Here is a 57,671-nt window from a genome sequence, read left to right as displayed (position 1 = left end):
GCTTATATGTTCAGATAAAAATTCAGTCACTTCTTCAGGCGTTTTGGCATTGGCGCTGTGAAGGTGAGCTGTTTTTTCACCATTTTTGAAAATAAGCAGGCTGGGAATGCCCATTACTTGGTATTTTTCAGCCAGGTCAGGAAGCTCGTCCTTATTCAGCTCATACCAATCGTTTTGGTTGTACTCTTCCAAAATATCGCCGATGAACATATTCATGCGTGTGCAGTCTGGGCACCAATCAGCATAAAACTTTACAATGATTTCTTTATCAGATTGAATCAGTTCATTAAATTGTTCGTTTGTCGTGATTTTTTTCATATGTCACATCTCCTTTTCAATGCCATTTTAATATAAAATAAAAAGGAATTACATACAAATGCATTCAACATCAGCATGCCCAAAAATAATTAGATCATTTTCCGGTGAAAATGATAAGATAGTAAAGATGAATTGTAGTGGGGGGAGTATCCATTGAAAACAAGTCTAGGATTAGTGTACGGAGGAAAGTCGGCAGAACATAATGTTTCCCTGCAGACGGCTCTGGCTGTAATCAAAGCGCTAAATACTGAGAAGTTTGATATACATCCGATTTATATAACAGAAAAAGGCGAATGGGTTAGAGGCGCCCGTTTAACTGAGCCTGTTTCAAACGTGAAAATGCTTCAATTTGAGCAAGGAGGCAATGCTTTTTCTCCAGCTGCCCTGAACCAGGAGATGTTTCCGCAGGAAGCGTCACAGCAAAATGAAGCCATCGACGTCGTATTCCCGCTCCTCCACGGACCGAACGGAGAAGACGGTACGATCCAGGGAATGCTCGAGCTGTTGAACATTCCTTATGTCGGCAACGGAGTGCTTGCTTCCTCAGCTGGCATGGATAAAGTTGTCATGAAACATTTATTTGCTCAGGCCGGCCTTGCTCAGGCTAAATACGCTGCTTTCCTTAAGAAAGACTGGAGTCGTTCTCCGAAAGAAAGCTGTGAGCAGGTTGAACAGGAATTAGGCTACCCTTGCTTCGTAAAACCGGCGAACCTCGGCTCAAGTGTCGGAATCAGCAAATGCCGAAACCGTGAAGAACTGCAAAAAGCATTTGAGCTTGCTTTCCAATATGATCGCAAAGTCGTCGTTGAAGAAGGAATTAACGGCCGCGAGATTGAGATCGGCGTTCTTGGAAATGACGATCCTAAATGCTCTGTTGTGGGAGAAATCGCACCGAAGACAGATTTCTACGATTACAAAGCGAAATATGAGGATGGAGATACTGATCTGATGATTCCGGCAATTGTGACTGATGAGGAATACGCTACAATCAGTGATATGGCGATCAAGGCGTTTAAAGCGATCGATGGTTCAGGACTCGTCAGAGCGGACTTTTTCCTGACAGCTGACGGCGAAGTTCTGATCAATGAAGTCAACACAATGCCTGGCTTTACGCCTTTCAGCATGTTCCCGCTGCTCTGGAAAGAAGCCGGAGTGGAATATGCTGATCTGATTGAACAGCTTGTGGAGCTTGCAAAAGAACGCCACGCTGAAAAACAATTGATTAAGCATACATTCTAATGAAGAAGGACACTGCCGGTAAAAGGGCAGTGTTTTTTCCCGTATATACAAAGAAAGAGAGGGACCTTACTTGATTAAGCGAACAGTAAAAAACATTGCCGAAATGGTTAATGGCACACTAACAAATCCGCAATATGAACAAACAGTCATTCATGGAGTGGCAACCGATACAAGAAAACTGGAACAACATCAGCTCTTCATTCCGCTGAAAGGGGAACGTTTTGACGGCCACTCTTTTGTGGAGCAGGCTTTTGAAGCTGGTGTAGCGGCTGTTCTTTGGGATCGGTCAGTACCAAATCCGCCAGAGAATCACGCCGTCATTTTAGTGGATGATACCCTTACTGCACTTCAGCAACTTGCAAAAGCCTATTTGCAGGAGCTTGGCACGCGTGTCATCGGAGTAACCGGAAGCAATGGCAAAACGACAACAAAAGATATGATTCACGCCGTATTGGGTACCCAGTACCGTGTCCACAAAACTGGAGGAAACTTCAATAATCATATCGGTTTGCCGCTGACAGTTTTAGCGATGCCTGAAAATACGGAGATCGCCGTATTGGAGATGGGAATGAGCGCCAAAGGAGAAATTGACCTCTTGAGCCGCTTGGCAAACCCGGATGCGGCAGTGATTACGAATATCGGCGAATCGCATATGCAAGACCTCGGCTCTAGAGAGGGCATCGCGGAGGCGAAGCTTGAAATCATTAACGGGCTTAAAGAAGATGGAGTGCTGATTTATATCGGGGACGAACCGCTCCTTCAAAATGCATACAGCTGCCAGACGAAAACGTATGGTACGGGAACGCATAATGATTATCAGCTTAAGGATGTCAGCCAGAGTGAGGAAGGAACCCATTTTACAATCAAAGGGATAGAAAAAACGTTTTTTATTCCGATACTCGGCAAGCACAATGTGATGAACGCCATGGCTGCAATTGCTGCAGGGGCTTATTTTGGCATCGCGCCTGAGGATGCGGCAAAAGGACTGAGCGGCCTTAAGGTAACCGGTATGAGACTTGAACTCATCAAAACAGACAGCGGCCTTTCGATAATCAATGACGCTTATAATGCGAGCCCGACTTCCATGAAAGCTGCAATTCAATTGACAGAAAGCCTCGAAGGCTACGGCAAAAAAATGCTCGTGCTCGGTGATATGCTTGAGCTCGGCGATCTTGAAGAAACGTTCCATAAAGAGTGCGGCGCTGTGATCAGCCCTGATAAAATTGACCGCGTCTTTACGTACGGAAAACTGGGAGCTTTTATCGCGGAAGGCGCCCTGAAACACTTTGAGAAAGACCGCGTCAGCCATTACACTGAGAAAAAAGATCTCCTCCAAGCTGTGAAGGAAAACGCATCAAAAGGCGATTTGATTTTATTCAAAGCGTCCAGAGGTATGAAGCTTGAAGAAATCGTTAAAGATTTAATAGAGAGCCCGCTTTCATAAGAAAATATTTTGCGAAAAAACGCATATTGCATCATAAAATAACCTGATATGCAAACACTAATGTATGCCGGCCGAAAATTATGTATATCTGGCCGGCTGCGGCTATGATACAATATATATAGGTTATTTCGCGATACGAACATATTCGTCCGGACTTTTCATCGTGACCCGAAGTTCTCCGCTGGATTCTTGGGAGCGGATGGAGCAGCAGCCGGCATATTCGAGATGCCGATCTGCTTCTCATCTTATTGAAAAACAAATAGTGTAATGGTAAGATAAAACTTAAAGTAATTCGGGCTTTGTATACGGATGGATCCTGTCCTTCTTGTCTAAAGGGCAGTTTTATAAGTGGTAAATCACGACATTACTGAAACAGCAATTAGAAGGAGTTTGAATAATTTGACTATAACGTTTCAAGATTTTAATTTAAGTTCTGATCTCATGAAAGCAATTAATCGTATGGGATTTGAAGAAGCAACACCGATTCAGGCACAAACGATACCGCTCGGACTTTCAAATAAAGACGTCATTGGACAAGCGCAAACAGGTACAGGTAAAACAGCTGCGTTTGGTATACCCCTTGTTGAAAAAATTAACCCCGAGTCTCCTAATATTCAAGCAATCGTAATCGCGCCAACCCGTGAATTAGCCATTCAAGTATCTGAAGAATTGTATAAAATCGGACAAGATAAACGTGCGAAGGTTCTTCCTATTTACGGCGGACAGGATATTGGACGGCAAATCCGGGCGTTAAAGAAGAATCCGAATATTATTGTCGGAACACCTGGACGTCTTCTTGACCACATCAATCGCCGCACCATTCGTTTAAACAATGTAAATACTGTTGTAATGGATGAAGCGGATGAAATGCTGAACATGGGATTCATTGATGATATTGAATCTATCCTTTCAAACGTGCCAAGCGAGCATCAGACACTTCTGTTCTCTGCCACAATGCCTGCGCCGATCAAACGCATTGCAGAGCGCTTTATGACTGAGCCGGAACACGTAAAAGTAAAAGCGAAAGAAATGACGGTTTCTAACATTCAGCAGTTCTATTTGGAAGTGCAAGAACGTAAAAAATTCGATACACTGACTCGCCTTCTTGATATTCAGTCTCCTGAGCTTGCGATCGTATTCGGACGTACAAAACGCCGTGTCGATGAGCTGGCTGAAGCTCTGAACCTTCGCGGATATGCAGCTGAAGGTATTCACGGTGACTTAACGCAGGCGAAACGTATGGTTGCGCTTCGTAAATTTAAAGAAGGCGCAATCGAAGTTCTAGTCGCAACTGATGTTGCCGCTCGCGGACTTGATATCTCAGGTGTTACACACGTATACAACTTCGACGTGCCTCAAGATCCTGAAAGCTACGTTCACCGTATCGGAAGAACGGGCCGTGCAGGAAAAACAGGTATGGCGATGACGTTCATTACACCGCGTGAGAAAAGCATGCTTCGCGCAATTGAACAAACAACAAAACGCAAAATGGACCGCATGAAGGAGCCTACACTTGATGAAGCGTTAGAAGGCCAGCAACAGGTTACTGTTGAACGTCTTCGCACAACAATCAGTGAAAACAACCTGAACTTCTACATGACAGCTGCAGCTGAGCTGCTTGAAGATCATGATGCAGTAACAGTGGTTGCGGCGGCTATCAAAATGGCTACAAAAGAGCCAGACGACACACCGGTTCGCTTAACAGACGAAGCGCCGATGGTCAGCAAACGCTACAAGAACCAGCGCTCTTCTAAACGCAGAGACGGTCAAGGCGGCGGCTACCGCGGCGGAAAAGGGAAAAGCAACAACCGTTCTTCCTATGACAAAAAGCGTTCAAACGATCGCCGTTCTTCAGGTGACAGACGCCAGAAAAAATCTTACTAATTTGATCGATCGAGAGCCCAAAACATGATGTTTTGGGCTTTTTTATGTTCGCGATTTGTTATTCAGCAAACTTTCAGCTGACGGAAGTCATTTTTCTCTGTATGCTTAAGAATGAAACCTTTCTGTAAAAGAGACGTATAAATAACGACGAAAAAAAGGGAGGTAGGTATTTTTGAGAGAGCAGCCAAAAAACCAAATCAGTCCAGACGGATTAAAGGTTTGGCGACTTCAAGAGATCATCATATCCGCTGTTTGCTTACTTATTGTCATTGCAGTTGCAGTGTTAAGCTATTATTTTCATTGGCCGTACTGGATCAGCGGCGTGCTCGGCGCAGTTTGGCTGCTGGGATCGATTGTGACGGTCTTTATCATTCCGAAGGTCCGTCATAAGGTGTGGCGATATGAAGTCCATGAACATGAAATAGATATTCAGTCAGGTATTTTTGTGGTGACACGTGTGATTGTTCCGATGGTCAGAGTTCAGCACGTCGATACGTCACAAGGGCCATTATTAAAAAAATACAACCTGGCAACGGTGAAAATTTCCACGGCCGCGACCGTTCATTCGATCCCCGCTTTAGAGATGGAGGAAGCGGATCGGCTGAGAGACTCCATTTCCCGTCTGGCGAGGGTGACTGACGATGATGTCTGAACCGAAACGCCTGCACCCGGCAGCAGTCATTTTGAATTTATGCCATACCATTATTCAAACGATAAAAAATATCATTCTGCCATTCTTTTTTGTGTATATTGTCAATTCAAACCATACTGTCCGTTTTTACGGAGCCATTGCGCTCGGTGTGCTGTTCATCTGGCTTGTAGCGGCAAGCATTATCAAATGGAGAAGGTTTACCTATCGAATTGAAGATGATGAATTTAGAATTGAAGAAGGCTTATTTGTTACGAAAAAGCGATACATATCGATTGATCGGATTCAAACAATGAATACGAGCGCGGGCCTTGTCCAGCAAATCTTTAAGCTTGTGAAGCTGCAAATTGAAACAGCAGGCGGAGGCAAGGAGGCAGAAGCCGTTCTTTCTGCTATTTCTGTTGAAGAAGCCGAACGCATCAAAGAAGCTGTCTTTAAGAAAAAAGCGCAAAGACGAGAAAATGAACTTGATGAAGAATGGCTTGAAGCTGAAGAGGAGTTGGTTCCGGTCGTTGAGGTGCAAGAGCACTATCGCATGAACGCAAAAGAATTGCTCATGGCCGCTTCTACCTCCGGCGGAATCGGAGTCATTATCTCCGCTGTATTTGCACTTATTTCCCAGCTTGATGAAGTGCTGCCGATGGATTGGTTATTCGATAAATTTTCCTTCCTTCAGCACGCCAGTATTGGTATTTACGCGGTACTCATTTTTATCGGTTTATTTATCGCCTGGATTTTCAGCATCGCGGGCATGATGTTTAGATACGCAAACTTTCAAATCATAAAAAAAGAACAGGAACTGGTGATTTCTAGGGGAATTATTGAAAAACATCAAGTCACGATTCCGCTGCGGAAAATACAAGCCATTAAAATCAAAGAAAATATCATTCGCCAGCTTTTCGGCTTTGTAACGGTGTCCATCGTCAGCGCAGGAGGCGGCGACCGGGAAAAAGAAGAAGGCGCTTTGACCATTCTCTTTCCAATGATTCATAAAAAAAAGCTTCCGCACATGCTCCGAACATTTACACCGGAATATACGCTGGAAGAAAACTGCCGCCGCCTGCCGCGGCGCGCGTTGAAACGCTATTTGTTCCGTTCTGTCATTTTTTCACTCTTTTTGATCATCCCGTTATGTATCTTCTTTCAGCCATGGGGCTATCTGTCAGTGATCCTGCTGCCGATAGAATTGCTCTTCGGCTATCTCGCGTATAAAGAGGCTGCATGGACGATCAACGGGGACCGTCTTCAGCTGACGTCTAGATTTATAGGCAGAACAACCGCCATTGTACTGAAAAAACGAATGCAGGTCTGCAAGTTCAGCCAATCCTATTTCCAAAAGAAAGGCCGCTTGTATACCATTTCTACTTCGGTGAAATCATCGAGCCATATGGAAGAATTAACGGTGAGGGATGTAGGTGAAGAGGATGCAGCCTTCATTTTAAAGTGGTACTCATATGAAAAAGCGGACGGTTAATACCGCCGCTCCAGCGTGTCGGCAAACCCTCGCATTCGTTGTCAGGACTGCGATTCGGTGCTCACGAATTAGAACATTCGCTCCGCTCCTATGCTCGTCCTTCCTAGACTTCAAGGGTTTTCAATCACGCTGAAAAGATGACAAAATCCTAAAATGAAAACCATTTTAGGATTTTGTCAACAATCTGAAGCGGCGGTTAATACCGCCGCTCTTTTTTTTGCACGCATAAAAACGAAAGAAGAAACCCGCCGCATAGTCCAAACAAATGGGCCATCATGTTAATATTGGAGTTGATAAACGACATGAGAACGGCAAATGCGAGCAGTGTGATGATCATTTTGGAATGCTCCTGCCCAATTAACTCATTGCGAAAAAGAACCATAAACAGGTATACGCCAAATAGCCCGAAAATGGCGCCTGAAGCCCCGACATGCACGTAATCAAGCGGCTCTGTAACATAAGTGCCGATATTGCCGATGATGCCGGAGCCGGCGTATACAAGAAGGAAACGCGCTTTTCCCAGCATGCGCTCCAAAGCCGGGGCAAATAAAAAGATGGACATGGAATTAAACAGCAGATGTGTGAAACCGGCATGCAGCAAAATCGGTGTGATAAGCCGCCACCATTCACCGTTTGCGACACCTAGATTATAGCCTGTGACGGTATCCCTCCATAACACGACTGAATGGGCAGGAAGTGAAAAAAACAGCCAGAGAACAGCTTGCAAAGCCAATATAAAGGTGACAACGGGGTAAAGCCTGATAAATGTTTGAAAATTTTCAGTCCGTATAAACATTCCGAGCCCCTTTTCTTCATTTTGGTATATCTATAGTAACACGTTTATGAGACAAACCATTTAAATAGTACGTACGCAAAGGAGGTTATCATACATGATTTACGGCATTGGGCTGGACATTACCGAGCTTAAACGGATCGCCTCTATGGCTGGGCGCCAGAAAAGGTTTGCCGAGCGGATTTTGACGCGAAGCGAGCTTGACCAATACTATGAGCTTTCAGAGAAAAGAAAAATCGAATTTCTCGCGGGCAGATTCGCGGCAAAAGAAGCGTTCTCGAAAGCATTTGGCACCGGCATTGGGAGGCAGCTCAGCTTTCAGGACATTGAAATTAGGAAAGACCAAAATGGCAAGCCCTATATCATTTGCACGAAACTGAGCCAGGCTGCCGTTCACGTATCAATCACTCATACAAAAGAATACGCTGCCGCGCAGGTTGTGATTGAAAGGTTGTCAAGCTAGTCTGCATATTAGGGAAACCCCACTCATATATTTGATAGTGCATTAAGGGAGACAAGTTGTTTGAGGCTTTTATGGTACGCATCTGTTCTGCCTAAACGTGTACCGAGCGTACCGTTAAAGTCAAACAAGCGATTTCTTCCTTTTACATCAATTGAGAAAAAGGGGTTGAAAAAGGTGAGAAAAAGCTTTGTTTTGCTTTTAACGGGACTGCTTGCTGTTCTTATTCTTTCTGCCTGCGGGCAAAAAACACAGCAAGATATTGTGGCCGGGTTAGATGAAAAGGCGAAAGAATACACCTCGTACAAAGCAAAAGCGAAAATGACCATCGAGACAGGGAGTGAGCCTCAAGTATACAATGTGGAAATCTGGCACAAAAAGCCGTCTCTGTACAGGGTTTATTTAGAAAATCCGAAAAAGGACCAAAACCAAGTCATTTTACGAAATGAAAGCGGAGTATTCGTTCTCACGCCGTCTTTAAATAAGAGCTTCAGATTTCAAAGCGATTGGCCGAACAACAGCAGCCAGGTTTATCTGTTTGAATCGCTCGTAAAGGATGTTCAAAACGATTCGGATGCAGTTTTCACAGCGAAAGAAAAGAAATACGTATTCGAAACAAAAACAAACTATCAGCATAACAAAATGCTGCCCACGCAAGAAATCACATTTAACAAAAAAGATATGAGCCCGTCATCTGTCAAAGTGATGGATACTGACCGGAAAGTGATGGTCAAAGTAGAATTCAGCAGCTTTGAATTTAATAAACAATTTGATAAAGAATCATTTGATGAAAAGAAAAATATGACCCTTTCTCAAATGGATGTCGCCACAAGCGCGAAGCCTTCCGATACATTTGCGGTCAAAACGCCGCTGGAACTGCCGCTTGGCGTCAAGCTGCTTGAAGAAAAAGATATATCTACTGAAGACGGGAAGCGCATCATCATGACGTACGGAGGAGAAAAATCATTTACGTTAATTCAGGAAAAAGCCCAGATTGCCAAGGCTTCCTCCTCCGTTACGCTGAACGGCGAACCGGTAAATCTCGGCTACACCATCGGCGCCCTGTCGGATGCATCATTATCATGGACATATGACGGCGTAGATTACCTTCTCTCTTCTAAAGATCTTTCTAAAGAGGAAATGGTGACAGTAGCGAAAAGCATGCAGGGACAATCATCGAAATAACCGCCAAAGGCCAAACATGATTTGGCCTTTTTTTCGTTAGACATCGTTTCCCTTTAGCCTTTAATTTTAGTATGATATGTAAATGATATTGAATAAAAGCTAGGAAGTGTCGTAATGAGCACAAAACCTTTTTACAGAGATACGTGGGCGGAAATTGACTTGTCCGCGATAAAGGAAAATGTCAGCAATATGAAAAAACATATCGGTGAACATGTCCACTTGATGGCAGTTGTGAAAGCAAACGCCTACGGGCATGGTGATGCAGAAACAGCAAAGGCTGCTCTTGACGCAGGTGCTTCATGCTTGGCCGTGGCCATTTTGGATGAAGCGATTTCACTGCGCAAAAAGGGATTGAAGGCGCCTATATTGGTGCTTGGCGCGGTTCCCCCGGAGTATGTTGCAATCGCTGCTGAGTATGACGTGACCTTAACAGGTTATTCTGTTGAATGGCTTCAGGAGGCAGCCCGCCACACGAAAAAAGGTTCTCTTCATTTTCATCTGAAGGTCGATACGGGGATGAACAGACTTGGTGTAAAAACAGAGGAAGAAGTTCAGAACGTGATGGCCATTCTTGACCGCAACTCTCGTTTAAAGTGCAAAGGGGTATTTACCCATTTTGCGACAGCGGATGAAAAAGAAAGAGGCTATTTCTTAATGCAGTTTGAGCGTTTTAAAGAGCTGATTGCTCCGCTGCCGTTAAAGAATCTGATGGTCCACTGCGCGAACAGCGCCGCCGGACTCCGGCTGAAAAAAGGCTTTTTTAATGCAGTCAGATTCGGCATCGGCATGTATGGCCTTCGCCCGTCTGCTGACATTTCGGACGAGATACCGTTTCAGCTGCGTCCGGCATTTACCCTGCATTCGACGCTGTCACATGTCAAACTGATCAGAAAAGGCGAGAGCGTCAGCTACGGAGCCGAGTACACAGCGGAAAAAGACACATGGATCGGGACGGTGCCTGTAGGCTATGCGGACGGCTGGCTCCGAAAATTGAAAGGGACTGACATCCTTGTGAAGGGAAAACGCTTGAAAATTGCCGGCCGAATTTGCATGGACCAATTTATGGTGGAGCTGGATCAGGAATATCCACCGGGCACAAAAGTCACATTAATAGGCCGGCAGGGGGATGAATATATTTCCATGGATGAGATTGCAGGAAGGCTCGAAACCATTAACTATGAGGTGGCCTGTACAATAAGTTCCCGTGTTCCCCGTATGTTTTTGGAAAATGGGAGTATAATGGAAGTAAGAAATCCTTTATTGCAGGTAAATACAAGCAATTAACTTACCTAAATGGAGAATTCATAAAACAGCTTTGCTTGAAGAGTGAATAATGGTATCATTATCACTGGATGGATAAAAGAGTCGTATCCGTAAGTTTGGTGGAGGTGTATGTTTTTTGTCTGAATCCAGCGCAAGAACCGAAATGAAAATCAGCTTGCCCGAAAACCTAGTAGCTGAATTGGATGGTGTAGCGATGCGGGAGAAACGAAGCAGAAACGAACTGATATCACAAGCAGTGAGAGCGTATGTCAGCGAACGAACAACTCGTCACAACCGTGATTTGATGAGACGCGGCTATATGGAAATGGCGAAAATCAACCTGAATATTTCTTCTGAGGCTCACTTTGCGGAGTGCGAGGCTGAAACGACAGTTGAGCGCTTAGTCAGCGGAGGATAATCATTTGATTGTGAAACGCGGCGATGTTTATTTTGCTGATTTATCTCCTGTTGTTGGCTCAGAGCAAGGCGGGGTGCGCCCGGTTTTAGTGATCCAAAATGACATCGGAAATCGCTTCAGCCCAACTGCTATTGTTGCAGCCATAACAGCACAAATACAGAAAGCGAAATTACCAACCCACGTCGAAATCGATGCAAAACGCTACGGTTTTGAAAGAGATTCCGTTATTTTGCTGGAGCAAATTCGGACGATTGACAAGCAAAGGTTAACGGATAAGATTACTCATCTGGATGATGAAATGATGGATAAGGTTGATGAAGCCTTACAAATCAGTTTGGCACTCATTGATTTTTAGACATATTTGCAGGTTGCTCAAATAGAGCAACTTTTTTTGTTTTCAAAAAACATAAACGATATAATAGTGAAATAACGAAAAAAATATGTTGTTTTTTATTGGGAGGTAAGCGAATTTGATGTCGAATCAGACTGTATACCAGTTCATTGCCGAAAATCAAAATGAACTGCTCCAATTGTGGACTGACACACTAAAAGAATTAAGCGAGCAAGAATCCTATCAGCTGACTGACCAAGTGTATGAAAATATATCTAAAGAATATATCGACATTCTGCTGCTGTCTGTTAAGGACGAAAACGCTGCTGAAAGCCAAATCAGCGAACTGGCGCTTCGAGCGGTCCAAATCGGACTGTCTATGAAGTTTTTGGCTACTGCGCTTGCTGAATTCTGGAAGCGTCTCTATACGAAAATGAATGATAAGAGATTGCCAGATCAAGAGAGCACGGAATTAATCTGGCAGATTGACCGCTTTTTCAGCCCGATTAACACAGAAATTTTTAATCAATACTCAATCTCATGGGAAAAAACAGTATCCCTGCAAAAAATCGCACTGCAAGAGCTGTCAGCCCCGCTTATCCCGGTGTTTGAAAATATCACTGTGATGCCTCTTGTCGGAACAATTGATACCGAACGCGCGAAACGAATTATGGAAAACCTTCTTAATGGCGTCGTCAAACACCGTTCCCAAGTCGTGCTGATTGACATTACAGGTGTCCCTGTCGTCGATACGATGGTTGCCCATCATATTATTCAGGCATCAGAAGCTGTAAGGCTTGTCGGAGCAAAATGCCTGCTGGCCGGAATCCGTCCGGAAATTGCTCAAACAATCGTCAACCTGGGGATTGATTTATCCCAAGTTATAACTAAGAATACCCTGCAAAAAGGAATTCAAACAGCATTGGAAATGACGGATCGAAAAATCGTTTCATTGGGGGAATAACATTTTGAGACATCCGAAAATCCCGATCTTGAAACTGTATAATTGCTTATTAGTATCCATTCAATGGGAACTTGATGACCAGACAGCATTAACTTTTCAAGAAGACCTATTAAATAAAATATACGAAACAGGTGCTAACGGAGTCGTCATTGACCTGACATCTGTGGATATGATTGATTCATTTATCGCGAAAGTGCTGGGCGACGTCATTACAATGTCTAAGTTAATGGGGGCTAAAGTCGTCTTGACCGGCATTCAGCCCGCTGTGGCAGTGACGCTGATTGAACTTGGAATCGCGCTTGAGGAAATCGAAACTGCGCTCGACTTAGAGCAGGGGCTTGAGACATTGAAGCGGGAATTGGGGGAATAGCGAATGAACGACCAATCCTGTGTAAAAATCATGACAGAATGGGATATTGTGGCCGCCAGACAGCTGGGACGAAACGTTGCGAAAGAACTGGGTTTCGGCACGGTAGACCAGGCTAGAATTACAACGGCTATTTCAGAATTAGCCAGGAATATTTATTTATATGCCGGCAAAGGGCAGATTGGAATTGAACAGGTCGCAGACAGAGGAAAAAAAGGCCTGAAAATCATAGCGGAAGACCAAGGGCCGGGAATTCCTGATATCCGAAAAGTCATGGAAGACGGGTTTTCAACGTCTGGAGGACTTGGTGCGGGACTTCCCGGGGTCAAAAGGCTGATGGATGAATTCAGCTTAAATTCCGTAGCGGGGGAAGGAACAGAGATACAAGCCATCAAATGGCTTCGGTAGGAGGTAAGAACGTGGATTTTAGGGAGGTTATTGAGCAGCGGTATCATCAGCTGCTTAGCCGATATATAGCCGAATTAACAGAAACATCTTTATATCAAGCCCAAAAATTCAGCCGAAAAACAATCGAGCACCAAATTCCTCCGGAAGAAATCATCAGCATTCACAGAAAAGTGCTGAAGGAGCTGTATCCAAGTCTCCCGGAAGATGTGTTTCATTCGCTGGATTTTTTAATAGAAGTCATGATTGGTTATGGAATGGCTTATCAGGAGCATCAAACCCTTAGAGGGATACAGCAGGAAATCAAATCAGAAATTGAAATCGCGGCAAATGTCCAGCAGACGCTGCTCGGAACTAAAGTTCCTCAGGAGGAAGCGCTGGATATCGGCGCCATCAGTGTTCCCGCTAAACAGATGAGCGGTGATTACTACCACTTTGTCAAAGACAAGGAATCCATCAATATCGCAATCGCGGACGTGATCGGAAAAGGCATTCCAGCGGCTTTATGCATGTCTATGATTAAATACGCGATGGACTCTTTGCCGGAAACGGGCATACACCCTTCTCAAGTGCTGAAAAATTTGAATCGTGTTGTTGAACAAAACGTTGATGCCAGTATGTTTATTACGATGTTTTATGCGAATTACAATATGGACAATCATCAATTTACATATGCTTCAGCGGGACATGAACCGGGATTCTATTATTCTCAAAAGGACAACACGTTTTACGATTTAGAGGCCAAAGGACTCGTTCTCGGCATCTCGCAGGACTATGACTACAAACAATTCGATCAGCATCTGGAAAAGGGCGATATGATTGTTTTATTTTCTGATGGCGTCACAGAATGCAGAACGGAAAACGGTTTCTTGGAGCGTCCTGATCTGCAGAAGCTCATTGAGGAACATATGTGTTCCTCCGCGCAGGAAATGGTCAAAAACATTTATGACAGCCTCCTCAAATTGCAGGATTTTCAGCTTCACGATGATTTTACGTTAATTGTTTTGCGGAGAAAGGTTTAACGTCTGCCAGACGAGGGTATAAAGCAACTAGTGATTAGTGATTTGAAGGAAAATTTGAGGTGATACGAATGAATATAAATGTTGATGTGAAGCAAAACGAGAATGATATACAAGTAAACATTGCAGGAGAAATTGATGTATACTCAGCCCCGGTGCTCAGAGAGAAGCTCGTTCCTCTGGCAGAACAAGGAGCTGACTTAAGAATTTGCCTGAAAGATGTCAGCTACATGGACAGTACCGGATTGGGCGTTTTTGTAGGGACCTTTAAAATGGTGAAAAAACAAGGCGGTTCGCTGAAACTTGAAAATCTTTCTGACCGGCTGATCCGACTGTTTGACATTACAGGCTTGAAGGACATCATTGATATTTCTGCAAAGTCAGAAGGTGGAGTGCAATGAAGAATAATGTTGATTACATCGAAATGAAAGTGCCGGCCCAACCTGAATATGTTGGAATTATAAGACTGACGCTATCAGGGGTCGCAAGCAGAATGGGCTATACGTACGATGAAATTGAAGATTTGAAAATCGCAGTCAGTGAAGCGTGCACAAATGCGGTTCAGCACGCTTACAAAGAAGATAAAACTGGGGAAGTGTCAATACGATTCGGTGTGTTTGAAGACCGTTTAGAGATTATTGTGGCGGATGAAGGAGACAGCTTTGACTTTGATCAAAAGCAGCAGGATCTAGGGCCGTACACACCTTCGCACACAGTTGATCAATTATCAGAAGGAGGGCTCGGTCTATATTTAATGGAAACGCTCATGGATGAAGTCAGAGTGCAAAACCACTCCGGCGTCACCGTAGCGATGACAAAGTATTTAAATGGGGAGCGAGTTGATCATGACACAACCATCAAAAACTACGAAACTAACTAAAGATGAAGTCGATCGGCTCATAAGCGATTACCAAACAAAGCAAGATGAACAGGCGCAGGAAACGCTTGTGCGGGTGTATACAAATCTGGTTGACATGCTTGCGAAAAAATATTCAAAAGGCAAAAGCTTCCACGAGGATCTCCGCCAGGTCGGCATGATCGGGCTGCTAGGCGCGATTAAGCGATACGATCCTGTTGTCGGCAAATCGTTTGAAGCTTTTGCAATTCCGACAATCATCGGTGAAATTAAACGTTTCCTCAGAGATAAAACATGGAGCGTTCATGTGCCGAGACGAATTAAAGAACTGGGTCCAAGAATCAAAATGGCGGTTGATCAGCTGACCACTGAAACACAAAGATCGCCGAAAGTCGAAGAGATTGCCGAATTCCTCGATGTTTCTGAAGAAGAGGTTCTTGAAACGATGGAAATGGGCAAAAGCTATCAAGCCTTATCCGTTGACCACAGCATTGAAGCGGATTCGGACGGAAGCACCGTCACGATTCTTGATATCGTCGGATCACAGGAGGACGGATATGAGCGGGTCAACCAGCAATTGATGCTGCAAAGCGTGCTTCATGTCCTTTCAGATCGTGAAAAACAAATCATAGACCTTACGTATATTCAAAACAAAAGCCAAAAAGAAACTGGGGACATTCTCGGTATATCTCAAATGCACGTCTCGCGCTTGCAGCGCAAAGCTGTAAAGAAGCTCAGAGAGGCCTTGATTGAAGATCCCTCGATGGAGTTAATGTAATGATCCAGGTTGAAGAAAATGAGCATATTCAAACTCTAGTATATCAACTGAATAAAGAAGGGAAATCGATTTGCGGTGACAGCTTTTTTATGAAAGCTGATGATAAGGAGTTAATTTGCGCGGTTGCTGACGGACTGGGAAGCGGATCACTTGCTAACGAATCCTCTGCAGCCATCAAAGACTTAGTGGAAAACTATGCGAATGAAGACGTACAAAGCATTATCGAACGCTGTAATCAGGCGATGAAAAACAAAAGAGGCGCTACAGCATCTATCCTGAAAATCAATTTTGAGCAAAGGCAGTTTACGTACTGCTCTGTCGGAAATGTACGGTTTATTCTGCATTCCCCGTCTGGTGAAAGCTTTTATCCTCTGCCGATTTCGGGCTATTTATCAGGCAAGCCGCAAAAATACAAAACGCACACCGCCACCTATGAAAAGGGTTCAAAGTTCATTATACATACAGATGGACTCAACGTACCTGATATCCGCTCCCATTTAAAAAAAGGCCAATCGGTAGAAGAAATATCGAATTCGCTGAAAATGTATACGACATCGAGAAAAGATGACCTGACCTATATTCTCGGACAGCTGTCCTAAAAAACCAGAAAAAGAAGCTGGACATCCGGCTTCTTTTTTTTTTTGCGGTTGACTACTAATAAGTGCGCTTATTATAATTAATAAGTGAACTTATCATTCTGGGAGCTTATGGATGTGGAATTATGAATACACAGCGATAGCTGATGCGGATGTGGGAAAACCTGGAACTGTTATCAGGAAACAGAAACAATGGATCAATGGGAGACGGGTATTGCATCAGATTCTTTGAAAGGACAATTTCAAAATGGAACGGAAGGAACATTGCTTCTGCAAGGAAAAACAATTCTCTTATGGCTTGAGCATGTGGAGAAACATCGGGCGTTTTCTGTCATGGTCAACATGCCCGCATAGCAATGTAAAAATGGAGTTTTTTCACGTGCTTCAAAAGCAAAAAGAAGATTTGTGTATCACATATGGAATTGTATTAGAAGGCGCTGAAGCAAAAAAGTGGGGAGAAATCATTGGGACTGAACTGTCTAAAGACATGCCGACGGCTGTCAGCAGGCTTGTTCACCTTTGCGGAGGAGTGATAAAATGAACACAAATTATTGGATCGGCGTTGTGTCAGAGCAGCATGTATTAAAAGGCGCTGCCGGCGGTTTTGCACAGCTGTGCCATGGAAAAAAAGCCCCGCTCGCCAAAATGAAAGAGGGAGATTGGCTGATTTATTATTCTCCGAGAGACGCATATCCAGACGGCAAACTGCTGCGAAGCTTTACTGCGATCGGCAAAGTAAAAAGCGGAAACATCTATCCGTATCAAATGGCTCCGAATTTTATTCCATACCGATTAGATATAGACTATTATCCATGCCATAAAATCGGTTTTTACGACATTAAATCAAAGCTTGAATTTGTTCAGGAAACCAAGCATCTTGGCTTTTTATTTCGCAGTGGACACTTTGAAATAAGCAAAAAAGATTTTTTGACAATAGCACAAGCGATGGGAGTTAACATAAGTGGAATGGCACTCTAAATTTAGCGGTCCGAACACAAGCCCGGGCTTTTTATTATGGCAGGCCACGCAAAGCTGGCAGCGGAAAGTGGGAAAAGCATTGGCTGAGTTTGACCTGACCCACGTTCAATTTGTTCTGCTGACCTCGTGCAAGTATATGATTGCTCACGGAGAAACCGTCACGCAAAAAAAACTTGCAAGCTTCAGCCAGACCAATATCATGATGGTTTCGGAGGTTGTGCGGACGCTTGAGAAAAAAGGATTTATCGAAAGAAGCAAAAATCCCCAAGATAAAAGAGAGGTTCTCCTGTCTCTTACAGAAACAGGAGGAGAAAAAGTAACAGCGGCTTTGCCAATTGTTGAGAAGATTGATCAAGCCTTCTTTGCAGCTGCGATGAAAAAAGAGAATTTTCTGAGCGGATTACAGGAACTATTGAAACATGAGTAAAGAGACGGGCAGCGTCAGCTGTCTTTTTTTATGTGTTTTTTTCGGTTTTTGATACACTAGAGAAAGAACGACAAAATTGGAGGCTTTGGTTACATGGAAACGTCAGCCCTTTTAAAACAGCAAATTGCGAAAGAAATAGGTTTATCACAAAAACACGTTGAAAGTGTCATCCGCCTGCTTGAGGACGGCAATACAGTCCCGTTTATTGCCCGGTATCGAAAAGAGCAGACGGGTTCAATGGATGAGGTTCAGATTCAGACGATTTCTGAACGCTGGCAATACATACAAAACCTGAATCAGCGAAAAGAAGAAGTCATCAGGCTGATTGCAGAGCAGGATAAACTGACAGATGATCTAAAACGTAAAATCGAGCAATCGGTGAAGCTTCAGGAAGTGGAAGACCTTTATCGTCCTTATAAACAAAAACGTAAAACAAAGGCGACAGTCGCCAAAAGCAAAGGCCTTGAGCCGCTAGCCGACTATATCCTGACACTTCCCCAAGATGATCGTCTGGCAGCAACAGCAGACCAATACATCAGCGAAGAAAAAGAAGTGTTCACACGAGAAGAAGCGATTGAAGGCGCCAAGCACATTATTGCGGAACAAATTTCAGACGAGCCGACCTTCAGAAAGTGGATTCGCCAGGAAACCTTCAAAAGAGGAACCATTAAGTCCGCAGCCGGAAAGTCGGCAGACACCGATGAGAAAAATGTGTATGAAATGTATTACGAGTATGAAGAGCCAATTGCAAAAGTCGTTCCGCATAGGGTACTGGCAATGAACCGCGGCGAAAAAGAAGATATTTTAAAGGTGTCAATCGAACCGCCTGCGGATCACATTAAGGCGTATTTAGAAAAACAAATCATTAAAAATCGCTCAACATCCGTAAAAGAGATTTTGCAGGAGACAATTGAAGACAGCTATAAAAGGCTGATCCAGCCGGCAATCGAGCGTGAAATCAGGAAAGAGCTCTCAGAAAAAGCTGATGAACAGGCGATTCATATTTTCTCAGAGAACTTGAGAAAACTTCTTTTGCAGCCGCCGATGAAAGGCAAAACCGTTCTCGGTGTTGACCCAGCCTTTCGAACCGGCTGTAAGCTCGCTGTGTCAGATGAGACTGGAAAAGTCTTGAAAATTGATGTGATCTATCCGCATGCGCCAGTCAACAAAACAAAAGAAGCCCATGAAAAAGTGAAAAAGATTCTTGAGCAGTATCAAGTCGAGATGGTGGCGATCGGAAACGGCACAGCATCCAGAGAAACAGAACAATTCATCGTCAATGTACTGAAAGACATGCCGCGCAAAATTTATTATGTGATCGTCAATGAAGCGGGTGCAAGCGTCTATTCGGCTTCAGAGCTGGCCCGAGAAGAATTCCCTGACCTTAAGGTTGAAGAGCGCAGTGCCGTGTCTATTGCGCGAAGACTTCAAGACCCGCTCGCGGAGCTCGTTAAGATCGATCCGAAGTCTGTTGGTGTCGGACAGTATCAGCATGACGTCAGCCAAAAACGCTTAAATGAATCTCTGCGGTTTGTCGTCGAAACGGTCGTAAACCAGGTGGGAGTAAACGTCAACACAGCCTCCGCCGCGCTGCTTCAATATGTAGCTGGATTATCGAAGTCTGTAGCAGGCAACGTTGTCAAAAAACGTGAGGAAATCGGAAAGTTTTCAAATCGAAAGGAACTGAAGGACATCCCAAGGCTCGGTGCGAAAACCTATGAGCAATGTATCGGTTTCTTAAGAGTGCAGGAAGGGACAGAGCCTTTGGATAGAACAGGCATCCACCCGGAAAGCTATAAAGAAACAAAAGCGCTTTTGAAAAAACTCGGACTTTCAACAGAACATATCGGCACGGCGGAATTGAAGGACAAAATCAATCAGCTGGCGCTTTCTGAAACGGCAAAAGAGCTGGGAATCGGCGAAATCACTCTGAAAGACATTTGTGAACAGCTGACAAGGCCGGAACGCGATCCGCGCGATGAGGTGCCTAAGCCTTTGCTGAAAACAGACGTCCTTCAGCTGGAAGATTTGAAAGAGGGAATGGAACTGCAGGGCACCGTGCGCAATGTAGTGGACTTCGGAGCGTTTGTTGATATCGGAGTCAAACAAGACGGGCTTGTGCATATCTCAAAACTGAGCAATCAATTCGTCAAGCATCCTCTTGATGTCGTATCTGTGGGCGATATCGTGACAGTTTGGGTTGACGGCGTAGATGTACAAAAAGGCAGAGTATCGCTGTCTATGGTAAAATAAAAGCACTGCTTACGAGCAGTGTTTTTTCCTATAGAAATACCAGCATTGATTCAGCAGTTTAATTTGGTAATTATCTTTTTCAAGGAACGCTTTTTGCATCTGCTTTTTAAGCCAATTTGGCATAGGCTCATTCCTCCTCAGCTTTTATCATAAGAGGGACGGTGATTACCATATTGTATGCGAACGGTGAATTGTCCCGTTCAATGTTTTTTAAGTGAGGTGCACTATGGATAATATAGAGCTTCAAAAGCTGACAGAGGATATTTCTAAAACATATTTTAAAAAGCCGTTCCGCCATCAGGCGCTTTTTAATGACAGGCTTAAAACCACGGGCGGAAGGTACCTGTTAACCTCTCATAACATTGAATTGAACAGAAAATATCTGATTGAACACGGCAGGGAGGAGCTGATCGGCATCATCAAGCACGAGCTCTGCCATTATCATCTCCACCTTGAAGGAAAAGGGTACAAGCACAGAGACAGAGATTTTAGAATGCTACTGCAGCAGGTCAACGCGCCGAGGTTCTGTACACCCCTTAAGAAAAAAGCGGAAAACAAAAAAACTTATATGTATATCTGTACGGCCTGCGGCCAACAGTATATAAAGAAGCGCGCCATGAACCCTGACAGATACAGATGCGGAAAATGCCGCGGAAAAATAAAAAGAATTTTTTCGTGAAAAAGGTTGACGAATATGGCAAGCCTATGTTACATTATAAAAGTCGTCACGAGAGATAAATAAAAACATTTACCTCTTGACACTGCAAATCAAGGCTGATATAATAAGTCTTGTCTCATTATTCCACAGTAGCTCAGTGGTAGAGCTATCGGCTGTTAACCGATCGGTCGCAGGTTCGAATCCTGCCTGTGGAGCCATATTGGAGAAGTACTCAAGTGGCTGAAGAGGCGCCCCTGCTAAGGGTGTAGGTCGCGTAAGCGGCGCGAGGGTTCAAATCCCTCCTTCTCCGCCATAAGATTTCGATATAAGTTCTCAACCATCGGCCCGTTGGTCAAGCGGTTAAGACACCGCCCTTTCACGGCGGTAACACGGGTTCGAATCCCGTACGGGTCATTCCATTTCGTTGGGCTATAGCCAAGCGGTAAGGCAACGGACTTTGACTCCGTCATGCGTTGGTTCGAATCCAGCTAGCCCAGCCATTTTTATTTTTGAAATCTAATAGTAAGAGCCATTAGCTCAGTTGGTAGAGCATCTGACTTTTAATCAGAGGGTCGAAGGTTCGAGTCCTTCATGGCTCACCATTTGTCTTTTTGCGGGTGTGGCGGAATTGGCAGACGCGCTAGACTTAGGATCTAGTGTCTTACGACGTGGGGGTTCGAGTCCCTTCACCCGCACTTTATTTACAAAGTGCACGCAAATCGGTTTTACTAGGTTAAGAGCCTACTAAACCAGCACAAACACAATTTAATGATCACGCGGTCGTGGCGGAATGGCAGACGCGCTAGGTTGAGGGCCTAGTGGGTGAATAACCCGTGGAGGTTCAAGTCCTCTCGGCCGCATCTCAATAATACCAAGGGTTTAACCACCTTTGGTTTTATTTTTTTGTGCGGAAATACGGCTATGAGAGAAGAGTTGCTCATCAAAACTCACCAGTTACTTAAAGTAATCATCCAAACGGTCGGCAGTTCCTTCTGTTTATTAGGAAAAAGATATCCGTTCATTGTAAAAGAAACGAACCATGTCCTATTCGTTCAAAAAAACTAAAGGGTGATACATATTATACATGATTAATATGTATCACCCTTTTCTTTCTTGTTCAACAATCGCGCTTGAGGAGAACATAAGCTAATACAACTGACTCGATTTCTAAAGTTGCTCCATTCTTTTTTTAAACAACTCATCCACAACCTGTTTTAAAATCTCGTACGACTGAATTTCCTTGCTCAATTCGTAAATATTAGATAACACAATTAATTCATCTGCGTGATACATTTGTTGGAAATCAATTAGTTCGCGACGAATTGTTTCTCGATCACCCATGATTGTATACCCCAGTCGACTGTGGAGAATTTCTAATTCAAACTGTGATAACGATTCTAGGAAGTTTTCAGTGGGTGGAATAAGCTTACTTAAATTATTTGTATAAATATCAATATACACCTGCAAATGACTTGCAGAAATAAAAGATGCCTCGTCTATAGATTCTGCTGCAATCACATTAATGCAAGCGATCACATAAGGTTCTTGTAAATAAGAAGACGGTTGGAAATTTTCTCGATAAATAGAGAGCGCTTCTTCCATCGAATGGGGTGAAAATTGAGCGCCAAATGCATAGGGTAAACCAAGATTTGCAGCAATTTCCGCTGAATCCGTTGAGGATCCTAACACAAAAACAGGCACATGCGTTCCAATACCCGGATAAGCGCGAACCTCACCCTGTACACTCTTATCCCCGACAAAACGCAAAATATCATTTACTTCTCTTTCAAAGAAAAACACTCCATTATGGTTGGAACGACGAATCACATCGGCCGTTTTTTGATCCGTTCCGGGTGCGCGTCCTAATGCCAAATCTACACGATTTGGATATAATGTTTCAAGTGTTCCAAATTGCTCCGCTACGATTAATGGGGAATGATTTGGCAACATAATACCCCCTGAACCTACGCGAATGTCTTTTGTATTTGCTAATATATGTTGTACAATTGATACGGTTGCTGCACTTGCATAAGCGTCGTGATTATGATGCTCTGCAAACCAAATCCGTTTATAGCCCATATTATCTACAGCTTTAGCTAATGACACTGCAGAATCAATCCCTTGTTTCATTGTTTCTCCTTGTCTTAATGGAGCAACTGATAAAACAGATATATCAAATTTTTTCATAATTTCACCTCTAAAATAATGAACTTATACAAGATCAATGGAAAAAACATTTTGAAAAATTGTTTCATATTAAATGGTGTCCATTCCTCTTTGATTTGCATGCAAATAAATATATACTTTCTCAAACGATCAATACATAGGCAAAATAAAGTTATTTCACAATTTCACTTTACTTTTAAAGTTTTAAGCAAACATAAAAAAATGTTCAGTGAACAAAATATGTAAAATACATCTTATTTTTTCGGAAAGGATACAAGAAAATGATTGATGAAATAGATAAAAAAATACTCGATGAGCTGTCTAAAAATAGTCGCCTTACAATGAAAAAATTAGGGGAAAAAGTACATCTCACTGCACCAGCAACCGCATCAAGAGTAGTAAAGTTAATAGACAATGGCATAATAAAAGGATGTAGTATCGAAGTGAATCAAGTGAAATTAGGCTTCTCTATACATGCTTTTCTTAATATTTATATCGAAAAAATCCATCATCAACCCTATTTAGCTTTTATAGAAACACAAGATAACTATGTAATAAACAATTATAAAGTTAGTGGAGACGGTTGCTATTTGCTTGAATGTAAATTTCCTTCAAACGAGGTATTAGATCAATTTTTAAATGACTTAAATAAACATGCAAACTATAAAGTGTCGATTGTTATTGGTAAATAGTTAACTTTATAAAACGGAGATGTGCGGTCATATAACATGATATATATGCTCTAAAAAAGCCCTAGGTTGGATATGGAATTTGCCAAGCTGGGGCCTTTTTATACATTATAATAACAAGCGCATTATTCATCAGACATTAATGAAGTATTATAATGCTTTTTTACTTCCTTAATAGACAAATAAAGCTGATAGTTTCCATACTTCAATAAATCATTCAGAAGGTGATTTAAAACTTCTTGTGAATGAACCGTTACCTTCAGAAGATAACATGCATCTCCCGAAATACGATGAGCTTCGCTAATTTCATTACGAGTAGCAATAAATTTCAATAAATCATCATGCGTATATGCATTCATGAAAAAGAAGACAAAGGCTGTAAAAGAAAACCCCATCTTCAATTCATCAACCACAATCGAATATGCTTTAATGATACCGTTATCCTCCATTTTTTTGATGCGATTGCCTACCGCTTGTCCTGTCATATGAATTTTTTCACCGATTTCTTTCCATTGTATCCGAGCATTTTTATTTAATAATTGGAGAATTTGAAAATCAATTGAATCAATTTGCATAGTAACTCCTTTCACAGTGAAAAAGTTTTACATAATAGTATTTCATGAGACCATCGAAAATTCAATGGAAATTATATATCCTTATACAGTATAAAAATTTTAAGAGGTGAAAAAATGACAACAGCTTTATTAGTGATTGATATTCAAAATGATTACTTTCCAAATGGGAAGATGGCTTTAACAAACCCAGAGAAAGCAGCACAAAATGCGGCTAAACTACTTTCACACTTTAGAAACACAGGCGCACCTGTCTTTCATGTACAGCATATCACAGAAGGTAACATCGCTCATTTTTTCCATCCAAATACAGAAGGTGTCGAAATTCATGAGTCAGTACGTCCATTAGAGAAAGAGACAGTCATTGTAAAACATATGCCGAATAGCTTTTTCAATACAGATTTAAATGGAAAGCTACAAGAAGAAGGGGTTAAAGAATTAGTTGTTTGCGGTATGATGTCCCATATGTGTATTGATGCAACAGTTCGTTCTGCAGTTGAACATGGTTATGTATGCCAAGTGGTAGAAGATGCTTGCGCAACAACAACATTGCAAATTGAAGATAAAATCGTTCCTGCTGAGCATGTCCATTACGCATTTATGGCCGCATTAAATGGTGTCTATGCAACAGTAAAAACCACAGAGGCATTTTTAAAATAAAAGAATTTCCTGCGCGAACATAACGTCTTTCTTTTCACAAGAAAGATGATTCAACAACTTAAAAAAGGATGTTCAGAAAAATACTTCTGGACATCCTTTATTCATTATCTTTTATTGTTTTTCAGTATCATTATTCCCATCTGATAAAAGATCAAGATGTCCTGTTTTTGATCCATAGTAAGACCATATACAGGAATTGTTTTTGCCATAAATATAGATATTGATGAAGGTTTACATAAAGCACCTAATTGCTTGATTTACTTTAATGTTAGATCCCTCAATAACTCCATTCTCTTCTAATTTCTCTACTCTAGCTGTAGCAGTTGGGCATGTTAAATGTACTCTCTCCCAGATCTTTCATTGAATTCGGCTATTATACATAATTTCTCTATAATTTTTTATCTGTTTGATCTATTTGAACGTTAATTCCTTTCGAAAATAAAGTCAAAGAGTTAAAACACTTTTTTTTATCTATGTATTCGAACACTGCTGATATTATACACTTAACTCTGTCGATCTAAGACAAATAAAAAAAGAAAGTGAGTTGTAAATATGAATATTACACAAATTCGAAATGCAACAATTGTTGTAAAATACGCAAATAAAAAATTTTTGATAGATCCTATGTTAGCAGAGAAAGGTACGTACGCTACTTTCCCTGAAACGATCAGACAAGATCTATTTAATCCTTTGGTGAGTTTGCCAACATCAATTGATAACATTCTGGATGGAGTAGATGCGGTAATTGTTACTCATCTACACCTAGATCACTTTGATGATGTGGCAAAAAACGTATTGCCAAAAAACATCAAAATGTTTGTTCAAAATGAAGCAGATGCAAAAGAAGTAAAAGCAAGTGGTTTCAAAAATGTAGAAGTGCTACATCAAGACACTGTTTTTGAAGGGATCCAATTAGTAAAAACAAAAGGTGAACATGGCAGAGGGGAAGAGTTATTAAACTTAATGGGTGATGTTTGTGGATTAGTATTCAAGCACCCAAGTGAAAAAGTTTTATATGTAGCTGGGGATACAGTTTGGTATGATGCTATCGAAGACGAGATTCATACACATCAACCAGAAATCATTGTGGTTAATGGTGGAGACAATCAAAGATTAGATTTAGGTTCACTCATCATGGGAAAAGAAGACATCTATGAAGTTCACAAGGCTGCTCCTCATGCTAAGATTATATCTGTTCATATGGAAGCTGTTAACCATTGGACACTATCTAGAGAAGAATTAAAAAACTTTAGTAAAGAAAAAGGATTCTCAAGTAATATTTTAGTGCCAGAAGATGGCGAGTCTTACACATTTTAATATGAACACCGACAAATAAATAGAAGAAGCTCATAATTATAAAAACTAATCATGAGCTTCTTCTAATAATGAATATTTTAAATTTTAAATATATCGAAATTCCTAAATATACGGAATAACAAAGATGGAATGTTCCAATGATGACAAAAAAACTTGAAAAGCAACAAAGATGTGTCGTTAGGAGGTAGAATTCATGGTAATGACAAAAAAAGATACAAATATATCAACACAGCAGCCTCTTTGGTTACAAGGTTATATTGATTCACCAGAAAAACAAAACCAACTTTATAAAAAAACATTAAAAATCTTGATTTTTTCACAAATATTTGGGGGAGCAGGACTTGGAGCTGGGATAACAGTTGGGGCGCTTCTTGCACAAGATATGATAGGATCGGAAAATGTAGCAGGAATTCCAACTGCCCTCTTTACTTTTGGATCTGCCGTAGCTGCCCTGCTTATAGGAGCATCCTCACAACGTTTTGGTCGCAGAGCTGGACTTGCAGGTGGTTTCCTTATAGGCGGATTAGGTGCTATAGGTGTGATAATCGCGGCTTTAATTAACAGCGTTGCCCTATTATTTGTTTCTCTTCTTATTTATGGAGCAGGTATGGCTTCTAATCTTCAAGTTCGGTATGCTGGGACAGACCTTGCAAATGAGAAACAACGGGCAACTGCTGCAAGTATGGCCTTAGTTTCTACTACTTTAGGAGCTGTAGTAGGTCCTAACTTAGTTAATACAATGGGGGAATTTGCAGATTCAATTGGTGTTCCCAATTTAGCTGGTCCGTTTATTATGTCAGGAGCAGCTTTTATAATTGCTGGAATTATTCTCTTAATTTTTCTTCGTCCAGATCCGCTGTTTGTATCAACAGCTATTGCGAATGCTGAGAAAAAAGACGATAAAGTACAAATAGGAGGAAGTCTAAAAAATCCTGCTATAGACAAAAAAGGAATAATGGTAGGAGCTGTCATTATGATTTTAGCTCAACTAATCATGACAGCTATTATGACAATGACACCGGTTCACATGGGTCATCACGGTCATGGTTTAAGCGAAGTGGGATTAGTTATAGGACTCCATATTGCAGCGATGTATCTTCCTTCACCATTGACTGGTTTATTAGTAGATAAGTTTGGTCGCACAACTATGGCTATTGCTTCAGGTGCCACACTTCTTGCCGCTGGATTGGTGGCAGCTATTGCACCGGCAGACTCATTATCATTACTAATCCTAGCACTAGTATTACTAGGGGTAGGTTGGAACTTTGGTTTACTAACGGGAACTGCCCTTATTATAGATTCAACACATCCATCTCTACGTGCAAAAACACAGGGAACATTCGATGTTTTATTAGCACTATCAGGAGCGGCAGGTGGAGCCTTGTCAGGAATGGTTGTTGCACATTCTAGTTATACAATACTATCAATTTCTGGAGCCGTATTTTCATTATTACTTATTCCAGTAGTTATTTGGTATTTTAGAGGCAACCAGATAAAAGCATAAGCTTATATAACTGTCTTTGAAGAACCTAAGTAGACATTACTTTACCGGAACCTCCTTTTTCTATTTATTATAGTAAGGAGTTGACATGGCATTAGTGGCATGTGTATAACTACACAATTATTTAGTTGTTCGTTGACGGTCTAAAAATAGTGCCCATTTTGTGCCCCGAACTCGTGAAAAATGATGAAAATAGGTATAAATAAAATAAACAGACGCTTTGAATAAAAGCTTTTGTAAACCATGATATGTTTTTATTAGGTTGAAGGTCTAGCTTAGAAAACCATACCAAAACATCTCGGTATGGTTTTTTATATTACAATTATTCAATCCCCAAAACAACTTTGGAATGGAAAGATTATTCTTCCCAACCCTCATCTTCGTCAAAATCCTCTTTACCTTTTTTAAGTTGCTGAAGAAGAAATTCAAGAAAACTATTTGCAGCAGTATAACCATATCCTTCATGGTTGTCCCAAAGGATAACAGGACATTCTCCATCTACCATTTTATTTGTATCAAGACAATAAGAGAATTCATCTATATACTCAATAACAACAAGACCTGGTATAAGATTGTAGAACGTTCTGTATTCTTTGGTTTGCTCTACAACTTCAGCTCCATGAGAGTCATAACCGAGTATCATGGTCCCGAACGCGCCTCCTGAACCATACTCAGTTAAAAACCACTTATAACTGTCTGGTAGGGTTACTTTGAGATCTTTTTCTATCTCTTTAATATGTTTGTCAGTGACGCCTCCAGTAAGAATTGAATATTCTTTATTCTCATCAAAGAATTTTTTCACTCTAGAGTAATTCACATTTAACCTCACATACATTTGATTTTGGTTTGCAATTCATCGATCTTATTAAGTTCATACTCATAATCACAGTTTTCTTCTAAAACAAAATTCATAGTTTTAAAGAAACTTCTCGCATTCTTTAAGAGTGATTCAAAAAAATCAAGTTTCGGTAGTAATACTTTTTGTTTTTGGTCAATTTCAAATAACAACATATCATTCGATATTGATTTCATTTTCAATAGAAGGGGTTGATCTGGAAAATAAGTTTCGCTTTTTCCTGTTTCAATAGCTTCTTCAATTAGATTTAAAAAATAAGCCCACAATTGGTCAACCAAGTCCCACATAGTGACATCAAGCAAATCTTGTTCACCATATTTTAAAATAATCGCCCCAGATAAATAGTAAGAGTCTAACTGTGGTTTTATGTTCTTTAGTCCCTCTATATTGCTAAGTGGAACAAAGTAATCGTCAATATTATTTTTTAAGATTGAAAGATCGTTTATCTTCTTATTTGGCCTAAGAATTAATGATTCAATATAAAACATTTTACCTCTCCTATTTTTCCGGATAGAATTGTCCTACTCTTCCTTTTTGAAAGCCAACAACATATTTTTGACCCTCATATGTTCCTCGAATTTGATAACTAAATTTAGTTCCTTTTTTTGTTAACTCTTCACGGTTTTGTTTCATAATTGATTCTATCGCATCTGCAACATCGTTAACAATCATCTCTTTATTAAGAAAAGATTGTTGAGACTTAATTGAACCATCCCATAAATTAGGATGATGGCGCTCTAAAATATGTTTCATTCCTCGCTTATCAATGAGGAATGATTGTCCTCCAAAAGTGTATTTTCTGCTTTGGAAAGTTTTTAATTCGTTTACAACTTCATGCGGCTTAGCTTTCTTTAATCCTTGTACAGTAGATGAGGTCTTGAATATTTCAAGTGCAGAGCTTTTATAATTCTCTCCATCAATCACATTGAAAGGAAAAGTCCCTGAACCACCAGCCATTGCATAATGTTGTTCAAAAACATTTGGTATTTTTACGTATTCAATACCTTTTTTTATTCCTGCTTTTGAAGCTTCAAGTGCCTTAATTGCAGCAACTTTTGAACCGGCTTTTGCAACTTTGGATACTTTATCAATACCTTTCGGACCAACTATTGCAAGAACAACAGTACTGCCTACATAGGAAACCCATTTTGCTCTGCTGTAGCTATCTCCATTAATCATATCACGTTGAAATGTGTCTTCTATGTCTTTTGCTATGATCTTATAAGTATCGATTGGATGTAAGGCTGCGTTCACAGTTCCAGAAAGCGTTTCAATCGGGTGTCTTGCAAGTTGATAGAGACCCATCACTGTATCTTTACCTGCTTCATACATTCCCATTGCAATACCTTTTCCAATTTCAGCTTTTTGTTGGAGTTCTTCGAGTTGGCGGAAATAAACTTGCTGCTCAGGTTCCAAATTCTCGTATCCTATTTTCTTCGCAATTTTTAAATACTCGTCTGGATCTGTTACCTTTACAAGCTGTCTTTTCAAATCTTTTATTTCGTGTTTTTTAGCTTCTTCTTTTTTGATCTTCAAATAGGCTTCAGATTGCTTCTCGATATCGCCTTTTTTCTTATGTATATCGCTCTCACGATATGCCTTGGCATTATAGTGAAGGGGTGTAGCATTCTTGCCCTTACCTGTTGATTCCTGTAACTTTTGAAAGTCTGCTTTAATGAATTGTTCGTTAAGTTCAGTTATTGCATATTCAGTTTTTAAGTTTTCGTCCACATCGCATATTTTATCAACAGTCTTTTTCCGTTTGTTTTCGGCAGAGGAGAGCTCATCCTTAAAAGTCTCTGTTGAAAATAAATCAAGTGGAAGAATGTCATCGATATCATTCAGAATATCTTTCATTGCTTTCTTCTGCTCAGACATAATTGATTTTGATTTTTTATATGCGTTTGCTAGTTCATGTTCTAAGAAGGATTCTTCGATATATGCATCAGATAAGCTGGCCTCTTCTAGAACACCGGAGATACTAGTAAGGAAAGCGATCTTCATTTCAATTAAATCAATCCATTGATCAGTGACACCCACATGATCGTGATAAAAAGCTTTAATATTGTTTGCTCCCTTGCCAGAGAACTCACTGTCATCAAGATCGGCAACAGCCTTAAATGCTTTTCTTAGCTTAATCATTTGATTTTTCAATTCTTTAAATCTTTTGCGCGGTTTTCAGCTTCAGATAACAAAGACTTAGCTTCAAATACCTTCATTGTCCAATCCTTTCAGTGATTTTATATCCAAATATTACCATGGATAAGTTATGAAGTTCGAAAAAATTATTTAAGGATAGGTAATGAATTGAACGAAATGAGAATTCATTGGTGTAAAATAAGCTTACATCCCATTTATTACATATAGAGATTGGAGTTAACAATGAAAAAAAGTAAGTTTATTTTAGCGAGTATTGTTTCTGTTGGGCTGCTAGTTTTTTTAGCATGGTTTATTTATGCTGGCACCCACCAACCTCCTATTTTGAAGGGTAATTCAAAAGATGGAAAATGGAGTGTTATCTATTCTCCTGAAAAAGACATAGATCTTGCAAGGCAAGACTTATGGGCGGTTCATATTACATGGAAAAGGGATTCTGAGTTTTCAATAAAAGAGGTTGTGTTTAAAGAAAATGGTGTTGTTGAGGCATCAGGTGACGCAACAGATGAACCTAAGAATGCTAAAAAAATAGCAGTAGCGATAATGGGAGATCCACCAAATATGAATAATGATTATACAGTAGAAGTTACTTGGGAAGAGAATGGGAAAACACAAAAAGACATTATACAAGTAAATAAAGAAATCAAGCGGTCTTTTGTTATTCCTAATGTAATAAAAAGAATTTTAAGTTTAGGATAAAGCTAAAATACTCTCATGGCATAAAAATTTTTAAAAAGCAGGTAAATAGCGCCTGCTTTTTCGTGTTTAATCTTAATTTTTCACCTTAACTGATTACTTCGAGCAGGGCTGTTACTAAGTAAACATCAATAAAAAGGTAATTTTTTTAAAAAGACCGCTACTCCAATTTTACTCCTCAATATGAATAAATCATTATAAAACTTTATAATCAATATAAATAAACACTGATATATAAAGGTTTTATAACAGAAAACAAAGATTCACTTTATTGAGGGCCCAGTGGGGGAATAACCCGTAAAGGTTCAAGTTCTCTCGGCCGCATCCCAATAATACCAAGGGCTTAACCATCTTTGGTGTTATTTTTTGCGGAAAATACGGCAACAAATGTACCGCATTGTGGAGTTCACTAAAAAAGTGCTGACCTCTGCACAACATCGTTGCGCGAGTCTGCACTTTTATTCTGCGATTATGGGGAGTTTATTTTAATCCGTTGTTAGCCGCGCCGATACTTGGCTTTTAGAAGCTTTTTTTAAGTGGCTAAAACCAACAAATTTTTTGCCTTCTTCATCCCATAGGCGGAACTTTAACGACTTAAGGCTTGTTGCCAGTGTAATAGTCGGAACGTTTTGCAATGGTTCAGTGTTGTTATGCACTTTTTCAAGCTTATAGTTTGGGACTCTCGGGCTTAAATGATGAACATGATGAAAACCGATATTGCCTGTTAGCCACTGCATGACTTTTGGAAGCTTATAAAAAGAGCTTCCTTCAACTGCTGCTTTTACATATTCCCAATGCTCATCTTCTTCAAAATAAGAATCCTCAAACGTATGCTGAATATAAAACATCCAAATTCCGAGAGAGCCCGATATCATAAAAATCGGCACCTGAACCAGCAGGAAGTTTTGCCAGCCGACAGCCAAACATAAAAGTGCTGCCAAAGCGACGATCCCCAGGTTCGTTACATACGTATTCATCCGTTCTTTGCGTTTTGCCCCTTTTCGATTAAAACGATTGGCAATCCCGAAGACGTAAATCGGCCCAATAATAAACATAACAAACGGATTTCTGTACAAACGGTACATTATTTTTGTCTTAGTTGAGGCTTCTTTATATTCCTCTACCGTCAGTACCCAAATATCGCCTGTACCGCGTTTGTCCAGATTGCTGCTTGTCGCATGATGGACAGAATGGTCGTGTGCCCAATGATCAAAAGGATGCAGAGTCAGAATTCCTGTTAATGTTCCAAGGATTCGATTCGCCTTTCTGTTCTTAAAAAAGGAATAGTGGCAGCAATCATGAAAGATGATGAAGGTTCTCACTAAAAAACCTGCCGCAACAATAGAAATTGCTAATGTAAGGAAATAAGAAATCGACAAGCTCTTATATGCCAAACACCATAATAGGAAAAATGGCACCAATGTGTTAATGATTTGACAAATGCTTTTGTGTAAATCGGACTTTTCATAAGGTGTAACCAGTTTTCTCAAAGTCCTTAGGTTTTGTTCTTTCATATTCAAAAGTTTCCCCTTCCCTGGTGATCTTCTAAGTGTAGAAAACGTTTTATAGCCTTTGGAGGCCCAACGTTATACACCCCATATATGATAAGTATTCTTCTCATCCATCTGTAAAATTATTGTAAATAATAAACTGATTTCCAGTTTATTATTAGCAGAGTCAGCCGGGATACAAAAGGCGTATGAAGATTATACCCAGCACTTTATCGGGTCAAACTCTCTCAATGCTCCGCCATGGGGATCGATTTATTTAGATCGTGAACATTGATTGTTTGAGGAAAAAACGGAATGAAGTATGGGGATATCCATGAGTGACTGTTTGGAAACATCTGCAGAAACAAAGTTTTATAAGTGAACAGCCCTGTGTTTTAAAAGATTATCTTGCACTTGAACAAGAAACAGCTGAGCTAAGTACTATTAAGCAAAGAAAAAGGTTTGAAGACAACTCGTGATTCATTTTTCACGGTGTTTTCAAACCATAGTTTTTAATAGGCCTCTTATTCTGCGCTGGTATACACATGTTTAACAAATAATGCCATGAATAAATCGTAAATATAATTTGCAGTTATTTCCGATTCCTGATATAATAAAGAAGAATTATTTTTGTTCGGTGTAAAGGATAGTATGAAGATTGACTTTTCGTCTTGATGATACTTTGGGCAAGGATAGTATATACTGTGTGGTTACACACTAGGAGGCAACAAAAATGGAACAAGGTACAGTTAAATGGTTTAATGCAGAAAAAGGTTTTGGTTTTATCGAACGCGAAAATGGAGACGATGTATTCGTACACTTTTCTGCAATCCAAAGTGACGGATTCAAATCTTTAGACGAAGGTCAAAAAGTATCGTTTGACGTTGAGCAAGGTGCTCGTGGAGCTCAAGCTGCTAACGTTCAAAAAGCTTAATCTTCAATCGTTTATACAAACAGGCTCTTTAATAGGGCCTGTTTTTTTATGTCTATATCATACTCAATAAAAAACCCTACTCAACGTTCGAGTAGGGAGATGCTACAAGGTATAGAAAAAGATTTAAAACTTCAAAGGTTTGTTTACAGTATAACATACTGGATTGACAATATGCGGAATGTATATAAATTATTTAATGTTTTGTTCAAATATAACTCTTTCTTTTTTCACGTTCGTTACTTTAAGTAAGATTAGATGAATTATAAAAATGGTTTCATCTAGATGTTACCAACTCGCATATCTCTTGTATGAAAAGAAGATAAACAATTATTATTCAATGTGGCAGTGGATATAAGAAATTCTTAAAAATAATGAGGAGATCGATTGTTTTTTTTCTCCTGGAAATAATCACTTAGAGATACCTAAAACAATGAAAGCCCTACCTCTCTTCCATCCTTACGGCTCCTTGTCCGTGCCAGTGTGAATCAGGATACTAAAAAAAGTGACTATTTTATTGAGTTTTTTGGTAAAACTTCAATCTTCGCAGAAGAAATGTAAATAATAAAAATGGATTAGAATGTAGGAATAACAAAAGAGGTCGTTAATGTTCTAAACATAAGTTGGAGAAGATTTGCTTTTCATCATAATATTCCGAAATATCTTTTGGGATGTATCTAACCAAAACTTTTTATTTGTTTTTCAGTGATTCCTTTAATTACTTCCAGTTCACTAATCAAAAATTCATATGCATTATCCAGCATTTTTTTTTCGCTTGCATTAAGTGCTTTTTCTTTCTTCATACGCATTAAATCACGTACAACTTCAGCGCCTTCTTGTATTTCACCTGTTTTTATTTTGTCCGTGTTTATTTTATACCTTTGCTTCCATGGCAGTAACCTATCTGATTCTCCATGCTGAAAAATGTGCATAATGTGTTTTAATGCAAGTATATCGGTAACTGGTCGTATATTCGAACTCAATATTTTACTCGTTGGAATCATAACTGTCATATTACTGATTGACATTCTTATGACATAATACTGTTGTTTTTCCTCTAAGAATTCTTTTTCTTCTATGGCTTCAATTATACCTGCTCCGTGCATTGGATAAACAATGTTATCGCCAATTTGAAACATATCATCCACCTCCATATATGGTATCCTTCTTAAGATTACCATATATGGAGGTGTAATATCAAAATTTTAATAATAACATGATCGAATTTTTGATGTCAATAACTTTTTTGAAAAAACAGATCAAGCAAAAACAATAGGGAACGTGTCGGATTTCCAATCAAGGAAAAGGTCAATTGATCCGTGTATATCCTAAAACTTCGACTAATTAACATAGATCAGTTTTTCATTGAAAATGGGTTATTCCATTTCCTTTAGGAATTCATGACTTGGCTCAATGACATCACAGAAATGATTTGAGTAGAAATAAGAAGGAACGATATTTGTGAAATGTCAGCTAAAAATATTTAAAGCACATGATTAAGTTCTAATTTCTTTATCGATCGTTCTCAAATTTGATATGGATAACGGCCCACTTACTTAATGATGCATTTTCACTTATCTTGCGAACAGAAAAAGGTTTGTGGATATTGAACATTTTGCCACAGAGATTGGCATTATTATCAGGGAAATTGACAACCTTCAAATGGGTATTGAGGTGAGAAGAAAAATAAAGAAAGGAGAGATTATAAATGAAGACCAGAACATAAAGAAGTGAAGGGGAAAGAACAAGGTTAATTGAAAAGCAAACTATATAAAATAGTTTGCTTTTTTTTGTTATGAATTCACTTCTTTTTCTTACTCTTTAATGACTAATAAAACACCGCTAAGAATTAAAAACGAACCTATCCAAAATGTCCCGCCTATTTGTTCTCCAAGCAGAATCCATCCGAGTAAGGTTCCAACTAGAGGCTGAAAAAAGAAAAAGAGGCCTCCACTTGAAGCATTTAATAATTGTAAGCCGCGATTCCACAATAAAAAAGCACAAGCGGTTGAAACAATTCCCAAATACAAAAGCCACCTAGAATTTTAGGGTCATGCAGTTGTGGCGTAAAAATCGTGCTAGGGGAGTATCATTAACAGGGACTCCATTTATTAATAGAATAAACCTTATGAAATAATGTCTCATATGAATTTTTTTGTAGGATAATGGCGTCATATTCATCGCTTGTTGAAATTTACTTATAAAATAACTGGTACTGTTAAATCCAACTTGATAAGACACTTCTGTCACATTGGATTCAGGGTGTTGCAGTAATAATAAGCTTTTTTGAATTCTATAATCCATTATATAACGTAATGGCGTCTTATTCAGCATTCGTTTAAAATAACGGCAGCACTCAGAACGGCTCAGTTGGCCAGCTTTTGCAATGTCGTCTAATGTGATTTTTTCTGCATAATGGAGATGGATCCAGTTTAACATTTGTTTTATTCGATGACTTTTTATCATTTCAGATTGATCGTACTCTAATTGAAAACCATTAACGACCAGGTTTTTCCACATTAACGTTAATTGCATTGTAATGTCAATCTCATAGAGCGATGGCTTTTGTTGAACCAATTGATTTATTTTTTTAACAGCTTCTAGAATGTTTTTTGCCCACTGTTGATTTCCATCCAAAAATAAATAGGGCAAATTGGTTGAAAACATATAGGGCTGAACATAGCTTGAATACAGTTCCTGAGATAAAACGAAATGGGGTGACACATTTAAGCAAATATACGTACAATCCGAGCCTTCCTTTTCTTCTGCCATGTGCAGGCAGCCGCTATTGATAAATAATCCATCCCCTTCGTGAACCTCTATTTTTTCTTCATTTATTTGAAAGAGAGCTATTCCTTTTAGTATCAAAACAAATTGGATTTCATCATGCCAATGAAGCGGAATATAGCCATTTATATTTTGATTGATCCTTGTCTTGTAACAGGCAACTGGTAATTCTACCGTTCGGTGCTCTGTTAATTCTTTTAAATTTTGATCGATCGCAAAATTCTTCATTCTGACTTCTCACCTCAATATATTTATATTTTTTCATTCAATTTGAGTATTTTTTATCATGTTTTGCATTTATTATAACACTATTATTATATTTATTAGTGAGGAGTCATGTATGATTACTTCCAATAGAAAAATGGGATTGTTCTATGTTATAACAGGGGCGACATGTTGGGGAATTGGAGGCACAGTAGCCAAAAAACTTTTTCAAGAATATCAAATTGATGTCAATTGGCTTGTAACGACACGTTTGCTTACGGCTGGAATGTTACTTTTAATGCTGCAATTGTTCAGAAAGGATCGGTCTCAGGTTATTGAGGTTTGGAAACACAAAGCGTCGGCTGGCCAGCTTCTTATTTTTGGCCTATTGGGAATGCTAGCTGTGCAGTACACATATATGGCATCCATTCAACATGGGAATGCTGCCGTTGCTACGTTATTGCAATATTTATCCCCAGTAATCGTCATTATCTACACGCTGTTGCGAAAACAAACGGTTCTTACCAAACAAGATATCATAACTGTTGTACTTGCTTTAGTGGGTTGCTTTTTTTTGTTAACAAATGGTTCAATGTCTCAACTTTCAGTGCCGGCAGCTGCAGTAGTATGGGGAGTTTTATCAGGATTCGCGGCAGCTTTTTATACTTTGTATGCCGTTGGTTTATTACATAAATTTGATTCTCTTGTCGTTGTAGGTTGGGCTATGATTATTGGCGGTTTTGCATTGGGTTTTATCCATCCGCCATGGCAACTGGATTTTCAACGATTAACTGCTGAGGCGTATGCATATATTTTATTTGTGATATTATTTGGAACAATGATTGCGTTCTGGTTCTTCATAAAAAGCTTGGAAAGCCTTTCTCCCAAAGAAACAAGCCTATTAGGTAGTTTAGAGCCTCTATCCGCTGTTGTAACAACTGTCGTTTGGTTAAAAGCGCCATTTGGTTCTTTTCAATGGATTGGTGCTATTTGTATTATAGGGATAACTTTAATATTGGCTTTACATAAAGAGCCTTCTATGCAGAGTGAAAAGTCGATATTACAGATTAGGAATCATGCAAATCGGGATATATAGGGGCTTTTTTTGCTTATATGACCGGTCCGGCAATGAAAAACACTGGTGGAGTTTGAGCCCTCTCGGCAATATCAAAAATACCAAGGGTTTTGACGCCCTTGGTATTTTTTCTTCAAGAACCTTCAATTTTTCTTCTCTGATCAAAAAACGTATTCCTTTTTTGTAATTGGTATCCAAATTTCACTTTTAAAAGATGGTGATGTTACATCCTTATGCTCGTTCCACAATATTTCTGGACCTTCTATTTGTTCGTAATTTGACGATGGAAACCATTCGGAATAAATGCGTCCCCATACTTCTTGCAGTGTATCCGGAAATGGCCCGATTGATTCGAATACAGCCCATGTTGAGGCAGGAACTTCAAGCCGTGAGAAGTTATCTGGACACCGTTTCGTTGTGGCTGCGCCAATATAGTGATCGAGCTCTCCGTTTTCCTCTGTCCGACCTTCAGAAAAATTCGTGGATGCACTAATGAGGCCTGATGGTGCTACATTAGATAGCTCTTTTAGTTTATTTATTGCTTTTTCATCTAAACTTTCCCACATAGATGCAATTTCCGGATTAATTCCTTTGAAAATAATAGGAACTCTTTTTTTAATGCCAACGATGCGAAATGCCTCTTTTTCTTCAATACGGTAGTTCATTTCATTTCCTCCTTTAATTGTTAGCTGGAAGGTCATTCGTGGATAAGCTTTAAGGGAATGGCCATTAAGTCTGGCTTGTGATGGGTTTATGCCATGTAAATTTTGGAATGCCCGTGCAAAAGAATCTGGTGAGTTATAACCGTACTTTATTGCAATATCAATCACTTTTACATTGCTGTCTTTCAGTTCAAAAGCTGCAAGAGTAAGACGTCTGCGACGAATATATTCCGATAATGAAATACCTGCAAGGAAGGAAAACATCCTTTTAAAATGATATTCAGAGCAGAAAGCAAGCTTTGCTGCCTCTTGAAAATCAATATCATTAGTGAGGTTTTCTTCAATATACTTTAACGCCCTATTCATACTTTTAAGCAAATCCATTTATTTGGCCTCCTTTAACCAAAGAATAACAGGAGTGAAATGTATTTATCCGACATTCTGTGCACAGTTTTGCAGGATGACTTATATGAAATAAAGTAAGTGATTCACTTGTATTTGTACAGGTTTTATTGAAGCATGCTGTTCATAAAAAGGCATCAATAAAAGAAAGTTATAATTGTCTTATAAACGGCACATTCATATAATTGAGTGAAAAAGGATGCGTATCATGCCTATCAATTCTTTTGAAAACTATCCGATGAGCTGGAAGCCATCAATTGATAAAGCTGAAAAGCCTATCTATAAAGCACTTGCAGGGCAATTGGAACAGGATATTATAAACGGAGTTTTAATACCTGGAACAAAACTTCCTCCGCAGCGAGAATTGGCCGATTATTTAGATATAAATGTGAGTACGATTTCCAAAGCATTTAAAGTGTGTGAGTTAAAGGGGCTGCTGAGTGCGACTGTAGGGAGCGGCACATTTGTATCGTATGATGCGTTGTCGAATGCGTATTTACTTGAGGATACAAAGCCGACACATTTAATTGAAATGGGAGCGACACTTCCAGATCACGCTTCATATGAGCCCTTGTTACTCCAACTGAAAAACATGGTTCAGGAGGAGGATTATGAAAAATGGTTTAGCTACGGCCGGGCTGGCGAAAGCCTTTGGCAAAAAGATGCAGCTGTAAAGCTCATCCAAAGAGGCGGATTTGAAACATCCGTTGATCACATTTTATTTGCAAATGGAGGGCAAAATGCGATTGCAGCGACATTGGCGAGTCTTTGTAAGCCTGGAGATCGCATCGGAGTTGACCATCATACGTACCCTGGATTAAAAACTGTTGCATCATTGCTTAGTGTGCAAATCGTACCGATAAAATCAGAAAACGATGAAATGAGTCCGGAGTCACTTGAATATGCGTGTAAAAACGAAAATATTAAAGGTTTGTATTTAATCCCGGATTATCATAATCCGACGACTTCCTTTATGTCTGTTGAGAATCGAAGAATGGTTGCAGACATTGCAAAGAAATATAATCTATTTGTTATTGAGGATGCATCGTACCATCTTCTCAACAAAAATCCGCTTCCGGCACTCGCCTCATTCGCACCGCAACAGGTTATTCATATTGCAAGTTTATCAAAATCGTTAGCGCCAGGCCTGCGTTTGGCTTATGTAGCAGTGCCGAGACAATATAAGGAGCCAATATCAAAGGCGCTTTATAATTTAAATATAACCGTTTCCCCGCTATTAGCTGAACTTACTGCTCGCACGATTGTATCAAATCAATTTGAAGTCTTAATTGAGAGTCATCGTGAACAAACCATTCGCAGAAATCAAATCGTAAACCGATATGTTGCGGGATATACATGTTTAGGTGTTGAAACAGGCATTTTTCGTTGGTTGATGTTACCCGGTAAAATAACTGGCGCTCAATTTGAAGAGTTGGCTGCTCGACATGGCGTGCAAGTGTATGCGGCTGAACGCTTTGTAGTAGGCAATAGTTGTCCTGAAAGGGCTGTAAGGGTTTCTGTCTGTGCACCAAAAACACTTGAAGAGCTTGAACAAGGATTAATGATTCTGAGACGTTTGCTAGACGATCTTACCTAATATTGTTTGCCATACAATTATGACATTGTATGGCTTTTTTGTGCGTGTTATGATGATCCACATCTAGAGGGAGGTTTATACAAAATTGGCTTTTAGAAAGGAAGGTCAGATGATGTTAGACAAGGACAGCGTAAAAGCAATAGATGTTCAAACTGCTTCATTACAAAGCTACATCAGTTCACCAGAAAAACAAAAATCGTTATACAAGCGTACACTATTCGTTGTGAGTATCTCACAAATTTTTGGTGGTGCGGGGCTGGCGGCAGGAGTGACTGTCGGTGCGCTTATTGCACAGCAAATGCTTGGCACTGATGCGTTTGCTGGTCTTCCTTCTGCTTTATTTACTTTAGGGTCAGCAGGATCTGCATTAATTGTTGGAAGACTTTCTCAACGTTATGGCCGTCGAACAGGTCTTTCGGCTGGCTTTATGATTGGCGGACTTGGAGCAATAGGCGTTATTATGGCAGCAATCATAAATAGTATTTTCTTGTTATTTATTTCGTTGCTTATTTACGGTGCAGGTACAGCCACTAATTTACAGGCCCGTTATGCAGGTACAGACTTAGCAAATCATAAGCAGCGAGCGACTGCTGTTAGTATAACCATGGTTTTTACTACATTTGGCGCAGTGGCAGGTCCAAGCTTAGTGAATGTGATGGGGGATTTCGCTCTTTCTATTGGTGTTCCATCACTTGCTGGCCCTTTCATTTTAGCCGCAGCAGCATATATGTTAGCAGGTGTGGTCCTTTTCATTATGCTTCGTCCAGATCCATTAGTTATAGCAAGAACAATAGAAGCGGCAAATGAAGAGCCTGATGATAAAGGATATTTGGCGGCAGCTGAGCATACAGAAAACAAAAAAGGCATCATTGTTGGGGCAACGGTTATGGTTCTTACCCAAATAGTAATGGTAGCTATTATGACAATGACACCGGTTCATATGAGACATCATGGCCATGACTTGGGTGCAGTCGGTCTTGTTATTGGTTTTCATATAGGTGCTATGTATCTCCCTTCACTGGTTACAGGTGTTCTTGTAGATAGGTTGGGACGTACCGCAATGGCTATTTCCTCTGGAACAACGTTGCTTTTGGCAGGTGTAATAGCAGCATTTGCTCCGGGAGATTCTATGGTTCTTCTCGTCATTGCTCTTTCTTTACTGGGATTAGGGTGGAATTTTGGTTTGATAAGCGGGACTGCCCTTATTGTAGATTCAACTGATACTGCCACACGAGCTAAAACGCAGGGGACAGTGGATGTTCTGATTGCGTTGTCAGGAGCTGCTGGCGGAGCATTATCTGGAATGATTGTGGCAGGTTCAAGTTACCTCGCATTATCACTTATTGGAGGGATTTTGTCCTTATTACTCATTCCGGTGGTGGTATGGTCTAGGGGCCGCTAAAGGGTAGGATTGTTTAATTTACATTAATTTGTTATATTGTTAGATAAAGTCTATTGCGTCGTCTAATATTCTAACTAACTATAGTTGCTCCATTAAATCTATTATAAAGATTTGACCAGGATTCCTTATAGCTGTGTCACTCACTGCATATTCTTTAATTGAATCACATAAAATGGTTATCGGATTTGAAAAAGGCAGGATTACTCGCTTTAGGTAAAGGAGTCATAACGTTGTTAAAAAGGTTTTCTCTTGTTTTTGTTACACTAATGATGTCTATCGTTGTTGTTTTAGCGGCCGCTAAAGAGTCGCCTGGAGATTATGTCATCTCATTTGATGAACCTATTATCTTGATGATCTCAATTGGAATCGTTGTATTTTTATTTATCCCTCCATTAGTCATGTCCTTTTTTGGCAATTTGGTTGTAAGAATAATATCTGGTGTATACCAATGTTTTATCGTTTTCACTTTTCTGGGGCTCATTCCAATTGGATTTCTTATTCCCAATGGCTTTTTGACAATTCTAGTTTCTATTGCAGGAACTTTAGTCAGTATAGCTAGTGTTGCCGTAACCTTATGCATTGGCAAGAATAAAAAAGATATATAATCATCGAATTGTTACTTTTTCAGATTGTCAGTGAAATAATTATACAAGAAGAGAAGGCTTGTGGGCCTTCTTTTTTTGTTGTTGCATCATCCCCACTTTAAGCTTAATCTATTGAATAATAAGAGAAGGAACCTATAGAAGAATAAATTAAATACCGAGATGTCAAAAATAAAACTGGACTTCATTATTGTCAATTCACGTAAATGTAAAAAGCTTGGAAAGAGAGGAATTCCTTCATGACAAATAGCAGAACGAATCCGAAGGTTGATGAATTTTTAAGTAAAGCGAAAAAGTGGAAGGAAGAATTTGAGAAGTTGAGAACCATCATTCTTGACTGTGAGCTGACTGAAGATTTTAAGTGGATGCATCCTTGTTACACATACAATAATAAAAATGTCGTTTTAATACATGGGTTTAAAGAATATTGTGCGCTTCTGTTTCACAAAGGTGCCCTATTACAGGATACCGATGGAATTCTCATTCAACAAACGGAGAATGTACAGGCGGCGCGCCAGATTCGGTTTACAAATGTTCAGGAAATAAATGAGCTAGAAAACATTTTGAAAGCCTATATTCACGAAGCCATTGAAGTTGAAAAAGCCGGTTTGAAAGTGGAAGTTAACAAAAATATTGAATTGAACATTCCTGAAGAACTTCAAAAAAAATTCGATGAAATCCCTGCATTGAAAATTGCTTTTGAAGCTTTGACCCCGGGACGGCAAAGAGCGTACACTCTTTATTTTTCTCAAGCCAAACAATCCAAAACCCGAGAATCGAGAGTCGAAAAATATGTGCAAAAAATTCTCGATGGAAAGGGATTAAAGGATTAGGCACGCCAAGGTTCAGGCTAAAGGAATAGCATCATAGCGTAATAAGATCCTTTCTATAGAAGAAAAACAAGCATAGTAAGATGCTTGTTTTTCTTAGGACAACATTCACTTACTGCTGAAATGCTTCTTTTGATTAACATTGTATGCCACTAGACAGCGTTATAAAATATTAATGCAACACCTAGAAATAGCTCAATGGCACGGCTCATCACATTTAGAATGCCTCCAACTGATAGGAGAACTAATAGAACCGGAAGATTTTTAGCAAGTTACTACACTCCAAACTTTGTTTTTGTATTAATATACCTTATTAACCATTGTATTTAGTCAGGTACAGACAAACGAATACTGATTAATGAATCATCATGATATCAATGAGCCGCTTGATTTTTTCATTGTCACCTGTATCAACATACACTGTTTTTCTGTTTTTTATGATATTCTCAGTCACTTCCCTCATGACGCCTTTTTCTACATCATCAGCAGAATCCCATCGTAAAGGCACATTATATACATGAATCGTGCCATCCCCATTGCCATGATAAGTGACTGATCCATCCACTAAACGAGAACCTGCTAACTGGGTTACATCTTCTGGATAGCTGGCACTTGTATCATCATTAGGATTAATTGGCTCGCCAGCCGAAATATGTCGAACATTTAATTCATCTATCTCTTGATTAGGTCCGAGTTGAAGCCAAACTCTGGCATATTCGATTTTTTCCGAAGAGTATGCTGCCAATACATTGTCTTCTTTGCTTTTCTCTTCTGCTGAAGAGGTATCATTTGCAGCTTTTGTTGCGGATTCTTCTGATTCTGTTATTGGCTCCGCTTCATCCTTGCGTATTTTGGTGCTCTCTTCAGGCTCAGTGTGTTTTTCGTCAGATTGTACAGCAGAAGCTTGATTTGAAGGTTGTTGTGCTTCTCCATTCTTACTGTCCGTACATCCAGCAAGCAAAATCATAAGCAGCAGGGCAGTATTGCAATAACATATCTTTCTGCGTTTCTTCATTTTTTCATTCCTCTCTATTAATTCAGGTCAGCTTCATATATAAGTTTATGTATCTAAATATTACCATGGAATAGATAGGATGATATTGAAAACTGTTTAAGAAGAGGAAACGATCTTGAATAGCATCGCGAAAACTTAAGAATTCTTAAGAAGTTTTGCCCCTTTTTCTTCAGGTTTTGAATGTAAAGTGGGATATAAATGCAAACAAAAACGAAATGCCTTATCCGCCTCGTGTCATGGCAGAAAAAGTGGGAGATTTATTAGAGAGGATTTGATAATGGCGGCAGGTAAATGGGTGTTGACTTATATGTCTAAGCGCGAGACTCAAGTTTGCTCGATCGCGTGCAAAATACCAAGGGCCAGCAACCCTTGGTATTTTTATACCTTCATGCATTTTTGAAGTTTACGATAAAGGTCTGCCTTACTTTGCAAATCGCCGTGCAGCAGCAACGCACATGATAACGGCGATATTCACTGCTACGAGTGCCCAGCCTACTTTCTCGTGCAGTATCACTGAGGCAAGCAGCAGTCCAAAAAAAGGCTGGAGAAGCTGGAGCTGCCCAACCGCTGCAATTCCCCCTTGGGCAAGACCTCGATACCAGAACACGAAGCCAATCAGCATGCTGAATAAGGATACATATGCAAGACTGAGCAGCGCGGGAACGCCGATCGCCGACCATGAGTCCGGCGTAAAAAAGAACGACAATGGCAGCATAAGAGGAAGCGACAGAACGAGTGCCCATGAGATCACCTGCCAATTCCCCAGACGCCGTGAAAGCCTTGCCCCTTCTGCATAACCGAGACCGCATACGACAATAGAAGCCAGCATGTACGCGTCGCCAAGCGGGGATGAACCTCCCCCCTGAATGAGGGCGAAACCTGCTACTAACAAGCTGCCAACGGTTGAGAAAATCCAGAAGACGGGCCGAGGGCGTTCACCCCCGCGCAGTACGCCGAAGACCGCCGTTGCGAGTGGAAGAAGTCCAATGAAGACAATGGCGTGTGCGGAAGTGACATGCTGAAGCGCTAAAGCTGTCAGCAACGGGAAACCAATCACTACGCCAAACGCTACCACTAATAATGAAATGAGGTCTCTTTTGGAAGGATGCTGCTGCCGGAAGATGAGAAGGAGACCTCCCGCCAGTACACCAGCTATCGCAGCGCGGCATACGGTGAGGAACAGCGGATCGAAGTCCGACACAGCCAAACGGGTCGCAGGCAGCGAGCCGCTGAAAATGAGTACGCCTATAAAACCATTTATCCAGCCATTTGTTCGTTTGTTCATTACAATCACTCCACATATCTTTCTTGTTCATTGTCTGTATTTTCTTAACAAAACCAGTAGCTAAGGATTACAATGACTATAAACTGGAATTGGCCTTTTATAAACAGCCAGTTTTCATAAAAAAATGCATACCAGTTAGGAGAACAACGCGCAAATGGATATCACGCCTTTTTTGGATAGAAATCTGGATATTCCGCTTTATCAGCAGCTTTATCGATATTTTAAAGAAAATATGCATCGGGGCCGTATTCAAAAAGGAATGAAGCTTCCTTCAAAAAGACTCCTGGCGAATCAGCTTTCCATCAGCCAAACGACTGTTGAACGTGCCTATGAACAGCTCGCTGCTGAGGGCTATATTGTGAGCAAGCCAAGAAGCGGGTGGTTTGCTGATTATCTTGATTCTGATTTTGCCTATGGTAGGGTGCCAAGCACATCACCCATTCAACAAGAAGCAGAAGAAAATAAACAATCGATTGATTTTCATTATGGGAATGTAGATTCTTCTTACTTCCCTTTTTCCGCATGGCGAAAAAGCATGGTCAATAGCTTAGACCAATATGGACACGAGCTTTATCGGCCGGGACATGTTTTAGGAGAGTTTGAGCTGAGAACACTCATTGCAGAGTACCTGTATCAATCTCGGGGTGTTCATTGCGGCCCTGAACAAGTGATTATAGGTGCCGGGAACCCTATTCTGCTGCAAATCTTGTGCCAAGTTTTTGAGCCGAATATTTCTATAGGGTATGAGGATCCTGGTTATCCAAGAGCACGCAAAATTTTTGAAGCCAATCGCATGAATATTGTTCCGATACCAGTCGATGATGAAGGAATCTGTATACAGAAGATCAAAGAACAGCAGCCAAACCTTGTATATGTCACACCTTCCCATCAATTTACGCTGGGAACCATCATGACGATCAACAGAAGAATTCAGCTGCTCAAATGGGCGGCTGAACATCAATCCTTTATCATAGAGGATGATTATGACGGGGAATTTAGGTACACAGGACAGCCGGTTCCTTCTCTGCAAGGGCTTGATCAGCATAACCGTGTCATTTATATGGGCACTTTTTCTAAGTCTCTTTTGCCCTCGCTGCGTATCAGCTATATGATTCTTCCTTCGCCTCTTTTAAAAAAGGGGCATGAAATCACGTCCTTATATAAGCAAACAGTGTCCTGCCACAGTCAGCTAACCCTAGCTGAATTTATAAAAAATGGAGAGTGGCAAAAACACATCAACAGAATGAGAAAACTTTACCGCAAAAAAAGAGCCATTGTATTAGAGGCAGTGCAAAGGGAATTAGGAGAGCATGTCAGAATTCGCGGAGAAAACTCTGGGCTTCGTATCTTACTTGACGTTTATTTGCCATTTGGTGAAAAAGAGTTAATTGAGAAGGCGAAAAAACATGGAGTAAAAATTTATCCTGTTTCTCTTTCTTATCAACATCATCCTCCTACAAAAACGGTCTCGCTCGGGTTTGCAGGGGTTTCTGAATCCGACATAAGAGAAGGCATAAAAAAACTGAAGGCTGCCTGGAAGATATGAGGGAGCTTTCAGTTTAGCAAAACGGCCAAGTGACGACTAAGTGTTGAGAGCTGTTCAATATTTTTTAAGTATATGATGAGTGCCTGCAGTCCAGGCCACGATACGTCTGTTTAGCGAAAAACAGAATTTTTTATTTGCTCATCACAGTGCTAAAATAAACAAAATAGACAATTGAAAAAATAGAGGTGTAAGAATGAAGTTAGATGAGTTTACAATTGGCCAGGTCTTCAAAACGAAATCATTAAAAGTATCAAAAGATGATATTATGCGGTTTGCGGGTGAATTTGACCCTCAGTATATGCATGTAGATGAAGAAAAAGCGAATAAAGGCAGATTTAATGGAATTATCGCTTCCGGCATACAAACACTGGCCATATCTTTTAAACTTTGGATTGAAGAAGGTTTCTATGGAGACGATATTATAGCCGGAACAGAGATGAATCATATGACATTCATAAAACCTGTATATCCGGATGATGAATTGTTTACAATTGTTAAGGTTCTTGATAAGCAGCCAAAGAGAAATGAATTGGGAATACTCACAGTATTGCTATCTACTTATAATCAAAAAGAAGTAAAAGTGTTTGAAGGTGAGTTATCTGTATTGATCAAACGATAACTCAGAAAGCCCGCTTTTCGCGGGCTCGATTGAAGCAGATGGGTGAAAGATGTTAGCGAGTTTCCTTTGAAAAATAAGAGGTTAAAACATCATAAACAATAGGCAAAGAAGTAAATCCCTCATCTTCTAGAAAATGACCTCCGTGCTGAACTTCATATAACGCAGCATCAATTTGTTGTGCCAGATCCTTGCTGAATGAAAAAGGCACAATTTGGTCGTCCTTAGAAGCAATGACAGCACGGTGCTTCGCGGACTCAATGATTGTTTGATGATCAAACGATGCCTGTGTAAATTCATCTAGCATCTTTAAAGTGGGCAATGATTTGGCAAAGCCGGAAACAAGTATGATTCCGCCAAGCTGTTTTCGTAATTGAAGATGTTCCAAAAATCTCAAAATGGCGGGGCAACCTAAGCTGTGCGCAACCAAATACGTATTTTCATGTAAAGTGTGCTGATATAAAGAGAGTGTATCCAGCCAATCCTCAAGTCTTGGCTGGAGCGGATTAGGCATGTTTAAAATGTCTGCTTTGACCCCATCTGCGAGCAGGCGTTTTTTCAGCCAAGGGAACCAATGATTTGTTGAGGAGGCTCCGTAGCCATGAATGATATAGACTTGTTTTGTCATTTTTTCCTCCACACGAAGCATTTTCATTCAGTATAAAATTCCTCTCAATGGGAAACAAGTACGCACTTTTTTGTAAGTAGTTTTACATATGAGGCATTCCTTGTGCCATTCCCCACTTACACATTTCATCTATGAGGGGGTACAAAGATCGCCCTCTGTCAGATAACGAATACTCTACTTTCAGTGGGGTTTGAGAAACCTCATACCGATGAATAAGGCCGTCAGTTTGCAATTCCTTAAGCTGTGCGCTTAACATTTTATGGGTGATGAAGGGCATAGCCCTTTTCAGCTCGCCGTATCTCATCGTTTTTTCACACCCTAACTCATAGAGGATTCTCATTTTCCATTTGCCCCCTATAAGAGATAAGGTGTATTCAAATGGGGCTTGTTTACTGCGGCACAGGTTATTCATTGTAATCAAACCTCCTTTTTTAAGTATCATATCAGAATAAATTAGGATTTTCGGTGTTGAAGTTTGAGGGCGATTCACGATCTGAAGTGAAAGGGGCCGCTTGCTCAACAGGCGGCACGGTACATGAATGTTCTAAGTCAAAGAGGGTTACCTTACTGTTAATTACTTTATTTAAAAAAACGCATGTTTTTAGCTGAAAATATCTATTATGGTATATTTAAATATAACGAAATATTTGAGAAATGAGGAATGGTATGAATACAACCAAAAAACATAAGAAATTTAAAGCGAAAATGATTTTCCAAATCATCATGGTTATCATTGGAGGAATCATAGCGGCGTATGGACTAGAAACAGTGCTCATTCCAAACAGTGTATCTGATGGAGGGGTGACGGGTCTGAGCATCGTTGGTTCACAGCTATTCAACTTGCCGCTGGGGATTTTGATTGCTGTGATCAACATTCCATTTGTCTGGTTAGGATATAAGCAAATAGGGAAAAGCTTTGCATTATTATCAATTATCGGAATCGTATCGCTTGCCGCGGGGACAAGCTTTTTCCACCACACACCCGCAATCATAGAAGGAGATACCCTGTTAATTACCGTTGTCGGCGGGATTATCCTTGGATTTGGAATGGGGCTGGCGCTGCGTAATGGCGGCGCATTAGATGGTATTGACATGCTTGCTGTGCTGCTATCCCGAAAACTGCCCTTCGGAACGAGCGATCTCATTCTATTCTTAAACCTATTTGTGTTTATTTTTGTTTCCACAGTATTTGGCTTACAAGGGGCATTGCTTTCAGTCATTGCTTACTACATTGCATCCAAAGTGATTCATGTTGTGGAGGAAGGCTTAAGCGGCTCTAAAACCTTTCAAATTATTACAACCCAACCAGAATTAATGGTAGAGACAATACGTGATCAATTAGGCCGAAGCGCCACATATAAAGAAGCTTACGGGGGTTTTTCCCACGAGAAATTTAAAGAAATCACATGTGTCATCAACCGTTTAGAAGAAACCAAACTAAAGGAAATTATTAATGATATTGATAAATCCGCCTTTGTCACCGTATATGACGTAGCTGAAGTGAAGGGCAGCAATTTTAGAAATCTTAATCATCATTAGAAAAACAACGGTACTGACATGCCGCCGGTACATGTAATCAAAAACACTTTTTTGAGGCTTGTGGGTGAATAACCGGTGAAGGTCTCGATCATAAATACCAAGGGTATCAAAACCCTTGGTATTTTTTGTATTTTGCTGATTGCTTATTGTATTATGCTTTCCCGTCCGATATCCATTTCAGTTACTGATTTGGGAATGAAATGCTTTGTCCGCCATAAGTGTTGTCCTGGCCATCCTTCCTGCCAAAAACCAAAAGCAAACACAAGCTATATTGCCGTACTCGGTTCAATGTACAATGGGTAAAGGCAAATAAAGAGATTGATATTAATTGAATCAAACATATCTGATGTTCCAAATATAAGGGATTGTTTATATAAATAAAAGTTTATATAATGACGGTGGCGCTAAGGAAACGCGGGGAGCGACTCAGGTTTTCGTTTCGAAGTTTTGATCCTTAAGATATACGGAGCGCTACATATAAACGTAAAGGGGAATGTAGAATCATTTGGCGTGTATATAATGATTTGCTTATATATTGATTTGGGAAGGAGGAGCTCATATGACGATTGATTGTGCGGCGATGACTCGTTGTTTGAAAACACTTAGTGATCAAACTAGGCTTATAATGATGAGATTATTTCTTGAAAAAGAATATTGTGTCTGTCAATTGGTTGATATGTTCGAAATGAGCCAGCCCGCCATAAGCCAGCATTTGCGGAAATTAAGAAACGCAGGTTTTGTGAATGAGGACAGAAGAGGCCAATGGCGTTATTATTCAATAAATGGTTCCTGTCCTGAGTTTGATACATTGCAATTGATCTTACATCAAATCGATCAGGAGGATGAATTGTTAAACCATATCAAACAAAAGAAAACTCAAGCGTGTTGCCAGTAAGGAGGCATTAGATTGACATCAATGATTTTGGCAGTATTCATCTTTTTATTAACTCTAGTATTGGTCATATGGCAGCCGGAAAATTTATCTATAGGGTGGTCAGCCTGTGGAGGCGCAGTTTTAGCTCTAATAGCAGGTGTTGTCAATTTTCATGATGTGTTAACTGTGACAGGGATTGTTTGGAATGCGACCTTGGCTTTTGTGGCTATCATACTGATATCGTTAATTCTTGATAATATCGGTTTCTTTGAATGGGCAGCGCTTCATATGGCTAAGGCTGCAAAAGGAAACGGTGTGCGGATGTTCGTTTATGTATCTCTATTAGGGGCTATCGTCGCCGCGTTATTTGCAAATGACGGTGCAGCTCTTATATTGACACCAATTGTATTAGCGATGGTCAGAGCATTACATTTTAATGAAAAATTAGTTTTTCCTTTTATCATTGCCAGCGGATTTATTGCGGATACCACTTCGCTTCCTTTAGTAGTGAGCAATTTGGTCAACATTGTTTCAGCGGACTATTTTCATATTACGTTTATTGATTATGCATCCAGAATGGTTGTCCCGTACTTGTTTTCGCTGCTGGCGAGCATCATTGTACTTTACCTTTTCTTTAGAAAAAGCATACCAAAACGCTATGATCTGACTGAGGTTAAAAAACCTGTTGAAGCAATTAAAGATCAAAACATGTTCAGACTGTCATGGTATATCTTAGGGCTGCTGTTAATTGGATATTTTGCAAGTGAATTTTTTTCTATCCCTGTATCAGTGGTAGCGGGTAGCATTGCGATCATTTTCTTAATCGCTGCGCAAAAGAGTCCGGCCGTCCATACAAAGAAAGTGGTGAAAGAGGCGCCATGGGCTATCGTATTCTTTTCAATTGGCATGTACGTTGTTGTGTATGGTGTCCGAAATGCCGGATTAACGGATGTCCTTTCAGATGTGATTCAAGCCGCAGCTGATCAAGGATTGTTTGCTGGGACAATTGGAATGGGCTTTATTGCGGCGATTCTTTCTTCCATTATGAATAACTTGCCGACTGTTATGATTGACGCATTGGCTATTGCCGGTACAGATACACATGGGATGATGAGAGAAGCGCTTATTTATGCAAATGTGATCGGTTCAGATTTAGGACCTAAAATAACACCGATTGGTTCCTTGGCGACATTATTATGGCTTCATGTTCTTTCGCACAAAGGTATGAAAATTTCCTGGGGCACGTATTTTAAAACAGGAATTATCCTCACGATACCCACTTTATTGATCACACTTGTCGGCCTGTATATTTGGCTGCTGATAATCCATTCTTGTTTCTAAAAGGACAAGGTCACTATATCAAGGAAAACAATGCACAGGTAACTCTTGCCGCAGCCAAATGGCTGAAGGGTGGGGGAGAAAATACCTTGGGGACAAGTGGAATGTGTACAGCGCAGGAATCGAAGCTCATGGATGACATCGAGTGCTGTCAAAGCAATGAAAGAAGCAGGGATTGATATTTCAAATCAAACATCGGATAAATTTGATGATCCGGCAAAAGCACACGGAACAGAAGAAGTGTTTCCAAAGGGTCCGTGCTGAAATTGGTGACCGTTTAAAACAGTTTGCTGTAACTGGGGAATAAAGAATCGATATACTCAGCGTTTTCTTGGGTTTATATAATGCTATGTGTTGTTCAACAGGTGTCTGCGGGCTGAGTGCAGACACCTGTTTTTATTTGTCTGAGATTCGTAACAGGGAAGTTATTTGCTGGTGACAGAGGAAAATTGATTTTGTGAACAGAATCAAGAAGAAGACGGTGTTTTAAAGGAGTTGTCTGTTTTGCAGGAATTAACAAAAGAAAAGTATAGTAGCTTAAAAACAATGTTTGATGACAAATATTGTCCCACATTTGTCTATTCAATATTAGATCAAACCATTCCGGGAGCTGTTTATGCAGATGATCAAACCTTTCCTAAATCGTTTTTTATAGGAGCTGAATCAGGCATTTATTTTATTGCGGGAGACCAAGGGAATCGGGATTTTCATGATTTCATTGCAGGATATTATGAAGAACAAGTGAAATCATCAAAACGATTTACCTTGTTTTCTTCCAGTGATACATGGGATAGCGTACTGAAACCCATACTGAAAGATGACTTAAACCAAATGAGAAGAGCTGCATTTTCTTATCAACCAAAATCTTTCAAAAAGACTTTGCAACTGCCAAAGGGGCTTGTATTGAAAAGAATAGACGAAGACATCATTTCACACAGCACAGCGTTTAACAGCGCGTATTATGAGGAGTATTGGGATTCTGTCTCACAGTTTGCTTCAAAAGGTTTTGGATTTGCCGTATTACATGGCAATCATGTAGTAAGTGAGTGTACTTCTATATTTTTAGGGCATAATCGAGCGGAAATGGATATCTATACACTTGAAGAATATAGAGGACTGGGGTTAGCTTATTGCGTAGCAAATAGGTTTATAGCGTTTTGTATGGAAAATGGGATTGTTCCTAGCTGGGATTGTGATATCTGCAACAATTCGTCCATTGCATTAGCAGCTAAACTAGGGTTTAAGAAAATAATCGAATACTCTCTTTTTTATTCCGGGAAATCATAAAAAAGAGAAGAGGTAAGAACTCTTCTCTTTACATGAGTAAGCGGTTGGTGAATACCGGTTTTTATTTTATTAAGAATCTAGATTTAATTGCTGGCGAAGTTTCTTCGATAAGTCCTTTCTCGTTTTATCAGTTACAACATGATACCATAAGTGATCTATCTTTTTATCCTCACCTTTTATTTCGATCTGTTTGACATGTTGAACGGCTTCTTTATAAGAGCGTTGAATATCAATCATTTTATCAAGTGTTAAGTTTGTTTGTATATTTTTTTCTAAGGCAGCCAAAATTCCTTGATAGTTTTTTAATGATTTTAATTGTGCTCCTTCGTGAATAATTTGGTTAATGATTTCTCGCTGCCGCTTCTGCCGCCCAAAATCACCGCGAGGATCTTCTTTTCTCATCCGTGCGTATTTAAGGGCAACCTTTCCATCCAGGTGCTGTTCCCCTTTTGGTATATGCACCCCTTCAAGGGTAAAAGGGAAATCATTATTCACTGTGATTCCGCCAATCTCATCTACAATATCTTTAAACCCTTCCATATTGACTTTGATATAATAATTGATTGGGATGTTTAAAAATTGTTCAACGGTTTGAACGGCACCTTCAATACCCTCGTAAGTATATGCTGCGTTCATTTTAATATTGGTATTCTTTGATCGCATAAATACTCTGGTATCACGCGGTATACTTACCATCGTCGATGTTTTCGTCTCTGGATTTAAAGTCAGTACGATCATCGAATCAGGTCGTCCTTTATCACCGGGGCGTTCATCTACTCCCAGCAAAAGAATCGATATAGGATCATGCCCAAGACTAGCATCTTGTTGCTTAGAATCTCTTTGCAGAGGTTCATACATATGGTTGACCGATTTTGCTACGTTTCGGTAAATGCTATAGCAGGTCAGGCTTCCAATGGTTAACAAGAGGGCTAGAACAAACAATAAAATACTCTGCATTTTCAGTTTCCTTCTCCCAATTTTCACTATCAAATTCCTTCCTGATCAAGTTGAATATTTATATGTTGTACAGGTTCTTAACGGTTCTCTAATAAATAATTCTTTTATCTCCGTGATATTTTGTAGTTCATATAAGATACTTTAAATTTATACTTCAATTGAATCTGAATTGTACCGGTTTGATTGAATCATGAATTGCTTTCATTTCGTATCCGCTTTCCCGGAAATATTTTAATAATTGTTCCAAATACGCCGCGGTAGTCGGCTTTTCATGCATTAATACAATAAGCGGCTCTTTTCCTTCAAGGGTTTTGACTTGCTGAATGACACTCTTAACAAACTCTCCATGAGTGTACTTCCAGTCCTCTGAGTCAACTGTCCAATCCCACAGGTTAAAATGATCACGCTCCACAACATCTCTAAAAGGGCCAGTAATGTAAGGCTTTGACCCGTAAGGTGCTCTTATTAAATGCGTGTTGACTTTGGTTGTTTCTTTAATGTAGTCCAATGTATCGTTCATTTCTGCAGCAAAGCTTTCAGGGGATTTATAGATTTCGGAAACCTGGTGCGTCACGCCGTGAGACCCAACAGAATGACCGTTTTCCGCCATTTTTCTCACAATATTAGGATTTCGCTCGATATTTGGTTTTAACATAAAAAACGTTCCCTTTGCATTGTATTTATGAAGCAAATCCATAATTTTCTCTGAAGCAGCAGGGTTTGGTCCGTCATCAAATGTTAAATAAACGACCTTCCCGATTTCAGCAGGTTTTTTTTGTTCTTTTTTCTGTGCTGAATTTTTGTGTGTTTCTATATGCGCCTGCTCAGAAGCGTTTGTACTTTCTTTTATTGGTTCCTGCTTTGGGCCGGCAAGTGCCTTCCAGGAAATGCATAGTAACGTTACACCTAGAATAATCAATATCCCAAAACCTATTTTTCCTATTTGATTCAACTTACGATCCCTTCTTGGTGAATTTGACACTTTTTCCAACTCCTCAATTGTAGATATCAAAACTAGTTTTCTCGCGAACGAGTCACATAAATTAGAAGGACCAATGGAGACAAAGCCCGGTAAAAATGATGCTCTTTTAATATAGATGAGAGTTATCGCAGAAGTTTGATCAACTTGTAAACAAAATGTCAACAAATGAAGGAATCATTGTTATGTAATATCTTGCAGGTATAAGAAAAAACCTTATTTCAATAGAAATAAGGTTTACTTGAAGGATATGATATAAGAGCGATCGTCAAAAAATCGGGCTGATGAGTTTTCCATAGAAATATACCGGTTTTGTTCATAAACGAGCAGGTTGCTGCCATCTGGACTCCAATATATTTCTGATGGGCTGGTGCCGTGGTATATAGGTTCTGCGTAGAGGACATTTTTCCCTTGCAGCTTTCCTGCATAAGTATTGTCCTTGTCATATAAAGAGTAAGCGATCTTCTTTCGATCATTAGATATGGTAAAAACAGCTACATTTTCGAGCAGAACAGAGAGCTCACTGTTTCTGAGGTCGTATTCGTATAAGGTTTCTCCGATACCTAAAAATACAAATTGGTCATTGTTTAACCAAACAGGTTCACCATAGGGGCTAATCTGCCGCTTATTTTGAATAGTGATGCTGTCACCGCTGATGGTCCCCGTCATAATGCGATATTGTTGCCCTTGTAACATGGTTAGCAGCAAACTGTGTCCATCATCTGAAATGGAAACTGCCGTAAGCGAATCCTTTTCATCAACATTCTTCAATGGATACGTTTTGAGGGTTCCGGAATCTATGTTGAATACATTGACCGCAGTCTGGTCACTTTTTGCCGTGTCAATGACAAGATAACAAATGTATTTGCTATTATTTGACCATGAAATATCCTGTACAAAGGCATCCTTGCTAGAAGAAAAGCTGGCTACTTCCTTTTTGTTTCTGTTCGTCAGTGATATTAGATTTAGTGTTATCTTATTTGATGACATCGTTAATCCGGCGATACTTTTCCCGTCGGGAGACAACTTAAGGTTGGAAGTATTGCGGTCAATGCTCTGCAGAGTTTCAGGTTTTTCAAAAGGATAGGAGACATTCTGAAGATGCTGCGCTTTACCTTCCGTTGTGTCATTTCCTTTGAAAAAACCAACTACAGAGTTTGATGAAGACCAGCCAAGCAACTGGTCAGCTTGAGGGAGGCGATATATCTTCTTCACCTGAAAGGAGTCCGACTTCTGATCGTCATCAATCTGGCTCTCTTCCTTGTTTGGAATGATAATGGTTTCAGATCGCTTGCCCATATTATAACTGGATACAAAAATCAAGGAAATCAATAATATCCCTGACAATATAATAAACCGTTTGTTCTTCATGATCAGTTCTCAACCTTCATGTAAGCTAGTTCAATAGTGATGATTGTATGGTTTTCTTCGTAGAACATCTTGATTGTTCCTCCATGTTTTTCGACAATTGTTTTAACTATGCTTAACCCCAACCCTAAACTTCCTTCTTCCGTCACCTTTTGGTTTATTGAATAAAAAGGCTGAAACACTTTTGTGTATTGGTTGTCGTCATATGGATCACTTGGATTTTTGAACATAAAAAGAACCTGATCTCCCGTAACTTTAGCCTGAATCATGATTTCAGAATGAGATAAACTGTATTTGATCGCATTGTCCAAAAGATTAATAAAGAGTTGGCGCACTCTATTCTTTTGACCATACACATAGAGACTGTCTTCTATCTCATAGGTGATCTTCTTTTTATATCGTTCTGCACGAAATTTCATAGATTCGCATACATCTTTCAAAATCGTTCCTGCATCAATCCTATCGAATTGTTCTTTAGAGGTTTCTCTAGATACCTCAAGAAGTTTTATAACCAAATTGTGCAGACGCCGGCTTTCTTCAACAATATGATTCATTCCTTTATCAAAAAACGCCTGATCTGATTCCCCTTTTTGTTTTATGATTTCAGCATAGCCTTGAATAGAAGTCAGAGGTGTTTTCAGTTCATGGGTCATATTGTCAAAAAAACGTTTTTCCTGTTCATTAAGTTCCTTTAACCTGTCCCGATCTTTTTCGATAGTTGAAATTTGATCCCTAATTCTGGTGATCATATCATTGAAATTAACCGTAAGCTGGCCAATTTCATCTTTTCTAGAAAAATGGATATCCACATCCAGCTTGCCCTTTTTGACTTCTGAGGTGGCCTCTGTCAGCTTGACGATTGGAATCGTGATGTGTCTGGAGAG

General features: G+C 40.0%; 61 protein-coding genes, 7 tRNA genes and 4 pseudogenes (2 of these 72 only partly in view). 51 read left to right on the top strand and 21 right to left on the bottom strand.

Annotation, left to right across the window (positions count from 1 at the left end):
* Nucleotides 1-318, bottom strand: the 5' portion of a protein-coding gene (locus M1D94_RS18725) for a thioredoxin family protein (protein ID WP_003234326.1). It extends 3 nt beyond the left edge of the window; the window shows 318 of its 321 coding nt (coding positions 1-318); its start codon is at nt 316-318; its stop codon lies beyond the left edge, outside the window.
* Between the two features lie 153 nt (nt 319-471).
* Here M1D94_RS18725 and M1D94_RS18720 point away from each other — a divergent pair, with 153 nt between their 5' ends.
* The 5 genes from M1D94_RS18720 (at nt 472) to M1D94_RS18700 (ending at nt 7,008) form a co-directional block, all read left to right on the top strand.
* Complete coding sequence (locus tag M1D94_RS18720; protein ID WP_282627552.1) at nt 472-1,557, top strand: D-alanine--D-alanine ligase; 1,086 nt, start codon at nt 472-474, stop codon at nt 1,555-1,557.
* A gap of 70 nt (nt 1,558-1,627) precedes the next feature.
* The gene (locus M1D94_RS18715; RefSeq protein WP_282627551.1) at nt 1,628-3,001 is read left to right on the top strand and encodes a UDP-N-acetylmuramoyl-tripeptide--D-alanyl-D-alanine ligase; all 1,374 of its coding nucleotides are present in this window, start codon (nt 1,628-1,630) and stop codon (nt 2,999-3,001) included.
* A 399-nt stretch (nt 3,002-3,400) separates the two neighbouring features.
* Nucleotides 3,401-4,885 carry a degradosome RNA helicase CshA gene (gene cshA / locus M1D94_RS18710; protein WP_003246685.1) on the top strand — a complete coding sequence of 495 codons (1,485 nt, stop codon included), beginning with the start codon at nt 3,401-3,403 and terminating at the stop codon, nt 4,883-4,885.
* 172 nt (nt 4,886-5,057) lie between these two features.
* Complete coding sequence (locus tag M1D94_RS18705; RefSeq protein WP_003234318.1) at nt 5,058-5,537, top strand: PH domain-containing protein; 480 nt, start codon at nt 5,058-5,060, stop codon at nt 5,535-5,537.
* Entirely contained in the window at nt 5,527-7,008 is a 1,482-nt protein-coding gene (locus tag M1D94_RS18700; RefSeq protein ID WP_021481704.1) for a PH domain-containing protein, read from the top strand. The genes M1D94_RS18705 and M1D94_RS18700 overlap by 11 nt, the downstream gene beginning before the upstream one ends.
* A gap of 196 nt (nt 7,009-7,204) precedes the next feature.
* Here M1D94_RS18700 and M1D94_RS18695 read toward each other — a convergent pair whose 3' ends face one another.
* A complete protein-coding gene (locus tag M1D94_RS18695; RefSeq protein WP_003246687.1) occupies nt 7,205-7,804 on the bottom strand; it encodes a rhomboid family intramembrane serine protease in 600 nt (199 codons plus the stop codon).
* A gap of 94 nt (nt 7,805-7,898) precedes the next feature.
* Between M1D94_RS18695 and acpS the strand changes: the two genes are divergently transcribed.
* The 19 genes from acpS (at nt 7,899) to M1D94_RS18600 (ending at nt 20,101) form a co-directional block, all read left to right on the top strand.
* Nucleotides 7,899-8,264: a holo-ACP synthase gene (acpS, locus tag M1D94_RS18690; protein ID WP_015252768.1), complete on the top strand. Its 366-nt coding sequence runs from the start codon at nt 7,899-7,901 to the stop codon at nt 8,262-8,264.
* Between the two features lie 165 nt (nt 8,265-8,429).
* Nucleotides 8,430-9,446 carry a LolA family protein gene (locus tag M1D94_RS18685; protein ID WP_072173538.1) on the top strand — a complete coding sequence of 339 codons (1,017 nt, stop codon included), beginning with the start codon at nt 8,430-8,432 and terminating at the stop codon, nt 9,444-9,446.
* A gap of 114 nt (nt 9,447-9,560) precedes the next feature.
* Complete coding sequence (gene alr / locus M1D94_RS18680; protein WP_282627550.1) at nt 9,561-10,730, top strand: alanine racemase; 1,170 nt, start codon at nt 9,561-9,563, stop codon at nt 10,728-10,730.
* 115 nt (nt 10,731-10,845) lie between these two features.
* Complete coding sequence (endB, locus tag M1D94_RS18675) at nt 10,846-11,127, top strand: type II toxin-antitoxin system antitoxin EndoAI (RefSeq protein ID WP_003225183.1); 282 nt, start codon at nt 10,846-10,848, stop codon at nt 11,125-11,127.
* Between the two features lie 4 nt (nt 11,128-11,131).
* Entirely contained in the window at nt 11,132-11,482 is a 351-nt protein-coding gene (gene ndoA, locus M1D94_RS18670) for a type II toxin-antitoxin system endoribonuclease NdoA (protein ID WP_003156187.1), read from the top strand.
* A gap of 115 nt (nt 11,483-11,597) precedes the next feature.
* On the top strand, nt 11,598-12,422 hold the full coding sequence (gene rsbRA / locus M1D94_RS18665) for an RsbT co-antagonist protein RsbRA (protein ID WP_009966610.1): 825 nt from the start codon (nt 11,598-11,600) through the stop codon (nt 12,420-12,422).
* A gap of 4 nt (nt 12,423-12,426) precedes the next feature.
* On the top strand, nt 12,427-12,792 hold the full coding sequence (gene rsbS, locus M1D94_RS18660; RefSeq protein WP_003225190.1) for an RsbT antagonist protein RsbS: 366 nt from the start codon (nt 12,427-12,429) through the stop codon (nt 12,790-12,792).
* Between the two features lie 3 nt (nt 12,793-12,795).
* Nucleotides 12,796-13,197, top strand: coding sequence for a serine/threonine-protein kinase RsbT (rsbT, locus tag M1D94_RS18655; protein ID WP_003225192.1), 402 nt, complete (start codon nt 12,796-12,798; stop codon nt 13,195-13,197).
* A gap of 11 nt (nt 13,198-13,208) precedes the next feature.
* On the top strand, nt 13,209-14,216 hold the full coding sequence (rsbU, locus tag M1D94_RS18650) for a phosphoserine phosphatase RsbU (RefSeq protein WP_014478900.1): 1,008 nt from the start codon (nt 13,209-13,211) through the stop codon (nt 14,214-14,216).
* Between the two features lie 68 nt (nt 14,217-14,284).
* Entirely contained in the window at nt 14,285-14,614 is a 330-nt protein-coding gene (rsbV, locus tag M1D94_RS18645) for an anti-sigma factor antagonist RsbV (protein WP_014475877.1), read from the top strand.
* Complete coding sequence (rsbW, locus tag M1D94_RS18640) at nt 14,611-15,093, top strand: anti-sigma B factor RsbW (RefSeq protein WP_021481702.1); 483 nt, start codon at nt 14,611-14,613, stop codon at nt 15,091-15,093. The genes rsbV and rsbW overlap by 4 nt, the downstream gene beginning before the upstream one ends.
* Nucleotides 15,059-15,847, top strand: coding sequence for an RNA polymerase sigma factor SigB (gene sigB, locus M1D94_RS18635; protein ID WP_003246715.1), 789 nt, complete (start codon nt 15,059-15,061; stop codon nt 15,845-15,847). The genes rsbW and sigB overlap by 35 nt, the downstream gene beginning before the upstream one ends.
* A complete protein-coding gene (gene rsbX / locus M1D94_RS18630; RefSeq protein ID WP_095252677.1) occupies nt 15,847-16,446 on the top strand; it encodes a phosphoserine phosphatase RsbX in 600 nt (199 codons plus the stop codon). Before sigB ends, rsbX begins: the two co-directional genes overlap by 1 nt.
* A 112-nt stretch (nt 16,447-16,558) precedes the next feature.
* Complete coding sequence (locus M1D94_RS18625; RefSeq protein WP_120027795.1) at nt 16,559-16,675, top strand: hypothetical protein; 117 nt, start codon at nt 16,559-16,561, stop codon at nt 16,673-16,675.
* Nucleotides 16,636-16,797, top strand: a complete 162-nt coding sequence (locus tag M1D94_RS18620) for a hypothetical protein (protein ID WP_003246653.1) — start codon at nt 16,636-16,638, stop codon at nt 16,795-16,797. The genes M1D94_RS18625 and M1D94_RS18620 overlap by 40 nt, the downstream gene beginning before the upstream one ends.
* The gene (locus M1D94_RS18615) at nt 16,748-16,984 is read left to right on the top strand and encodes a hypothetical protein (RefSeq protein ID WP_228394539.1); all 237 of its coding nucleotides are present in this window, start codon (nt 16,748-16,750) and stop codon (nt 16,982-16,984) included. The genes M1D94_RS18620 and M1D94_RS18615 overlap by 50 nt, the downstream gene beginning before the upstream one ends.
* Nucleotides 16,981-17,421 carry an EVE domain-containing protein gene (locus M1D94_RS18610; protein WP_049139597.1) on the top strand — a complete coding sequence of 147 codons (441 nt, stop codon included), beginning with the start codon at nt 16,981-16,983 and terminating at the stop codon, nt 17,419-17,421. The genes M1D94_RS18615 and M1D94_RS18610 overlap by 4 nt, the downstream gene beginning before the upstream one ends.
* Nucleotides 17,405-17,848 (top strand): MarR family winged helix-turn-helix transcriptional regulator, encoded by a 444-nt coding sequence (locus tag M1D94_RS18605; RefSeq protein ID WP_014475883.1) that lies wholly within the window; start codon nt 17,405-17,407, stop codon nt 17,846-17,848. The genes M1D94_RS18610 and M1D94_RS18605 overlap by 17 nt, the downstream gene beginning before the upstream one ends.
* A 93-nt stretch (nt 17,849-17,941) precedes the next feature.
* Nucleotides 17,942-20,101: a Tex family protein gene (locus M1D94_RS18600; protein WP_015252761.1), complete on the top strand. Its 2,160-nt coding sequence runs from the start codon at nt 17,942-17,944 to the stop codon at nt 20,099-20,101.
* A gap of 9 nt (nt 20,102-20,110) precedes the next feature.
* Here the strand turns inward: M1D94_RS18600 and cmpA are convergent, their stop codons facing one another.
* A complete protein-coding gene (gene cmpA / locus M1D94_RS18595; RefSeq protein WP_003225207.1) occupies nt 20,111-20,224 on the bottom strand; it encodes a cortex morphogenetic protein CmpA in 114 nt (37 codons plus the stop codon).
* Between the two features lie 103 nt (nt 20,225-20,327).
* Between cmpA and M1D94_RS18590 the strand changes: the two genes are divergently transcribed.
* From M1D94_RS18590 to M1D94_RS18555, 8 genes are all read left to right on the top strand, one after another.
* Nucleotides 20,328-20,780, top strand: a complete 453-nt coding sequence (locus M1D94_RS18590; protein WP_003234309.1) for a SprT family protein — start codon at nt 20,328-20,330, stop codon at nt 20,778-20,780.
* A 122-nt stretch (nt 20,781-20,902) separates the two neighbouring features.
* Nucleotides 20,903-20,977, top strand: a tRNA-Asn gene (locus M1D94_RS18585).
* A gap of 4 nt (nt 20,978-20,981) precedes the next feature.
* Nucleotides 20,982-21,072, top strand: a tRNA-Ser gene (locus M1D94_RS18580).
* Between the two features lie 29 nt (nt 21,073-21,101).
* Nucleotides 21,102-21,173, top strand: a tRNA-Glu gene (locus M1D94_RS18575).
* Between the two features lie 11 nt (nt 21,174-21,184).
* Nucleotides 21,185-21,259: transfer RNA gene (locus M1D94_RS18570), tRNA-Gln, on the top strand.
* Nucleotides 21,260-21,285: 26 nt separating this feature from the next.
* A tRNA-Lys gene (locus M1D94_RS18565) sits at nt 21,286-21,361 on the top strand.
* Between the two features lie 11 nt (nt 21,362-21,372).
* Nucleotides 21,373-21,454: transfer RNA gene (locus M1D94_RS18560), tRNA-Leu, on the top strand.
* 81 nt (nt 21,455-21,535) lie between these two features.
* Nucleotides 21,536-21,619 (top strand) — tRNA-Leu (locus M1D94_RS18555).
* A 307-nt stretch (nt 21,620-21,926) separates the two neighbouring features.
* On the opposite strand, the gene M1D94_RS18550 is transcribed toward M1D94_RS18555, so the two are convergent.
* Nucleotides 21,927-22,946, bottom strand: coding sequence for an LLM class flavin-dependent oxidoreductase (locus tag M1D94_RS18550; RefSeq protein ID WP_456270308.1), 1,020 nt, complete (start codon nt 22,944-22,946; stop codon nt 21,927-21,929).
* 260 nt (nt 22,947-23,206) lie between these two features.
* On the opposite strand from M1D94_RS18550, the gene lrpA reads away from it, so the two are divergent.
* On the top strand, nt 23,207-23,617 hold the full coding sequence (gene lrpA, locus M1D94_RS18545; RefSeq protein WP_003246601.1) for a transcriptional regulator LrpA: 411 nt from the start codon (nt 23,207-23,209) through the stop codon (nt 23,615-23,617).
* 122 nt (nt 23,618-23,739) lie between these two features.
* On the opposite strand, the gene lrpB is transcribed toward lrpA, so the two are convergent.
* A complete protein-coding gene (gene lrpB / locus M1D94_RS18540; RefSeq protein ID WP_032727157.1) occupies nt 23,740-24,189 on the bottom strand; it encodes a transcriptional regulator LrpB in 450 nt (149 codons plus the stop codon).
* Between the two features lie 114 nt (nt 24,190-24,303).
* Between lrpB and M1D94_RS18535 the strand changes: the two genes are divergently transcribed.
* The 3 genes from M1D94_RS18535 (at nt 24,304) to M1D94_RS18525 (ending at nt 27,667) form a co-directional block, all read left to right on the top strand.
* Nucleotides 24,304-24,846, top strand: coding sequence for a cysteine hydrolase family protein (locus M1D94_RS18535; RefSeq protein ID WP_003234256.1), 543 nt, complete (start codon nt 24,304-24,306; stop codon nt 24,844-24,846).
* Nucleotides 24,847-25,398: 552 nt separating this feature from the next.
* A complete protein-coding gene (locus tag M1D94_RS18530; protein WP_003234254.1) occupies nt 25,399-26,163 on the top strand; it encodes an MBL fold metallo-hydrolase in 765 nt (254 codons plus the stop codon).
* A 193-nt stretch (nt 26,164-26,356) separates the two neighbouring features.
* Nucleotides 26,357-27,667: an MFS transporter gene (locus tag M1D94_RS18525; RefSeq protein ID WP_038827585.1), complete on the top strand. Its 1,311-nt coding sequence runs from the start codon at nt 26,357-26,359 to the stop codon at nt 27,665-27,667.
* Nucleotides 27,668-28,022: 355 nt separating this feature from the next.
* Here the strand turns inward: M1D94_RS18525 and M1D94_RS18520 are convergent, their stop codons facing one another.
* The 3 genes and pseudogenes from M1D94_RS18520 to M1D94_RS18510 form a co-directional block, all read right to left on the bottom strand.
* The gene (locus M1D94_RS18520) at nt 28,023-28,481 is read right to left on the bottom strand and encodes an SMI1/KNR4 family protein (protein WP_041519097.1); all 459 of its coding nucleotides are present in this window, start codon (nt 28,479-28,481) and stop codon (nt 28,023-28,025) included.
* Between the two features lie 8 nt (nt 28,482-28,489).
* Nucleotides 28,490-29,008, bottom strand: coding sequence for a hypothetical protein (locus M1D94_RS18515; protein WP_014475892.1), 519 nt, complete (start codon nt 29,006-29,008; stop codon nt 28,490-28,492).
* A gap of 10 nt (nt 29,009-29,018) precedes the next feature.
* A pseudogene (locus M1D94_RS18510) lies at nt 29,019-30,739 on the bottom strand (ribonuclease YeeF family protein).
* 163 nt (nt 30,740-30,902) lie between these two features.
* Between M1D94_RS18510 and M1D94_RS18505 the strand changes: the two are divergent.
* Nucleotides 30,903-31,376 carry a hypothetical protein gene (locus tag M1D94_RS18505; RefSeq protein WP_064671976.1) on the top strand — a complete coding sequence of 158 codons (474 nt, stop codon included), beginning with the start codon at nt 30,903-30,905 and terminating at the stop codon, nt 31,374-31,376.
* Nucleotides 31,377-31,858: 482 nt separating this feature from the next.
* Here the strand turns inward: M1D94_RS18505 and M1D94_RS18500 are convergent, their stop codons facing one another.
* A complete protein-coding gene (locus M1D94_RS18500; RefSeq protein WP_308154306.1) occupies nt 31,859-32,887 on the bottom strand; it encodes a fatty acid desaturase in 1,029 nt (342 codons plus the stop codon).
* Between the two features lie 109 nt (nt 32,888-32,996).
* Between M1D94_RS18500 and M1D94_RS18495 the strand changes: the two genes are divergently transcribed.
* Together M1D94_RS18495 and cspC are read left to right on the top strand one after the other, a co-directional pair.
* The gene (locus tag M1D94_RS18495) at nt 32,997-33,158 is read left to right on the top strand and encodes a molecular chaperone TorD family protein (protein WP_120028578.1); all 162 of its coding nucleotides are present in this window, start codon (nt 32,997-32,999) and stop codon (nt 33,156-33,158) included.
* A 438-nt stretch (nt 33,159-33,596) separates the two neighbouring features.
* A complete protein-coding gene (cspC, locus tag M1D94_RS18490; RefSeq protein WP_003234247.1) occupies nt 33,597-33,797 on the top strand; it encodes a cold shock protein CspC in 201 nt (66 codons plus the stop codon).
* 674 nt (nt 33,798-34,471) lie between these two features.
* Here cspC and M1D94_RS18485 read toward each other — a convergent pair.
* From M1D94_RS18485 to M1D94_RS18475, 3 genes and pseudogenes are all read right to left on the bottom strand, one after another.
* Nucleotides 34,472-34,933: a CarD family transcriptional regulator gene (locus M1D94_RS18485; RefSeq protein WP_010886417.1), complete on the bottom strand. Its 462-nt coding sequence runs from the start codon at nt 34,931-34,933 to the stop codon at nt 34,472-34,474.
* Between the two features lie 675 nt (nt 34,934-35,608).
* A pseudogene (locus M1D94_RS18480) lies at nt 35,609-35,827 on the bottom strand (EamA family transporter); the annotation flags it as partial.
* Nucleotides 35,828-35,939: 112 nt separating this feature from the next.
* A pseudogene (locus tag M1D94_RS18475) lies at nt 35,940-36,809 on the bottom strand (AraC family transcriptional regulator); the annotation flags it as partial.
* Between the two features lie 112 nt (nt 36,810-36,921).
* Here M1D94_RS18475 and M1D94_RS18470 point away from each other — a divergent pair.
* A complete protein-coding gene (locus M1D94_RS18470) occupies nt 36,922-37,881 on the top strand; it encodes a DMT family transporter (protein WP_456270307.1) in 960 nt (319 codons plus the stop codon).
* Nucleotides 37,882-38,021: 140 nt separating this feature from the next.
* Here M1D94_RS18470 and M1D94_RS18465 read toward each other — a convergent pair whose 3' ends face one another.
* On the bottom strand, nt 38,022-38,906 hold the full coding sequence (locus M1D94_RS18465) for an AraC family transcriptional regulator (RefSeq protein ID WP_456270306.1): 885 nt from the start codon (nt 38,904-38,906) through the stop codon (nt 38,022-38,024).
* Between the two features lie 226 nt (nt 38,907-39,132).
* Between M1D94_RS18465 and M1D94_RS18460 the strand changes: the two genes are divergently transcribed.
* The 4 genes from M1D94_RS18460 (at nt 39,133) to M1D94_RS18445 (ending at nt 43,358) form a co-directional block, all read left to right on the top strand.
* The gene (locus M1D94_RS18460) at nt 39,133-40,521 is read left to right on the top strand and encodes an aminotransferase-like domain-containing protein (protein WP_456270305.1); all 1,389 of its coding nucleotides are present in this window, start codon (nt 39,133-39,135) and stop codon (nt 40,519-40,521) included.
* 109 nt (nt 40,522-40,630) lie between these two features.
* Entirely contained in the window at nt 40,631-41,923 is a 1,293-nt protein-coding gene (locus M1D94_RS18455) for an MFS transporter (RefSeq protein WP_163117819.1), read from the top strand.
* 230 nt (nt 41,924-42,153) lie between these two features.
* Entirely contained in the window at nt 42,154-42,528 is a 375-nt protein-coding gene (locus M1D94_RS18450; RefSeq protein WP_015715290.1) for a hypothetical protein, read from the top strand.
* 236 nt (nt 42,529-42,764) lie between these two features.
* On the top strand, nt 42,765-43,358 hold the full coding sequence (locus tag M1D94_RS18445) for a YdeI/OmpD-associated family protein (RefSeq protein ID WP_069322394.1): 594 nt from the start codon (nt 42,765-42,767) through the stop codon (nt 43,356-43,358).
* 352 nt (nt 43,359-43,710) lie between these two features.
* Here the strand turns inward: M1D94_RS18445 and M1D94_RS18440 are convergent, their stop codons facing one another.
* Both M1D94_RS18440 and M1D94_RS18435 read right to left on the bottom strand, forming a co-directional pair.
* A complete protein-coding gene (locus tag M1D94_RS18440) occupies nt 43,711-44,370 on the bottom strand; it encodes a hypothetical protein (RefSeq protein WP_070548606.1) in 660 nt (219 codons plus the stop codon).
* 421 nt (nt 44,371-44,791) lie between these two features.
* Entirely contained in the window at nt 44,792-45,655 is an 864-nt protein-coding gene (locus M1D94_RS18435) for a DMT family transporter (protein ID WP_021481672.1), read from the bottom strand.
* A 154-nt stretch (nt 45,656-45,809) separates the two neighbouring features.
* Here M1D94_RS18435 and pdxR point away from each other — a divergent pair, with 154 nt between their 5' ends.
* Nucleotides 45,810-47,201: a MocR-like pyridoxine biosynthesis transcription factor PdxR gene (pdxR, locus tag M1D94_RS18430; RefSeq protein WP_456270304.1), complete on the top strand. Its 1,392-nt coding sequence runs from the start codon at nt 45,810-45,812 to the stop codon at nt 47,199-47,201.
* Nucleotides 47,202-47,394: 193 nt separating this feature from the next.
* On the top strand, nt 47,395-47,820 hold the full coding sequence (locus M1D94_RS18425; protein ID WP_021481670.1) for a MaoC family dehydratase: 426 nt from the start codon (nt 47,395-47,397) through the stop codon (nt 47,818-47,820).
* Nucleotides 47,821-47,872: 52 nt separating this feature from the next.
* Here the strand turns inward: M1D94_RS18425 and M1D94_RS18420 are convergent, their stop codons facing one another.
* Nucleotides 47,873-48,445: an alpha/beta hydrolase gene (locus tag M1D94_RS18420; protein WP_456270303.1), complete on the bottom strand. Its 573-nt coding sequence runs from the start codon at nt 48,443-48,445 to the stop codon at nt 47,873-47,875.
* Between the two features lie 82 nt (nt 48,446-48,527).
* On the bottom strand, nt 48,528-48,857 hold the full coding sequence (locus M1D94_RS18415; RefSeq protein ID WP_021481668.1) for a winged helix-turn-helix transcriptional regulator: 330 nt from the start codon (nt 48,855-48,857) through the stop codon (nt 48,528-48,530).
* Nucleotides 48,858-49,111: 254 nt separating this feature from the next.
* Between M1D94_RS18415 and M1D94_RS18410 the strand changes: the two genes are divergently transcribed.
* The 5 genes and pseudogenes from M1D94_RS18410 (at nt 49,112) to M1D94_RS18390 (ending at nt 53,483) form a co-directional block, all read left to right on the top strand.
* Nucleotides 49,112-49,984 carry a YitT family protein gene (locus tag M1D94_RS18410; protein WP_021481667.1) on the top strand — a complete coding sequence of 291 codons (873 nt, stop codon included), beginning with the start codon at nt 49,112-49,114 and terminating at the stop codon, nt 49,982-49,984.
* 559 nt (nt 49,985-50,543) lie between these two features.
* On the top strand, nt 50,544-50,879 hold the full coding sequence (aseR, locus tag M1D94_RS18405) for a metal-responsive transcriptional regulator AseR (RefSeq protein WP_308154300.1): 336 nt from the start codon (nt 50,544-50,546) through the stop codon (nt 50,877-50,879).
* 12 nt (nt 50,880-50,891) lie between these two features.
* Nucleotides 50,892-52,199 (top strand): arsenic transporter, encoded by a 1,308-nt coding sequence (locus M1D94_RS18400; RefSeq protein WP_456270302.1) that lies wholly within the window; start codon nt 50,892-50,894, stop codon nt 52,197-52,199.
* Nucleotides 52,200-52,257: 58 nt separating this feature from the next.
* A pseudogene (locus tag M1D94_RS18395) lies at nt 52,258-52,503 on the top strand (hypothetical protein).
* A gap of 188 nt (nt 52,504-52,691) precedes the next feature.
* On the top strand, nt 52,692-53,483 hold the full coding sequence (locus M1D94_RS18390; RefSeq protein WP_120027822.1) for a GNAT family N-acetyltransferase: 792 nt from the start codon (nt 52,692-52,694) through the stop codon (nt 53,481-53,483).
* Nucleotides 53,484-53,552: 69 nt separating this feature from the next.
* Here the strand turns inward: M1D94_RS18390 and M1D94_RS18385 are convergent, their stop codons facing one another.
* The 4 genes from M1D94_RS18385 to M1D94_RS18370 all read right to left on the bottom strand — a co-directional run.
* On the bottom strand, nt 53,553-54,440 hold the full coding sequence (locus M1D94_RS18385) for an LCP family glycopolymer transferase (protein WP_273797150.1): 888 nt from the start codon (nt 54,438-54,440) through the stop codon (nt 53,553-53,555).
* A 154-nt stretch (nt 54,441-54,594) separates the two neighbouring features.
* Nucleotides 54,595-55,422: a polysaccharide deacetylase family protein gene (locus M1D94_RS18380; RefSeq protein ID WP_031315635.1), complete on the bottom strand. Its 828-nt coding sequence runs from the start codon at nt 55,420-55,422 to the stop codon at nt 54,595-54,597.
* A 234-nt stretch (nt 55,423-55,656) separates the two neighbouring features.
* The gene (locus tag M1D94_RS18375; protein ID WP_103803984.1) at nt 55,657-56,796 is read right to left on the bottom strand and encodes a hypothetical protein; all 1,140 of its coding nucleotides are present in this window, start codon (nt 56,794-56,796) and stop codon (nt 55,657-55,659) included.
* Nucleotides 56,793-57,671 carry the 3' portion of a HAMP domain-containing sensor histidine kinase gene (locus M1D94_RS18370; protein ID WP_038827559.1) on the bottom strand. Its footprint extends 570 nt past the window's final position, so only the last 879 of its 1,449 coding nucleotides appear in the window; the start codon falls outside the window, past its right edge — the gene reads right to left on this strand; it ends in the stop codon at nt 56,793-56,795. The genes M1D94_RS18375 and M1D94_RS18370 overlap by 4 nt, the downstream gene beginning before the upstream one ends.

It is taken from the genome of Bacillus sp. JZ109 (genome assembly GCF_053903135.1).
This window is presented reverse-complemented; position numbering and strand designations above follow the sequence as displayed.

Coding starts and splice junctions, on each gene's coding strand:
- M1D94_RS18590 (WP_003234309.1), top strand. CDS start 20,328: ATGGATAATATAGAGCTTCAAAAGCTGACAGAGGATATTTCTAAAACA.
- M1D94_RS18500 (WP_308154306.1), bottom strand. CDS start 32,887: ATGAAAGAACAAAACCTAAGGACTTTGAGAAAACTGGTTACACCTTAT.
- lrpA (WP_003246601.1), top strand. CDS start 23,207: ATGATTGATGAAATAGATAAAAAAATACTCGATGAGCTGTCTAAAAAT.
- rsbX (WP_095252677.1), top strand. CDS start 15,847: ATGATCCAGGTTGAAGAAAATGAGCATATTCAAACTCTAGTATATCAA.
- M1D94_RS18700 (WP_021481704.1), top strand. CDS start 5,527: ATGATGTCTGAACCGAAACGCCTGCACCCGGCAGCAGTCATTTTGAAT.
- rsbT (WP_003225192.1), top strand. CDS start 12,796: ATGAACGACCAATCCTGTGTAAAAATCATGACAGAATGGGATATTGTG.
- sigB (WP_003246715.1), top strand. CDS start 15,059: ATGACACAACCATCAAAAACTACGAAACTAACTAAAGATGAAGTCGAT.
- acpS (WP_015252768.1), top strand. CDS start 7,899: ATGATTTACGGCATTGGGCTGGACATTACCGAGCTTAAACGGATCGCC.
- M1D94_RS18420 (WP_456270303.1), bottom strand. CDS start 48,445: ATGACAAAACAAGTCTATATCATTCATGGCTACGGAGCCTCCTCAACA.
- M1D94_RS18425 (WP_021481670.1), top strand. CDS start 47,395: ATGAAGTTAGATGAGTTTACAATTGGCCAGGTCTTCAAAACGAAATCA.
- M1D94_RS18525 (WP_038827585.1), top strand. CDS start 26,357: ATGGTAATGACAAAAAAAGATACAAATATATCAACACAGCAGCCTCTT.
- M1D94_RS18415 (WP_021481668.1), bottom strand. CDS start 48,857: ATGAATAACCTGTGCCGCAGTAAACAAGCCCCATTTGAATACACCTTA.
- aseR (WP_308154300.1), top strand. CDS start 50,544: ATGACGATTGATTGTGCGGCGATGACTCGTTGTTTGAAAACACTTAGT.
- M1D94_RS18445 (WP_069322394.1), top strand. CDS start 42,765: ATGACAAATAGCAGAACGAATCCGAAGGTTGATGAATTTTTAAGTAAA.
- rsbW (WP_021481702.1), top strand. CDS start 14,611: ATGAAGAATAATGTTGATTACATCGAAATGAAAGTGCCGGCCCAACCT.
- M1D94_RS18410 (WP_021481667.1), top strand. CDS start 49,112: ATGAATACAACCAAAAAACATAAGAAATTTAAAGCGAAAATGATTTTC.
- M1D94_RS18470 (WP_456270307.1), top strand. CDS start 36,922: ATGATTACTTCCAATAGAAAAATGGGATTGTTCTATGTTATAACAGGG.
- M1D94_RS18550 (WP_456270308.1), bottom strand. CDS start 22,946: ATGAAAAAATTTGATATATCTGTTTTATCAGTTGCTCCATTAAGACAA.
- M1D94_RS18440 (WP_070548606.1), bottom strand. CDS start 44,370: ATGAAGAAACGCAGAAAGATATGTTATTGCAATACTGCCCTGCTGCTT.
- M1D94_RS18455 (WP_163117819.1), top strand. CDS start 40,631: ATGATGTTAGACAAGGACAGCGTAAAAGCAATAGATGTTCAAACTGCT.
- M1D94_RS18435 (WP_021481672.1), bottom strand. CDS start 45,655: ATGAACAAACGAACAAATGGCTGGATAAATGGTTTTATAGGCGTACTC.
- M1D94_RS18515 (WP_014475892.1), bottom strand. CDS start 29,008: ATGTTTTATATTGAATCATTAATTCTTAGGCCAAATAAGAAGATAAAC.
- M1D94_RS18695 (WP_003246687.1), bottom strand. CDS start 7,804: ATGTTTATACGGACTGAAAATTTTCAAACATTTATCAGGCTTTACCCC.
- M1D94_RS18620 (WP_003246653.1), top strand. CDS start 16,636: ATGGATCAATGGGAGACGGGTATTGCATCAGATTCTTTGAAAGGACAA.
- pdxR (WP_456270304.1), top strand. CDS start 45,810: ATGGATATCACGCCTTTTTTGGATAGAAATCTGGATATTCCGCTTTAT.
- cmpA (WP_003225207.1), bottom strand. CDS start 20,224: ATGCCAAATTGGCTTAAAAAGCAGATGCAAAAAGCGTTCCTTGAAAAA.
- rsbV (WP_014475877.1), top strand. CDS start 14,285: ATGAATATAAATGTTGATGTGAAGCAAAACGAGAATGATATACAAGTA.
- M1D94_RS18615 (WP_228394539.1), top strand. CDS start 16,748: ATGTGGAGAAACATCGGGCGTTTTCTGTCATGGTCAACATGCCCGCAT.
- M1D94_RS18465 (WP_456270306.1), bottom strand. CDS start 38,906: ATGGATTTGCTTAAAAGTATGAATAGGGCGTTAAAGTATATTGAAGAA.
- M1D94_RS18485 (WP_010886417.1), bottom strand. CDS start 34,933: ATGTTTCAAATTGGCGATAACATTGTTTATCCAATGCACGGAGCAGGT.
- M1D94_RS18385 (WP_273797150.1), bottom strand. CDS start 54,440: ATGCAGAGTATTTTATTGTTTGTTCTAGCCCTCTTGTTAACCATTGGA.
- cspC (WP_003234247.1), top strand. CDS start 33,597: ATGGAACAAGGTACAGTTAAATGGTTTAATGCAGAAAAAGGTTTTGGT.
- M1D94_RS18505 (WP_064671976.1), top strand. CDS start 30,903: ATGAAAAAAAGTAAGTTTATTTTAGCGAGTATTGTTTCTGTTGGGCTG.
- M1D94_RS18625 (WP_120027795.1), top strand. CDS start 16,559: ATGTGGAATTATGAATACACAGCGATAGCTGATGCGGATGTGGGAAAA.
- M1D94_RS18610 (WP_049139597.1), top strand. CDS start 16,981: ATGAACACAAATTATTGGATCGGCGTTGTGTCAGAGCAGCATGTATTA.
- alr (WP_282627550.1), top strand. CDS start 9,561: ATGAGCACAAAACCTTTTTACAGAGATACGTGGGCGGAAATTGACTTG.
- M1D94_RS18530 (WP_003234254.1), top strand. CDS start 25,399: ATGAATATTACACAAATTCGAAATGCAACAATTGTTGTAAAATACGCA.
- lrpB (WP_032727157.1), bottom strand. CDS start 24,189: ATGCAAATTGATTCAATTGATTTTCAAATTCTCCAATTATTAAATAAA.
- M1D94_RS18600 (WP_015252761.1), top strand. CDS start 17,942: ATGGAAACGTCAGCCCTTTTAAAACAGCAAATTGCGAAAGAAATAGGT.
- M1D94_RS18460 (WP_456270305.1), top strand. CDS start 39,133: ATGCCTATCAATTCTTTTGAAAACTATCCGATGAGCTGGAAGCCATCA.
- M1D94_RS18535 (WP_003234256.1), top strand. CDS start 24,304: ATGACAACAGCTTTATTAGTGATTGATATTCAAAATGATTACTTTCCA.